This window comes from Microbacterium gawkjiense (genome assembly GCF_031932225.1).
Classification (GTDB): domain Bacteria; phylum Actinomycetota; class Actinomycetes; order Actinomycetales; family Microbacteriaceae; genus Microbacterium; species Microbacterium gawkjiense.
In genome coordinates, this window is the sequence record NZ_JAUZVV010000002.1 from 394033 (window position 1) to 451578 (window position 57546).

Here is a 57546-nt window from a genome sequence, read left to right on the forward strand (position 1 = left end):
CCGTGATCGGCGAGTTCTCGTGACCGAGGCCACCGCGCGCCGGATGCGGCTGTCCGCCGTGCTGGCGATCCTCCTCGGCGGCGCGGTCGGCATCATCGGGTCGACCCAGACCTGGCTGAACGCGACCCTGAACGACGGCTCGCAGCTCGCGGTCCCGGTCCCCGGCGCCGACGCGCTGGCGGTGCTTGCGCCCCTGAGCCTCGCCGCGCTCGCGCTCGGCCTCGCGCTCACGATCGTCGGGCGTGCGCTCCGCTACGTCTTCGCGGTGGTCGCCATCGGCTTCGGGGCGGGGCTCGGCTGGGGAGCCTTCCGCATCGCAGCCGAGCAGCCCATCGACGCCGTCGCAGGGCCGGTGACGGATGCCACGGGCCTCAGCGGCGCGCAAGGCATCTCCGGCATCGTGTCCGGGATCACGGCGACGCCCTGGCCCGGGGTGACGGCCGCGGCATCCGCCCTCATCGTGCTGGGCGGGGTGGTCGTCCTCGCGACCGCCCACCGGTGGAGCGCCGGCGGCCGCAAGTACCGCACGACGCGCGCGGCCGGGACCGGCCCCCGCGACAGCATCGACTCCTGGGACGACCTGTCCCGCGGTGAGGATCCGACGAGCTGACGCGTCCGGGGCGGGGGAGGGTGCCCGCCCCGCTAGACTGGTGGTGCGGCTCCGGCCGCCCCCGAACCTGCATGCGAAGGAGAACAATGAGCGGCATCGAGGACCCCGGCCACGGACACTCCCCGGCGGCATGGACGACGGTCGTCATCATGCTCATCGCCCTGACGATCGGCACCGTCTTCTTCTTCCTCGAGATGCCGCTCATGGTCTGGCTCTCGGTCGTCCTGCTGGTCATCGGCCTCATCGTCGGCTACATCATGACCAAGGCGGGCTACGGCGTCGGCGGATCCAAGACCGTCTCGAAGCAGCACTGACGTGCTCGCCGACCTGACGGCCGGCGCGGTGGAGGACGCACGGGAGCGGGAGACCGTCCGCCCCCTGGCCGTGGTGGAGAAGCTCGCGCTCGCGCAGCCTGCCGCCATCGATGCGCTGGCCGCTCTCGCCCCCGCCGACCGCGTCAAGATCATCGCCGAGGTCAAGCGCGCGAGCCCGTCGCGCGGTGACCTCGCCGACATCCCGGATCCCGCGCTGCAGGCGCGCCGCTACGAGATCGGGGGAGCGTCCGCGATCTCGGTGCTCACCGAGGGGCGCAAGTTCAAGGGTTCGCTCGCCGACCTCGAGGCGGTACGGACAGCCGTCACCCTCCCGGTGCTCCGCAAGGACTTCATCGCGACGCCGTACCAGGTGTTCGAGGCCCGCGCCGCCGGCGCCGACCTCGCCCTCCTCATCGTCGCCGGTCTCGAGCAGCGCGTGCTGGCCGAGCTGTACGCGCTCGTGGTCGAACTCGGCATGACGCCTCTCGTCGAGACCCATTCCGCCGAAGAGGTCGCGCGCGCGGGCGACATCGGCGCGCGCCTGGTAGGCGTCAACGCCCGCAACCTCTCCACCTTCGAGCTCGACCGGGACCTCTTCGGCCGGCTCGCCCCCGAGCTGCCGGACGGCGTCATCAAGATCGCCGAGTCCGCCGTGCTCTCACCCGCCGACGTCGCCCATTACCGCGGCGCCGGCGCCGACGTCGTCCTGATCGGCGAAGCGCTCGTCACGAACGACCCCGTGTCGACGCTCGCCGCCTTCCTGGAGGCAGGCTCATGAGTCTTCGCGCAGAGAACGGTCCCTTCTTCGGCGAGTTCGGCGGGCGGTACATGCCCGAGTCGCTGATCGCCGCGATCGACGAGCTCACGACGGTCTATGAGGATGCGAAGGCCGACCCCGCCTTCGCGGCCGAGTTCGCCCGCTTGCTGAACGTCTACGCGGGGCGGCCCTCCGCCCTCACCGAGGTGCCGCGGTTCGCCGAGCACGCCGGCGGCGCACGCATCTTCCTCAAGCGCGAGGACCTCAACCACACCGGGTCGCACAAGATCAACAACGTGATCGGTCAGGCGCTCATCACGCAGAAGCTCGGCAAGAAGCGGGTCATCGCCGAGACCGGCGCCGGCCAGCACGGCGTCGCCACCGCGACCGCCGCCGCGCTGTTCGGCTTCGAGTGCACGATCTACATGGGCGAGGTCGACACCGAGCGCCAGGCCCTCAATGTCGCCCGGATGCGGCTGCTGGGCGCCGAGGTCGTGCCGGTCACGACCGGCTCCCGCACCCTCAAGGACGCCATCAACGAGGCGTACCGCGACTGGGTCGCCTCGGTCGAGACGACCAACTACATCTTCGGCACCGCGGCGGGCCCGCACCCGTTCCCGGCGATGGTGCGCGACTTCCAGAAGGTCATCAGCGAGGAGGCGCGTCAGCAGCTCCTCGACGAGACCGGCCGCCTCCCCGACGCCGTCATCGCGTGCGTCGGCGGCGGGTCGAACGCGATCGGCATGTTCGACGCGTTCCTCGACGACGAGGGCGTCGCGCTGTACGGCGTCGAGGCCGCCGGTGACGGCGTCGACACGCCGAAGCACGCGGCATCCATCGAACGCGGCCGTCCCGGCATCCTCCACGGTGCGAAGACCTTCGTCCTGCAGGACGAGGACGGGCAGACGACCGAGTCGCACTCGATCTCCGCCGGCCTCGACTACCCGGGCGTCGGGCCGGAGCACGCGTGGCTCGCGAGCATCGGCCGCGCGCAGTACATCCCCGCGACCGACACCGAGGCCATGGAGGCGCTGCGCCTGCTCAGCCGCACCGAGGGCATCATCCCCGCGATCGAATCGGCGCACGCCCTCGCCGGCGCACTCCGCATCGGCCGCGAGCTCGGTCCGGACGCGATCCTCGCCGTCAACCTCTCCGGCCGCGGCGACAAGGACATGGACACCGCCGCGCGCTGGTTCGAGCTGTACGACGCCGACAAGGAGCCCGTCGAGGTCCCGGCCGACCCCGAGCACGGCAGCGGCGAAGGGGTCGAGCTGTGACCTCGCGCGTCGCGGCCGCGATCGCCGCCGCGAAGGAATCCGGTCGCGGCGCGTTCGTCGGCTACCTCCCGATCGGATACCCCGACCTGCAGACGAGCATCGACGCCGCCGTGGCCCTGGCCGACAACGGCGCCGACATCCTCGAGCTCGGCCCGCCCTACTCCGACCCTGTCATGGACGGCGTCGTCATCCAGGAGGCCACGCAGGCCGCCCTCGCGGCGGGCTTCCGCTTCCGCGACACGTTCACGGCCGTCCGCGCGATCGCCGAGCGCGTCGACGTGCCGATCGTCGTCATGACGTACTGGAACCCCGTGTTCCAGTACGGCGTGGACCGGTTCGCCGACGACCTCGCCGCCGCCGGCGGAGCGGGCCTCATCACTCCCGACATCACGCCCGACGCGGCAGCCGAGTGGATCGCCGCCTCCGAGCGCACCGGCCTCGATCGCATCTTCCTCGCGGCACCGTCCTCGACCGACGAGCGCATCAAGATGATCGCCGAGCACTCCACCGGCTTCGTGTACACCGTCTCGACGATGGGCATCACGGGGGAGCGGACGGAATTGGATGCCGCGGCCCGCGCCCTCGTCGATCGCCTGCGCGCGCACGGCGTCGAGAACGCCTGCGTCGGCATCGGCATCTCCACGGCCGACCAAGTCGACGGTGTCCTCGACTACGCCGACGGCGCCATCGTGGGCACCGCGCTCGTGCGCGCGCTCCGCGACGGCGGTGTGGACGGCCTCGCCGCCACGACCCGTGAGCTGTCCCGCGGCGCAGGACCGCGTCCGGGCACCGCGTAGACTCGCCGTCGTGACTTCTGCAGCCCTCTCCGTCGTCGCGAGCATCCCCAGCCCGCCGATCAGTTCGTTCCAGCTCGGCCCGCTGACGATCCACTTCTACGCCCTCTGCATCCTCGCGGGCATCGTGGTGGCCACGTTCTGGACCAACCGCCGTCTGACCAAGCGCGGCGCGGAGCCGTGGGTCGTCATCGACATCGCGCTGCTCGCGGTGCCGCTGGCCATCATCGGCGCACGCATCTTCCACGTCCTCACGCACCCGGGGTTCTACTTCGGCGAGGACAAGGACCTGTGGGCGATCTTCCGCATCTGGGAGGGCGGCATCGCCATCTTCGGCGCCCTGATCGGCGGCGCCGTGGGTGCGTGGCTCGGCTGCAAGTGGAGCGGCATCCGCTTCTGGACCTTCGCCGACGCGCTCGCGCCCGCGCTCCTGCTGGCGCAGGCGTTCGGCCGCTTCGGCAACTGGTTCAACCAGGAGCTCTACGGCCTGCCCACCGACCTGCCGTGGGGCCTGGAGATCAGGTACCCGAACCCGGCCTGGCCGGCGGGTCTGCCCGAAGGCACCCTCTTCCACCCGACCTTCCTCTACGAGGTCATCTGGAACGTCATGGGCGTGATCATCATCGCCGCGGCCGGTCGCCGCTTCCGTCTGCAGTGGGGCCGGCTGTTCGGCCTCTACCTCGTCTGGTACTCCGCCGGTCGCATCGTGTGGGAATCCATCCGCATCGACCCGAGCGAGGTCTACCTCGGTCTGCGCACCAACGTGTGGGCCGCGATCCTCGGCGTCGTCGTGGGTCTGGTCATCATGATCGTGCAGAAGCGCCGCCACCCGGGCTTCGAGCCCTCGCCGTACCAGCCGGGGCGCGAATGGACTCCTCCGGGCGCGGTACACTCGCAGGGAACCGATGACTTCGTCGACGTGAGCGCACCCCCCGCGTCCGAAGAATCCTCCGACTCGGCCACAAGCTCAGTCACCACCCGATAGCACCGCAGGGCCGACGTCGTCCCAGGTTGAGCACCCATGTGAGGACGGTAGGCATGCCCTCGAGCTCCCGTCACGAAGACACCACGACCCGGTCGGCCGGGACGATCACCGGTGGTTCGTTCCCTGCGAAGCAGGGGATGTACAACCCGGCGTTCGAGAAGGACGCCTGCGGTCTGGCGATGGTCGCGACGCTGCGCGGTGAGGCGGGCCACGACATCGTGGACCTCGCCCTCACCGCGCTGCGCAACCTCGAGCACCGCGGCGCGATCGGGTCGGATGCCGGTACCGGTGACGGCGCCGGCATCCTGACGCAGATGCCCGACGCGTTCCTGCGCGCGGTGGTCGACGTCGACCTGCCGCCCGTGGGGGAGTACGCCGCAGGTCTCGCGTTCCTCCCGACGGACCACGACGAGCGCGCGGCCCAGAAGAGCGCGATCGAGGCGATCGCGGAGAGCGAGGGCCTCACCGTCCTCGGCTGGCGCGTGGTGCCGACGGCCGACGAGAACCTCGGCAAGTTGGCATTCCACGCCCGTCCGGCCTTCGAGCAGCTGTTCGTGTCGCGGCCGGCGGTCGGCGACGCGCCGGCGCTGTCGGGCATCGCGCTCGACCGGCGGACCTACCGCCTCCGCAAGCGCGCCCAGCACGAGCTGGACGCCTACTTCGTCTCGCTCTCGAGCCGCACCCTCGGCTACAAGGGCATGGTCACGACCCTGCAGCTCGAGCCGTTCTACCCGGACCTGCAGGACGAGCGGTTCGCGACCGAGCTCGCCGTCGTCCACTCGCGGTACTCCACCAACACGTTCCCGTCGTGGCCGCTCGCGCAGCCGCTGCGCATGCTGGCGCACAACGGGGAGATCAACACCGTCAACGGCAACCGCAACTGGATGCGGGCGCGCCAGTCGCAGCTCGAGTCCGAGCTGCTCGGCGACATCCGTCCCCTCCTGCCGATCTGCAGCCCGGGCCAGAGCGACTCGGCCTCGTTCGACGAGGTGCTCGAGCTGCTGACGCTGACCGGGCGCAGCCTGCCGCACGCCATCATGATGATGGTGCCCGAGGCCTACGAGAAGCAGGCCGACATCCCCGCCGACCTGCGCGCCTTCTACGAGTACCACTCGATGCAGATGGAGCAGTGGGACGGTCCGGCCGCCCTCATCTTCACCGACGGCTCGCTCGTGGGGGCGACGCTGGACCGCAACGGTCTGCGTCCGGGTCGGTGGACCGAGACCACCGACGGACTCGTCGTCATCGGCAGTGAGACCGGTGTGCTCGACTTCGAGCCCGAGCGCATCAAGCGCCGCGGCCGGCTGCAGCCCGGGCGCATGTTCGTCGTCGATACGGCCCAGGGCCGCATCGTCGAGGACGACGAGATCAAGCGCGACCTCGCCACCCTCCACCCCTGGCAGGAGTGGCTCGACGAAGGTCGCGTGCGCCTCAAGGACCTGCCCGAGCGCGAGCACATCGTGCACCCCATCGCCTCGATCACGCGCCGTCAGCGCACCTTCGGTTACACCGAGGAGGAGGTCCGCATCCTCCTGACGCCGATGGGCCAGACGGGCGCCGAGCCGCTCGGTGCGATGGGCTCCGACACCCCCATCGCCGTCCTCAGCGAGCGTCCCCGCCTGCTGTTCGACTACTTCGTGCAGCAGTTCGCCCAGGTCACGAACCCGCCGCTGGACTCGATCCGCGAAGAGGTCGTCACCTCGCTCGGGCTCGGCCTCGGTCCCGAGCGGAACCTCCTGGCATCCGGACCGGACCACACGCGCGTCATCACGCTCGACTTCCCGGTGATCGACAACGACGAACTCGCAAAGCTGCAGAACATCGACCGCGCCCTGCCCGGTCGGCGCTCCATCACGATCCGCGGTCTCTACCGCGCCGACGACGACGCGGACTCGCTCCGTGCGCGCCTCGACGAGATCAATGCCGAAGTGGATGCCGCCATCGCCGACGGTGTCGAGTTCATCATCCTCAGCGACCGCGACTCCACCTCGGACCTGGTTCCGATCCCGTCCCTGCTGACGCTTTCGTCGGTGCACCACCACCTCATCCGCAACGAGAACCGCATGAAGGTCGGTCTCGTCGTCGAGGCGGGCGACGTCCGTGAGGTGCACCACGTCGCGACCCTGATCGGCTACGGCGCGTCGGCGGTCAACCCGTACCTCGCGATGGAGACGGTCGAGTACCTCGTCCGCGCCGGCTACATCACGGGTGTCGAGCCCGAGAAGGCCGTCCGCAACCTGATCTACGCGCTCGGCAAGGGCGTGCTGAAGATCATGTCGAAGATGGGCATCTCGACGGTGTCCTCGTACGCGGGTGCGCAGGTCTTCGAGGCCGTCGGCCTGTCGCAGGAGTTCGTCGACACCTACTTCACCGGCACGGAGACGAAGCTCGGCGGCATCGGGATCGAGGAGATCTCGCGCGAGAACCTGGCGCGTCACGAGTTCGCCTACCCGGCGGACCAGGCCGCCCGTGCGCACGAGCGGCTGTGGACCGGTGGCGAGTACCAGTGGCGTCGCGACGGCTCGCCGCACCTCTTCAACCCCGATACGGTCTTCCGTCTGCAGCACGCGACGCGGACCCGTCGGTACGACATCTTCCGCGAGTACACCCACCTGATCGACGAGCAGGCCGCCGAGCTCAAGACGCTCCGCGGACTGTTCCGCCTCAAGACCGGGGTGCGTCCGGCGGTGCCGATCGACGAGGTCGAGCCGGTGTCCTCGATCGTCAAGCGCTTCTCGACGGGCGCGATGAGCTACGGCTCGATCTCGAAGGAGGCGCACGAGACCCTCGCGATCGCGATGAACCGTCTCGGCGCGAAGTCCAACACGGGTGAAGGCGGCGAGGACGTCGACCGTCTGCTCGACCCCGAGCGGCGCAGCTCCATCAAGCAGGTCGCGTCGGGACGCTTCGGTGTCACGAGCATGTACCTGACGCACGCCGACGACATCCAGATCAAGCTCGCCCAGGGCGCCAAGCCGGGCGAAGGCGGTCAGCTGCCTCCCGGCAAGGTGTACCCGTGGATCGCCCGCACGCGCGGCGGCACCCCGGGCGTCGGCCTGATCTCGCCGCCGCCGCACCACGACATCTACTCGATCGAAGACCTCAAGCAGCTCATCTTCGACCTGAAGCGCGCCAACCCGTCCGCGCGGGTGCACGTCAAGCTCGTGAGCCAGTCGGGCATCGGCGCGGTCGCGGCCGGCACCGCGAAGGCGCTGGCCGACGTCATCCTCGTCTCCGGTCATGACGGGGGGACGGGCGCGAGCCCGCTCAACTCCCTCAAGCATGCGGGCACGCCGTGGGAGCTCGGTCTCGCCGAGACGCAGCAGACGCTGATGATCAACGACATGCGCGGCCGCGTCGTCGTGCAGGCCGACGGTCAGCTCAAGACCGGGCGCGACGTGCTCATCGCCGCGCTCCTGGGCGCCGAGGAGTTCGGTTTCGCGACGAGTGCGCTCGTGGTGGAGGGGTGCATCATGATGCGCGTCTGCCACCTCGACACCTGCCCCGTGGGTGTCGCGACGCAGAACCCCGAGCTGCGCAAGCGCTTTACGGGCAAGGCGGAGCACGTCGTCAACTTCATGGAGTTCATCGCCCAGGAGGTCCGCGAGTACCTCGCCGAGCTCGGCTTCCGCTCGATCGACGAGGCCGTGGGGCACACCGAGGTCCTCGACGTGCAGCCCGCCGTCGACCACTGGAAGGCGCACGGCCTCGACCTGTCGCCCATCCTGCGGGGTCCCGCCTTCTCCGACGACGCGCCGCGACGCCGGGTGCAGGAGCAGGAGCACGAGCTCGAGGAGCACTTCGACGTCGCCCTGCTCGACCGGGCGCGCGACGTCGTCGAGCACGGCGGCCACCTGACGATCGACCTGCCGGTGCGCAACACCGAGCGCGCCGTCGGCACGATGCTCGGCCACCACGTCACCAAGGTGCACGGCGAGAACGGTCTGCCCTCCGGCACGATCGAGGTCAACCTGACCGGGTCGGCGGGGCAGTCCTTCGGCGCGTTCCTCCCGTCGGGGATCACCCTGCGCCTGGAGGGCGACTCGAACGACTACGTCGGCAAGGGACTCTCCGGCGGCGAGATCGTCGTCCGGCCGCCGCGTGCGGCGACCTTCGACGCGTCGAAGAACGTCATCGCCGGCAACGTCATCGGCTACGGCGCGACGCGGGGCTCGATGTTCCTGCGCGGCGTCGTCGGCGAGCGGTTCCTCGTCCGCAACTCCGGCGCGACCGCGGTCGTCGAGGGTGTCGGCGACCACGCGCTCGAGTACATGACCGGGGGACTCGCCGTCATCCTCGGCCCGACCGGGCGCAACCTCGGGGCGGGCATGTCGGGCGGTTCGGCCTACATCTACCGGCTCGACCGGGCGCTCATCAACCGCGAGGCGCTCGCGACCGGCGAACTCGAGCTGCTCGAGCTGGGTGCCGGCGACGTCGAGATCCTCCGCGACCTGCTGAGCCGTCACGCCGAGGAGACCGGATCGGACCTCGCCGAGCGACTGCTCGCGAACCTCGACACCGAGGTCGCGAACTTCACTCGGGTCCTGCCGCGGGATTACGCGGCCGTTCTGAAAACCCGCCAGGAGGCGGCCGCTGAGGGGCTCGACCCCGACAGCGACGTCGTCTGGACCCGCATCCTGGAGGTGACCGGTGGCTGATCCGAAGGGCTTCCTCAAAGTCACCGAGCGCGAGCTGCCGCCGCGCCGGCCCGTTCCCGTCCGCATCATGGACTGGAAGGAGGTGTACGAGCAGGGCGACCAGGCCGTGCTCCGCCGACAGGCAGGCCGCTGCATGGACTGCGGTGTGCCGTTCTGCCACCACGGATGCCCGCTCGGCAACCTCATCCCGGAGTGGAACGACCTCACCTGGCGGGGCGAGGGTCGTGCGGCCATCGAGCGGCTGCACGCGACGAACAACTTCCCCGAGTTCACGGGTCGACTGTGCCCGGCCCCCTGCGAGAGCTCCTGCGTGCTCGGCATCAACCAGCCGGCCGTCACGATCAAGCAGATCGAGGTCTCGACGATCGACGAGGCCTTCGCCAACGGCTGGGTCGAGGCCGAGCCCCCCGGGCGCCTCACCGGCAAGACGGTCGCGGTCGTCGGCTCGGGGCCTGCGGGTCTCGCCGCCGCTCAGCAGCTGACCCGCGCCGGTCACACCGTGGCCGTGTACGAGCGCGACGACCGCATCGGCGGTCTGCTGCGCTACGGCATCCCGGACTTCAAGATGGAGAAGCGCCACCTCGAGACGCGCCTGCGTCAGATGCGCGACGAGGGCACCCGCTTCCGCGCGGGGGTCGAGATCGGCAAGGACCTGTCGTGGGCGGACCTGCGCGCCCGCTACGACGCGGTCGTCGTCGCCACCGGCGCCACCGTTCCGCGCGACCTGGCGATCCCCGGGCGCGACCTCGACGGGGTGCACTTCGCCATGGAGTACCTCGTCGAGTCCAACAAGGCCGTCGCGGGCGACCAGGTTCCCCACCAGATCCACGCCGAGGGCAAGCACGTCGTCGTCATCGGAGGTGGCGACACCGGTGCGGACTGCATCGGCACCGCTCACCGCCAGGGCGCGCTGAGCGTCACCAACCTCGCGATCGGCAAGCAGCCGCCGGAGTCGCGGCCGGACCACCAGCCGTGGCCCATGATGCCCACGATCTTCGAGGTCGCCTCGGCGCATGAAGAGGGCGGCGAACGCTCCTACCTCGCCTCGACGGTCGAGTTCCTCGGCAACGAGGCTGGCGAGGTGCGTGCCCTGCGCGTGGCCGAGACCGAGTTCGTCGACGGCCGCCGCGTCCCCAAGAGCGGGACCGAGCGCGAGATCCCCGCCGACCTCGTCCTCATCGCGATGGGCTTCACCGGCCCCGAACGCACCGCCCTCGAGGAGCAGCTCGGCACCGTGTTCGACACGCGCGGCAACGTCGAGCGTGCCGATGACTGGCAGTCGACCGCCCCGGGCGTGTTCGTGGCGGGGGATGCCGGGCGTGGCCAGTCCCTCATCGTCTGGGCGATCGCGGAGGGACGCGCGGCCGCTTCGGCTGTCGACGAGTACCTCATGGGATCGACCAGCCTCCCGGCGCCGGTCCGTCCGACCGACGTCGCGATCGGTCTCCCGCACGCCTAGGCTGGAACCGATCCCAGATCCCGAATCACTACCCGACGGAGCTATTTCTGTGAGACGCGCGAAGATCGTCGCCACGCTGGGTCCCGCCACCGAGAGCTATGAGATGGTCCGCGCGATCATCGACGCCGGTGTGGACGTGACCCGCTTCAACCTCAGCCACGGCGACTACGCCGACCACGACGCCCGACTGGCCAACGTCCGGAAGGCGTCGGATGACGCCGGCCGTGCCGTCGCCGTCCTCGTGGACCTTCAGGGACCGAAGATCCGTCTCGGTCGCTTCGCCGAAGGCCCCCACTTCCTCGCCGTGGGCGACGTCTTCAAGATCACGACCGAGGACATCGCGGGCACGAAGGAGATCGTCGGCACGACCTTCAAGGGGCTTCCCGACGACGTGAAGAAGGGCGACTTCCTCCTGATCGACGACGGCAAGGTCCGCGTCCAGGTCACCGGTGTCGAGGGCCCCGTCGTCACGACGGAGGTCATCGTCGCGGGCTACGTGTCGAACAACAAGGGCATCAACCTGCCCGGTGTCGCCGTCAACGTCCCGGCGCTCTCCGAGAAGGACGAGGCCGACCTCCGCTGGGGTCTGCGCGCCGGTGCCGACATCATCGCCCTCTCGTTCGTGCGCAACGCCGCCGACGTGACGCGCGTGCACGAGATCATGGCGGAGGAGGGACGCAAGGTCCCCGTCATCGCCAAGATCGAGAAGCCGCAGGCGGTCGACGCGCTCGAGGAGATCATCGACGCGTTCGACGGCATCATGGTCGCCCGTGGCGACCTGGGTGTCGAGCTCCCGCTGGAGGCCGTGCCCATCGTGCAGAAGCGCGCGGTCGAGCTCTGCCGCCGCATGGCCAAGCCCGTCATCGTCGCGACGCAGATGCTCGAGACGATGATCGAGAACCCGGTCCCCACCCGCGCCGAGACGAGCGACGTCGCCAACGCCGTCCTCGACGGCGCGGACGCCGTCATGCTCTCGGGCGAGACGAGCGTCGGCAAGCACCCCGTCGGCGTCGTCGAGACGATGGCGCGCATCATCGACGCGACCGAGACCCACGGGCTCGAGCGCATCCCGCCGCTGACGGCCAAGCCGCGGACGCAGGGAGGCATCATCACCCTCGCCGCGAACGAAGTCGCGGAGTTCGTCGAGGCGAAGTTCATCTGCCTGTTCACCGAGTCGGGAGACACCGCCCGCCGCATGTCGCGGTTGCGCCCCGGCATCCCGATGCTGGCGTTCACGATCGACCCGGCGATCCGTCGCCGTATGGCGATCACGTGGGGCATCCAGTCGGCCCTCGTCGAGCATGTGGCCCACACGGACCTCATGTTCCTGCAGGTCGACGACTACTTCCTCTCGCGCGGCCTCCTCGAGGAGGGCGACAAGGTCGTGGTCATCTCCGGTTCCCCTCCCGGGATCATCGGGGCGACCAACGACATCCGCATCCACAAGATCGGCGACGCGGTCCACGGTAAGGCACCGATCTACAAGGCGGAGAGCTGACGCCTCACGGTCGTCGGAAGCGGGCAGTCCCTTGGGACTGCCCGCTTTCTAGCACTCGGGATGCCACGGCGGAAGGCCTCCGGCCGGAGGTTCCGGCGGGCGTAGGGTCGGGCGGCAAGTAGTCACCACCCGATCGCAGGAGGTCATCATGGGTTTCTTCGGTTTTCTGATCCTGGGGCTCATCGCCGGCGCCATCGCCAAGCTGATCCTTCCGGGCAAGCAGGGCGGGGGCTGGTTCGTCACGCTCATCCTGGGCGTCGTCGGAGCGCTCTTGGGCGGCTGGCTGGGCAGCGTGCTGTTCAACAGGCCGCTCGAAGAGTTCTTCAGCATCCAGACGTGGCTTCTCGCCATCGGCGGCTCGCTCATCGTCCTGCTGATCTACGGCCTGATCGTCGGCCGTCGTCGGACCACCTGACGACGCGGAGAACACGGAACGGCGCCCCTGCGGGGGCGCCGTTCCGCTGTGGTGCCGGTGGTGGGAGTCGAACCCACACGCCCTTTCGGGCAACCGAGTTTGAGTCGGTCGCGTCTGCCATTCCGCCACACCGGCGCGAGCCTCAACGACGATACCGCAGGATGGCGGGTCGCCCTGGCCTAGGATGGACGGGTGACTGAGCAGGAACCCTCCACCGCCCCCCAGGCTGCCCCGGCTCCCCGACGCGTCGTCGTCGCGGAGGACGAGTCGCTGATCCGCCTCGACATCGTCGAGATCCTGCGTGACAGCGGCTTCGACGTCGTCGGCGAGGCGGGCGACGGTGAGACCGCCGTCCAGCTGGCCACCGAGCTGCGTCCCGACCTCGTCATCATGGACGTGAAGATGCCGATCCTCGACGGGATCAGCGCGGCGGAGAAGCTCAGCAAGAACCACGTGGCCCCCGTGGTCCTCCTCACGGCCTTCAGCCAGAAGGAGCTCGTCGAGCGGGCGAGCGAGGCGGGCGCCCTCGCCTACGTCGTGAAGCCGTTCACCCCGAACGACCTCCTGCCGGCCATCGAGATCGCCCTCGCACGCTACGAGCAGATCATCACGCTCGAGGCCGAGGTCGCCGACATGGTCGAGCGCTTCGAGACTCGCAAGCTCGTCGACCGCGCCAAGGGCCTGCTCAACGAGAAGATGGGCCTGTCCGAGCCCGAGGCCTTCCGCTGGATCCAGAAGGCGTCGATGGACCGCCGACTGACCATGCAGGACGTCGCCAAGGCGATCATCGAGCAGCTCGCGCCCAAGAAATCCTGACGCGGTCGCCGTGATCGAGGAGTTCGATCTCCCGGTCGACCTCGCCTCCCGTCGCGGCACGATCACGCTCCGCGGTGCGGAGGAGGGCGACCTCGACGCGATCGTCGCGCTGCTGTCGGACGACCCCGTCAGCGCGGGCCGCGGCGACGTCGCGGCATCCGACGATCGTCCGCTCTACCTGCGGGGGCTGCGGCGCATCCTCGCCGCAGACGGGAACGACCTGCTCGTCGTCGAGCGCGAGGGTCGCATCGTGGGGACGATGCAGCTGACCGTGGTGCCGGGCATGGCGCGACGGGGGAGTACTCGCCTCATGATCGAGGCCGTGCGTGTCGCCGGTGCGGAGCGCTCGGGCGGGATCGGAGCCGCGATGATGACGTGGGTTACCGACGTCGCGGCACCTGCGGTGGGCGCGTCCCTCGTCCAGCTCACGTCGGATGCGGCGCGCACCGAGGCGCACCGGTTCTACACGCGGCTGGGCTTCGTCGACTCGCACATCGGCTTCAAGTACCCCGTCTCGCGCTGAGCCGGGTCAGGATGCCGGCCGGTCCCGCACCATGTTGGTGATCCGGACCGTCGAACACCGCCTGCCCCGGTCGTCGGTCACCACGATCTCGTGAACCGTGAGGCTGCGGCCGAGATGCAACGGGGTGCATACGCCCGTCACCCAGCCCTCCGTCGCCGAGCGGGTGTGAGTCGCATTGATGTCGATGCCGACGGCGAGTCGCCCCGGTCCCGCGTGCAGGTTGGCGTGCATCGATCCGAGCGATTCGCCGAGCACGACGTAGGCGCCGCCGTGCAGGAGACCGACCGGCTGGGTGTTGCCGGCCACCGGCATCCGTGCCACCGCCTTCTCGAGGGTGAACTCGACGAGCTCGATCCCCATCTTGTCGGCGAGGGCGCCGAGGCCGCGGTCCTTCGCCCAGCTCAGGCCGTCGCCGTCGGAGAGGGCGTCGGGGGAGGGGGCGTTCTCGGACATGGCTCGGACCTCGGCTTCGGGTGGCGCCGACCCGGCGCCGATGCGGGGGAGTCGATGTCGCACGCCCGAACTAGGCTGGCTGGGTGAGCGACTCCGCACAGCCTACTCTGCTCGTCGTCGACGGCCACTCGCTGGCCTACCGGGCGTTCTTCGCGCTCCCGGTCGACAACTTCTCGACGAAGGACGGCCAGCACACCAACGGCATCTACGGCTTCCTGTCGATGTTCGTGAACCTCGTGAAGGCCGAACGTCCCACGCACCTCGCGGTCGCGTTCGACACCTCGCGGCAGTCGTTCCGCACCCGCGTCTATGAGGAGTACAAGGCGAACCGGTCCGAGTCGCCGGCCGAGTTCAAGGGGCAGATCCCGCTGCTGCAGGACTGTCTCGCGGCGATGGGCGTGCCGGTCCTCACGAAGGAGGACGTCGAAGCCGACGACATCCTGGCGACGCTCGCGACCCAGGGTGTCGAGAGCGGCTTCCAGGTGCTCGTCTGCTCGGGCGACCGCGACACGATCCAGCTCGTCACCGACGACGTGACGCTGCTCTACCCGAGCGTGCAGGGGGTCTCGCAGCTGAAGCGCTACACCCCGGACGCCGTCGTCGAGAAGTACGGCCTGCCGCCCGAGAACTACCCCGACATCGCGGCGCTCGTCGGCGAGACGAGCGACAACCTCCCCGGCGTCCCGAAGGTCGGCGAGAAGACGGCGGTCAAGTGGCTCACCCAGTTCGGGTCGCTCGACGAGCTGCTGAACCGCGCGGACGAGATCAAGGGGGTCGTGGGCGGCAACCTCCGCGAGCACCTCGACGACGTCCGCCGCAACCGTCAGCTCAACGCCCTCCTGCGCGACGTCGAGCTCGAGCTCACCCCGCAGGACCTCGCCGTCCAGCCCATGGACACGCAGGCGGTCCGCGACATCTTCGCCCGCCTGGAGTTCCGGACCCTCCTGCCGCGCGTCTTCGACGCGTTCGGTGCGGACGCCGAGCCGCCGGCTCCCGAGGTCGCGGCCCCCGAACCGCAGGAGACGGATGCCGCGACCCTCGCATCGTGGCTGGCGGAGCAGACCGGCGAGCTCGCCCTCACCGTCGCGGTCGTCGGCGGGCTCCCGACCCGCGTCGGCGTCGCGACGACGGACGCGGTGCGCGAGACCGCGTGGGATGAGTCCGCCCGCACGGCGCTCGCCCCGTGGCTGCAGGGCGACGCGGCGAAGGTGATGGTCGACGCGAAGCCGCAGGTGAAGGCGCTGCGCCGGGCGGGTGTGCGCCTCGGCGGCCTGGCATTCGACGTCCTCCTCGCCGGGTGGCTGCTGCGGCCGAGTCTGCCCGACAAGAACCTCGCCGACCTCGTCGACCGCTACCTGGACGAGAAGCTCCCCGAGGCCGACCCGTCGCAGCTGGTGCCCGAGACCGAGGGCGCGACCCCGGGTCAGCTCGCCTGGTTCGCCCTGCGCGTCGCGGCCGCCGAGCGGGCGGAGCTCCCGGCATCCGTCTCCGCGGTGCTGACCGACATCGAGCTCCCGACCCTCGACGCCCTGGCCGACATGGAGCTCGCGGGCGTCTCGGTCTCCCGCGACAAGCTGTCGGGTTTTTCGGGGGAGCTCGCCGCCCGCGCCGACGCGATCGCGCAGGACGCGTACGCGATCATCGGGCGCGAGGTGAACCTCGGCTCGCCGAAGCAGTTGCAGGAGGTGCTGTTCGACCAGCTCGAACTGCCGAAGACCCGCAAGACCAAGACCGGGTACTCGACGGATGCCGCGGTCCTCGCCGACCTGCAGGACACCCACCCGCACCCGTTCCTCGGCCTGCTGCTGCAGCACCGCGAGGCCACGAAGCTGCGCCAGATCATCGAGTCGCTGACGGTCGGAATCGCCGACGACGGCCGCATCCACACGACCTACGTCCAGACCGGCAGCCAGACGGGGCGGCTCTCGAGCACGGATCCGAACCTGCAGAACATCCCGATCCGCAACGAGGAGTCGCGCCGGATCCGCGCGGCGTTCGAGGTCGGGGCGGGGTACGAGACCCTCCTGACGGCCGACTACTCCCAGATCGAGATGCGCATCATGGCGCACCTGTCCGGCGACCCCGGCCTCATCGAGGCGTTCAACTCGGGCGAGGACCTGCACCGCTTCGTGGGCGCCCGCGTGTTCGGCGTCGAGCCCGCCGAGGTGACGGCTCCGATGCGCACGAAGGTCAAGGCGATGTCGTACGGGCTCGTCTACGGCCTCAGCGCCTTCGGGCTCTCGAAACAGCTGCGCATCGAGCAGTCCGAGGCGAAGCAGCTCATGCTCGAGTACTTCGCGCGGTTCGGCGCCGTGCGGGACTACCTGCGGTCCTCGGTCGAGCAGGCCCGCATCGACGGGTACACCGAGACGATCTTCGGCCGCCGCCGTCCGTTCCCCGACCTGACGAGCCCCAACCGGGTGCTCCGCGAGAACGCCGAGCGGGCCGCGCTCAACGCTCCCATCCAGGGCAGCGCCGCGGACATCATGAAGATCGCCCTCGTCGAGATCCACCAGGACCTCCTCGATCAGGGCCTCGGCTCACGCGTGCTGCTGCAGATCCACGACGAACTCGTCGTCGAGGTGGCCACGGGGGAGTGGGATGCCGTGGAACAGATCGTCCGCACGCGCATGGGCGACGCGGCCGACCTCTCGGTGCCGCTCGAGGTGCAGATCGGCCGGGGCGGCGACTGGGACGAGGCGGCTCACTGACGCGGAGCGTGCGACGCTCTACGCTCGGAGGATGACCGACGCACAACGCACACCCACTCCGATCGACACGATCGCGGACCGCTGGGTGGACACGCTGGCCGAACTCTCCCCGAGCCTCGCGACCTACATCGGGCGCACGGAGCACAACGGCCGACTGGACGACTACTCGCCCGCCGGGCACGAGCGTCTGGCCGCCGCTGCAGCCGAGACGCTCCGCGCGCTCGACGCCGCGGACGCGGTCGACGACGTCGACGAGGTCACGAAGATGGACCTCTCGGCCGAGCTGGGGCTCCACCTCGACCTCCACGCGGCGAAGTCGCACCTGCGCGACCTGAACGTCATCGCCTCGCCGTCGCAGGACATCCGCTCCGTCTTCGATCTGATGCCGACCGACACGGTCGACGACTGGTCGGTCGTCGCCACCCGCCTCGCCGCCATTCCGGGGGCCCTCGCCGGTTACGTCGAGACACTCCGGCAGGGCATCTCGGAGGGGGTCGTCCCCGCGCAGCGGCAGGTCCGGGAGGTCGTGACGCAGATCGCGCGCTACACGAGCGACACGGGCTTCTTCGCGTCCTTCGTCGGTGAGGCCGCGCCCGCCGAAGGGCACCTCCCCGCCTCGCTGGCCCGCGACCTCGCCGATAACGCCGGCGCCGCGCGGGTCGCCTACGATCAGCTCGCCGCATTCCTGCGCGACGAGCTGGTGCCCGTCGCGTCCGAGACCGACGCCGTCGGCCGGGAGCTCTACGCCCTCCACTCCCGCAGCTTCCTGGGCGCGACGATCGACCTCGACGAGACCTACGAGTGGGGGGTCGAGGAACTGGCCCGCATGGTCGCCGAGCAGGAGGCCATCGCGAACGAGATCAAGGGCGGCGCCACCGTCGAGGAGGCGGTCGCCTTCCTCGAGCAGGACGAGAGTCGCAAGCTCCACGGCACCGAGGCGCTGCAGGCCTGGATGCAGGCGACCAGCGACCGGGCCGTCGAGGAACTCGGCCGCACGCACTTCGACATCCCCGAGCCGATCCGTCGCCTCGAGTGCATGATCGCCCCCACGAACGAGGGCGGTATCTACTACACCGGGCCCACCGACGACTTCTCGCGGCCCGGGCGCATGTGGTGGTCGGTCCCCGAGGGCGTCGACTCGTTCGACACCTGGCGGGAACTCACGACCGTGTACCACGAGGGCGTCCCCGGGCATCACCTGCAGATCGCCCAGGCCGTCTACAACCGCGCAGAGCTCAACTCGTGGCGCCGACTCCTGGCGGGCTCGAGCGGCCATGCCGAGGGCTGGGCGCTCTATGCCGAACGCCTGATGGCCGAGCTCGGCTACCTCGACGACCCGGCCGACCGCCTCGGGATGCTCGACGGTCAGCGGATGCGCGCCGCCCGTGTCGTCCTCGACATCGGCGTGCACCTCGGCAAGCCGCGTCTGGACGGCACCGGGGTGTGGGATGCCGACTACGCGCTCGAGTTCATGCGTCGCAACGTCAACATGTCGGACGAGTTCATCCGCTTCGAGGTGAACCGCTACCTCGGCTGGCCCGGCCAGGCCCCGTCGTACAAGGTCGGCCAGCGTATCTGGGAGCAGATCCGCGACGAGGCGGCGCAACGCGGGGGCGCCGACTTCGACATCAAGCAGTTCCACATGCGGGCACTCCGCCTCGGCGGCGTCGGTCTCGACACGTTGCGGGCCGCTCTGCGCGACGGCTGAGCGACGGAGACAGACGAACGGGGATGCCGGGAATAGCCGGCATCCCCGTTATCGTTCATTCAGCTGAATGAAAGGGGCGGACATGACCGCAGTTGAGCTTGGCCTCGACACCTTCGGGGACATCACCGTCGACGAGCGGGGCGAGCGCGTGTCGGGCGCGCAGGCGATCCGCAACCTACTGGCGCAGGCGGAACTCGCCGATCAGATGGGGGTCGACTTCATCGGGGTCGGGGAGCACCACCGCGCCGAGTACGCCGTCTCGAGCCCCGAGATCGTGCTGTCCGCGATCGCCGCGCGCACCGAACGGATCCGGGTCGGGACGGCCGTGACCGTCCTCTCCAGCGACGACCCGGTACGCGTCTACGAGCGCTTCGCGACGCTCGCAGCGATCTCCGAGGGGCGCGCCGAGGTGATCCTCGGGCGCGGGTCGTTCATCGAGTCCTTCCCGCTCTTCGGCTTCGATCTGTCGGACTACGAGACGCTCTTCGAGGAGCGGCTCGAGCTGTTTTCGCTCCTGCGCCAGGAGAAGCCGGTGACGTGGCAGGGGACGACCCGCCCCGCACTGCAGCAGGCGGACGTCTTCCCGAAGACCGAGGCGGGCATCCGGGCCTGGGTCGGCGTGGGGGGATCCCCCGAATCGGTGATCCGCACCGCGCGCTACGGGTACGGCCTCATGCTCGCCATCATCGGCGGCCCGGCCGCGCGCTTCCGCCCGTACGTGGACCTCTACCACCGCGCGATCGGCGAGCTCGGCACCGAGGCGCAGCCCATCGGCATCCACTCGCCCGGTCACATCGCCGACACCGACGAACAGGCGTGGGAGGAGGCGTACCCGGGCTTCGAGGCGCAGAACAACACGATCGGCCGCGACCGCGGCTGGCCGCCGTACAGCCGGATGCGGTTCCAGCACGAGATCGGACCCGAGGGGTCGATCTACGCCGGCTCGCCCGAGACCGTCGCGCGGAAGATCGCCGACACGGTGAGGACCCTGGGGGCCGGCCGCTTCGACCTGAAGTACGCCAACGGCACCCTCGGCCACGACAAGCTCATGCGCTCGGTCGAGCTCTACGGCACGAAGGTCATCCCGCTCGTGCGCGAGATGCTCGGCGAGTGACCCGGGCGCGGCCCCGGCCCTCGTACGATGCAGGGATGACCGCGACCTCGACCGGCACGCTGACCGCCCGTCTCGATCGGCTGCCGTTCACGCGCACCCACCTGCGCGTCCTCACCGGATCGGGAACGGGCTGGGCGCTCGACGCGATGGACGTCGGGCTCATCTCCTTCGTCATCGCGGCCCTTGTGGACCAGTGGCAGCTGTCGACCACGCAGACGTCGTGGATCGCCTCGGCGGGCTTCGCCGGCATGGCGGTCGGCGCCACCGTCGGCGGACTGCTCGCCGACCGCATCGGACGCCGCTCGGTCTTCGCGCTGACGCTCCTCGTCTACGGCATCGCGACGGGCGCGAGTGCGCTCGCGGGCGGTCTCGTCGCGCTCATCGCGCTGCGTTTCGTCGTCGGCCTGGGTCTCGGCGCCGAACTGCCCGTGGCGAGCACCTACGTGAGCGAGTTCGCACCGGCACGGATGCGGGGACGCACCATCGTCGTGCTCGAGGCGTTCTGGGCGGTCGGGTGGACGGCCTCCGCGCTCATCGGGTACCTCGTGATCCCGACGGCCGCGGAGGGGTGGCGGTGGGCGCTCGCGATCGGCGCGATCCCCGCGGTCTACGCGCTCGTCGTGCGCTGGGGGCTGCCGGAGTCGCCGCGCTGGCTCGCCTCCCGCGGGCGGACGGCGGACGCCGAACGGGTCGTGGCGGGGCTCGAGTCCTCTCCCGCGGTGTTCGGACGCCTAGCTCCGGCCGCGGTCGACGCGGTCGAGGCGCCGGCCGCTCCGGCCACGACCGTGGCGATGCGGCTGCGAGGACTCTGGGCGCCGGGGATGCGGCGGCGCACCGCTGCGCTGTGGGCCGTGTGGTTCTGCGTGAACTTCTCCTACTACGGCGCGTTCATCTGGATCCCGACGCTCCTCGTCTCGCAGGGGTTCGGTCTCGTGCGCAGCTTCGAGTTCACCCTCATCATCACGCTCGCCCAGGTACCGGGGTACGCGGTCGCCGCCTGGCTCATCGAGGTGTGGGGCCGCCGCGCGACACTGTCGGTCTTCCTCGCGGGCTCCGCGGTGGCGGCGATTGTGTTCGGCCAGGCCACGACGGTGCCCATGATCCTCGGGGCCGGGATGGCGTTGTCCTTCTTCAACCTGGGCGCGTGGGGCGCCCTGTACGCCGTCACCCCCGAGACCTATCCGACGTCGCTGCGCGCGACGGGCGCGGGCTGGGCCGCCGGCATCGGCCGGATCGCGTCGATCCTGGCGCCGCCTGCCGTCCCCGCACTTCAGGCGATGGGCGGCGTCCCGGTGGTCTTCATCGTCCTCAGCGCGTTCTTCGCCGTCGCCGCCGCGGCGACGTGGGGGCTCGCCGAGTCCCGCGGGCGGAGCCTCGCCGAGTGAGCGCGTCCTACGCTGGAGGGATGCCGCAGGACATCCGCTACGTCGCGATCGGAGACTCGTTCACGGAGGGTGTCGGCGACGAGCTGCCGGACGGGAGCGTCCGCGGCTGGGCGGACCTCGTGGCGCAGGGCTGGGCGGATTCCCGCGCCGCAGCGATCTCGTACGCGAACCTGGCCATCCGCGGCAAGCTCATGCAGCCGATCGTCGAGGAGCAGCTCGAACGCGCGCTCGCCCTCCGGCCGACTCACCTGTCCTTCAACGGCGGCGGCAACGACATGCTGCGTCCGCGCACTCCGATCGCGCGCATCGCCGACGCGTTCTCGCACGTGCTCCGCCGCTGCGACGAGGAGGGCGTCACGATGATCGTCCTGTCGGGGGCGAACCCGTCCGCGCAGTTGCCGCTGGCGGGCCTCATCCAGCGCCGCGGCGACGAACTGTCTCGCGCGGTGACCGACCGCATCCGCGGACGCCACGACCTGGTCGTCGCGTTGAACTGGCCCGACCGCGAGCTCTCGGACCCGTCGTTCTGGTCGGCGGACCGGTTGCACATGAACGCGCGCGGGCATCACCGCGTCGCTGCGCGCGTGCTGGAGGCGCTGGGGGAGCAGCCCCCGACCGAGTGGTGGCGGCTGGAGGAGGAGGACACGGCGGTCGCCCTCGGTCGCGGACGCTATTTCCGCGAGCATCTCGGGCCGTGGTTGCGGCGCCGGCTCACGGGCACGTCGTCGGGAGACGGACGCGAGCCGAAGTTCGCCGACTGGCTGACGGTCGAGCCGCGCTGAAGCGGGTCAGGCCGTCCTGTCAAGAGGATCCAGGATCTTTCCAGCATCCGGGATGATCGGAGCACACAGCCTAGAAAGGGAGTGTGCGCATGAGCATCGGAACCGGAATCGTGCTGTTCGTCATCGGGGCCATCCTGGTGTTCGCCGTCAACGTCGACGTCCAGTACGTCAACCTCGACATGATCGGCTACATCCTGATGGCCGCCGGCGCTGTCGTCTTCATCATCGGACTCGTGCTGATGCTGCGGCGGCGTTCCAGCGAGTCGACCGTCCGAACGGTCGACCCTGTTGCGGGGGAGCGGGTCACCCGCTCCGAGACGCGTACGTCGGGAGACGGCACGTACTGACGCGTGACAGACCTCGAAGGCCCGTCCCCCAGGGGGCGGGCCTTCGTCGTGCGGGCGGTCACCGGCGCGGCCGGCGGGGCGGATCCATCCCGAGGTGGATGCGGGTGCGCCGCCGCTCGATGCTGATGAACGTCGCGCCCACGAGCCACAGCGGGATCTGGACGAGGAAGGCGATGCGGAAGGCCTCGAGCCGGTAGGTGTCGGGGGTGCCCGCGCCCTGGAGGTCGAGGACGAGGCCGATCGCGAAAATCGCCAGCAGCGCGGCGAGGAAGCCGCCGGCGTTCGTGACGCCCGTCGCGGTGCTGAGCCGGTGCGACGGATTGTGCGTGCGGGCGTGGTCGAAGGCGATCATCGACGCCGGTCCTCCCATCGCCAGGGCGACGAGGAGGACGATCAGCAGCCAGAGGGGCGCGGGGCCCGGCCACAGGATGACGGCCGACCACGCCGCGAACTGGAAGCCGACGGCCGGCAGGACGAGCGCGCGGGAGCGCCGGTGCGGGACGCGCCGCGAGAGCTCGCCGAGGACGGGGCCGAGGGCCATGCCGGCGAACACGTAGAGCGAGGTGAGGGCGCCCGCCTCGGCGACGGTCCGCCCCTCGCCCGCCGTCAGGTACGGGAAACCCCACAGGAGGATGAACGCCGTGCCCGCGAAGGGGGTCGTGAAGTGGGACCAGAACGCGAGACGGGTGCCCGGATGCGCGAGGGCGGCGCGGATGCCGACGCCGGTGTCGATCGTCGACGTCACGACCCGGATCGCCCCCGTGTCGGTGTCGACGCTGACGTCGCGCGCGAGGTCCGGCGGACGGTTGCGCACCAGGGCGAAAACGAGGGCGGCGAACAGGACGCACAGTCCGGCGATGCCGCCGAAGGTGACCGACCAGGAGGTCGCGTGGAGGATCGTCGCGATCGGGATGACGGCGACGAGCTGACCCGCTTGGCCCAGGATGCCGGTCAGCTGCACCATGAGCGGTCCGCGCTGCGCGGGGAACCAGGTCGCGACGAGGCGGAGCACGCCGGGGAACACCGCCGCATCCCCCGCACCGAGGAGCATGCGCGCGACGATTGCGACACCGACGCTCGGGGAGAGGGCCATCGTCAGCTGACCGATGGCCATGAGGATCATGCCGGCGGTCATGATCGGACGCGAGCCGAAGCGGTCGAGGAGGATGCCGACGGGGATCTGCATCCCGCCGTAGACGGCCAGCTGGACGACCGCGAACAACGACAGGGTCGCGGCATCCGCCTGGAACCTGTCCGCCGCGTCGACGCCGACCGCGGCGAGCGAGGTGCGGTTGGTGACGGCGAGGACGTACGCGGCGACGCCGGTGCCCCAGATGATCCATGCGCGCACGCCCGGACCGGTTCGACTCACCCCGCCCACGCTACTCTCCGTCGGGCGTACGCTGGCTCCACCCCACCCGGGCGAACGGAGGACGACATGAAGGCCACCATCGGCGACACCGTCATCGCGGAGGCGGACGACGACCAGATCATCCGCATCGAGGGGAACGCCTACTTCCCGCCCTCGTCGGTGAAGGACGGCGTGCTCGTCGAGAGTCCGACGCCGTACACGTGTCCGTGGAAAGGCGAGTGCCAGTACTTCCACATCGAAGCGGGTTCCGAGCGCCTCGCCGACGGCGCCTGGTCGTACCCGAACCCGTACCCGTCGGCGTTCGACCGCGTCGGTGCGGACTTCTCGGGTTACGTCGCCTTCTCGCCGGGGGTCACGGTCGGCGCCTGACGCCGCCGCATCTGCTCACTCGTGCAGCGGGCCGAGCTCGGCGGCGCGGACGAACCGGGCGGTGACGGGGAGCGGCTGCTCGAGCTCGATCACCGTGATCGTGTTGCGGCCCGCACGAGTGACCGGGGCGGGCACGTAGAGCGTCCGCTGCGGTCCGTTCGACCAGTACCGACCGAGCAGGAAGTCGCCGACGAGAACGTACCCCTTGCCCCATCCCGTCGTGTCGAGGAAGAGGTCGGAGGGCGACTCGAGGTCGAACGTGCCCGCTGAGACCATCAGCTCGGGAGCGGCGGCCGCCTCGGCGAGCAGGACCGGCGTGGTCCGCCACTGCGCCCGCTCGACGCCGTCGACCGCGACCGGACCGATGAGTCCCTTGGCCTCGCCCAGACGGTCGTCGTAGTTGACGCGTCCCTGCTCCTCGACGAGGAGCGACAGCCGGCCCCCCGCGGGGAGGCGCAGGGCGTGCTCGTGCCGCGTGCGCGACAGCGTCCCGACACGGATGCCGTCCACCGACACCCAGGCCTGGTCCCGGACCTCGCCCACCTCGAGCACGCCGCCGGCGAAGCCATCCGGAAGGTCGGTGTCGTAGCGCAGGAGCGTGCCGGCGTGCCCGAGGTCCTCGAACGTCAGGAGGCCGTCGACGGGCGACGGGGTGGCCGGGGCGCCCGGCGCTGCGGCCAGGTCCACGGTGAACTCCGGTCGGGGCGAGCCCGCCGCCGGCGTCTCGGAAGGGACCGGTGCGTACTTCGCGATGACCTCGCGGAAGGCGTGGAACTTCTCGGTCGGGTCGCCCGCTTCGTCGAGCGGGGCGTCGTAGTCGTACGACGTCGTGATCGGCAGGTAGCGGCCCTTGTCGTTCGCGCCGTTGGTCGTCCCGAAGTTCGTCCCGCCGTGGAACATGTAGATGTTCACCGAGGCGCCGGCGGCGAGCAGGTCGTCCAGCTCGCGCGCGGCGGTCGCGGCATCCGTCGTGTGATGCTGACCGCCCCACCAGTCGAACCAACCGTCCCAGAACTCCGAGCACATGAGCGGGCCGGTCGGCTGATGGGCGCGGAGGGTCGCGAGCCGCTCCTGCGCGCGCGAGCCGAAGGAGCCGGTGAGGTGCAGGCCCGGCAGGGAGCCGGCGGCGAGCATGTCGTCCTCGGGCTGGTCGACCGTCGTGAGGGGGACGGTGATGCCCGCGTCGCGCGTCACGCGGACGAGTTCGGCGAGGTAGTCCTTGTCGGAGCCGTAGGCGCCGTACTCGTTCTCGATCTGCACGAGGATCACGTTGCCGCCGCGGTCGATCTGACGCGGGGCGACGATGCCGTAGACGCGACGCAGGTACGTCTCGAGGGCGGCCTGGTAGGCGGCATCCGTCCGACGCAGGCGGATGCCGGGGGTCGCCGTCAGCCAGGTGGGCAGTCCGCCGTTGTGCCACTCGGCGCAGATGTACGGGCCGGGACGGACGATCGCGTGCATCCCCTCGGCGGCGACGAGGTCGAGGAAACGTCCGAGGTCGAGTCCGTCGGATTCGCTCCACTGCCCCTCGACCGGTTCGTGCGCGTTCCACGCGACGTAGGTCTCGATCGTGTTGAGCCCCATGAGCCGCGCCTTGCGGATGCGGTCGGCCCAGTCGCCGGGGTGCACCCGGAAGTAGTGCAGGGCGCCCGAGATGACGCGGTGCGGCCGGCCGTCCAGCAGGAAGTCGCGGTCGCCGATGGCGAAAGTGCTCATGTGATCTCCGCTCGGGGCCCACGGTCCGGGGGTCCGGCACTCGTGTGGTGGGGGTGCCCAGTCGCTGCGTGAACTGCTATGTTTACGCAATCATGTCGCTTCAGCGTAGCACGCGACCGGGTTCCGACACGGGTGTCGACACCCCCGTCGTCGAACCCGCGGCCCGCCGCGGCGGGACCCCGCACGGCGTCCCCACGCAGGCCGACGTCGCCCGTCACGCCGGCGTCTCGGCGCAGACGGTCTCGCGGGTCGTGACCGGCGCGGCGCGCGTCGACGAACCGACGCGCGAGCGGGTGCTCGCGAGCATGCGCGAACTCGGATACCGGCCCAATCGGGCCGCGCGCGCCCTGCGCTCGGCCCGGTACCGCAGCATCGGCGTCGTCATGAGCGACCTGACCTCCTACGGCAGCGTGCGCACGTGGGAGGCGATCTCGCGCGCCGGTGCGGCCTCGGGCTACGCCGTCGCGCTCGTGCCGACCGCGCGGTTCGACCGGCGGGCGGTCGCCGAGGCGATCGAACGCGCACGCGACCAGGCTGTCGACGGCCTCGTCATCGCGATCGGCGACCACCTCTCGGCGGGGGAGGACCTGCCGCTGCCCGACGACCTCCCCGTCGTCGTGGTCGACGCGTCGGCCCTGGCCGACCGCTCCTTCGTCGACACCGATCAGACGATGGGCGCGGGTCAGGCGGTGGCCCACCTCCTCGAACTCGACCACGGCACGGTGCACCATGTCGCCGGTCCCGCGAGCTCGTACTCGGCGGTGCGCCGCGAGGACGGCTGGCGCACGGCGCTCACCGCGGCCGGGCGAGACGTGCCGCCCCTCGAGCGGGGCGACTGGAGCGCCCAGTCGGGGTACGCGGCGGGATGCCGGTTGCGCGGCCGCGCCGAGGTGACCGCGGTCTTCGCGGCGAACGACCAGATGGCGCTCGGGGTCCTTCGCGCCCTCCATGAAGCCGGCGTCCCGGTGCCCGATCGGGTCAGCGTCGTCGGGTTCGACGACATGCCCGAGGCCGCGCAGTTCTGGCCGCCGCTCACCTCCGTCCACCAGGAGTTCGACGAGGTCGGCCGCGCCGCCGTCGACGTCCTCCTCTCACGCATCGACGACAGCACGGCCGTGCGCCGCCTGCTCGTCCCCACCCGACTGGTCGTGCGCGGCAGCACGGCCCCCGCTCCGCGAAAGGCGACGCCATGACGTTCCACTCCTCCGACACCGGTGTGCTCTGGCGCGGTGACGGCCAGACCGTCTCGATCGAGGCGTGGGGACGCGGCATCCGCGTCCGCGCCTCGCTCGCCCCCATCGACGACGCGCCGGGCGCGCTCGTCGAGGTGCCGGACACCCGCGCCGACGTGTCGATCGACGGTGCCGTCGCGACCGTCGCGGCCGGCGGGGTGCGCGTCGTCGCGACGCAGGACGACTACAACGACTGGTCGACCGGGTTCCACACGACCCGGCTGCGACTGCGGGTGGAGGATGTCGCGGGTCGTCTCCTCTTCGAGGAGATCACCGACGGCGGCGCACTCAAGCTCGCTGCGCGGGAGTTCCGACCGGGCGAAGGCGGGGACCACCGTCTGCGGCTGAGCCTCGCGACGCCCGCCGACGAGCACCTCGTGGGCATGGGGCTCTACCAGCAGGACGTCGTCGACCTGAAGGGCGCGGTGCTCGAACTCGCCCACCGCAACTCGCAGACCTCCGTCCCGTTCGTCGTCTCCAGCGCGGGATACGGCTTCCTCTGGAACCTCCCGGCGATCGGGCGGGCCGTCTTCGGACTGAACCGGACGGAGTGGGAGGCCGAGAGCGCCACCCAGTTCGACTGGTGGGTGTGCGCCGACCCGCGCCCCGCGCAGATCGCCGCAGCCTACGCCGAGGCGACAGGTCACCCGCCGATGATGCCGGAATACGGCCTGGGATTCTGGCAGTGCAAGCTCCGCTACTCGACCCAGGAGGAGCTGCTGGGTGTCGCGCGCGAGTACCGGCGCCGCGGCATCCCGATCGATGTGATCGTGGCCGACTTCTTCCACTGGCGCTGGATGGGGGACTGGCGCTTCGAGGAGGAGTACTGGCCCGACCCGGCCGCGATGACCGCGGAGCTGCGCGAGCTCGGCATCGAGCTGATGGTCTCGGTCTGGCCGCAGGTGGCGCCCGAGTCCGAGAACTTCGCCGAACTGCGCGACGGCAACATGCTGGTGCGCACCCGGCGCGGCATCGACGTGCAGTACTACTTCGACGGGCAGTACACGCGCTTCCTCGACGTCACCGAGCCGCGCGCGCGGGACTTCCTCTGGCGGAAGCTCGCCGAGCACTACGGCGCCTACGGCATCTCGGCGTTCTGGCTCGACGAGGCCGAGCCCGAGTACGGGGCCTACCACTTCGAGAACTACCGGCTCGCGGCCGGGCCGAGCGCGCAGGTGGCCAACCTGTACCCGCGCGAGTTCACCCGCGCGATCGCCGACGGCCTGCGCTCCGAGGGCAACGATCAGCCCGTCTCGCTCGTGCGTGCAGCGTGGGCGGGTTCGCAGCGCCACGGCGCCCTCGTCTGGTCCGGTGACGTGCACTCCAGCTTCGACGACCTGCGCGCGCAGATCGCGGCGGGTGTCCACATGGGGGCCGCCGGCATCCCGTGGTTCACGACCGACATCGGCGGTTTCACGGGGGGCGACGTCCGCGAGCCCGCCTTCCACGAACTGCTGGTGCGCTGGTTCCAGTTCGGCGCGTTCAGCCCCGTCATGCGGCTGCACGGCGACCGCGTCCCGGGCACGCCGATCGTCGACCGCAACGGGGTCGCCCGGGTCGGCACGGGTGCCGACAACGAGGTGTGGAGCTTCGGGGACGGGATCGAGGCCGTCCTCGTGGCCTACATCCGGCTCCGTGAGGACCTGCGCGGTTACACGCGCCAGGCGATGGCCGACGCGCACCAGCAGGGCGCGCCGGTCATGCGCGGCATGTTCTTCGAGTTCCCGGACGACGAACGCGCGTGGACGACTCCCGGCCAGTACCTCTTCGGTCCCGACATCCTCGTCGCGCCGGTGACGGTCCCCGGTGCGACGCGGTGGGACGTCTACCTCCCCGCCGGCGCGGAGTGGACCGATGCCCGCACGGGCGAGATGCACACCGGCGGCGCGACCGTCACGGTCGACGCGCCGCTCGCCTCGATCCCGGTCTTCCACTGCGGCGGACGTGTCGGCGACGCGCTCGCGCGCCTCGCCGACCTGCCACACCTGACCCTGTCCTGACCCCGGCCCGACCCCCTGAAACGACTCGACGGAGAGCACACCCATGAGCATCATCACCGCGACCACCCGCGCCCATCGCATCGACCGCCGCATCTACGGACAGTTCGCCGAGCACCTCGGTCGCGGCATCTACGAGGGTCTGTGGGTGGGTGAGCAGAGCGAGATCCCGCACAAGAACGGGCTCCGCACCGACGCCATCGCCGCCCTGCGCGAGATCAAGGTGCCCGTCGTCCGCTGGCCCGGCGGCTGCTTCGCCGACGAGTACCACTGGCTCGGCGGCGTCGGCCCCGCCGAAGGGCGCCGCGCGATGGTCAACACCCACTGGGGCGGCGTGGTGGACCCGAACACCTTCGGCACGCACGAGTACTTCGAGCTCCTCCACCAGCTCGACGCCGAGGCCTACGTCAACGGCAACGTGGGTAGCGGCACGGTGGCCGAGATGCAGGACTGGATCGAGTACATGACCCTCGACAAGCACACCCCGATGGCGGAACTGCGCCGGGCGCACGGGCGCGAACAGCCGTGGAAGCTGCAGTTCTTCGGGGTCGGGAACGAGAGCTGGGGATGCGGCGGCAACATGCTCCCGCTCCACTACGCGAACCTCTACCGGCAGTACCAGACGTTCGTGCGCGACTACGGCGACAGCCACGTCGCCAAGGTCGCGTGCGGCGCCAACGCCGACGACTACGAGTGGACCGAGGTCCTCATGGCCCGCGCGGCCGGCCACATGGACGCGTTGAGCCTGCACTACTACACGCTCCCGACGGGCGAGTGGGATGTGAAGGGTGCGGCGCTGAGCTTCGACGACGCCGCGTGGTACGACACGATCCACCGCACGCGGATGATGGACACCCTGCTGCGGCGGCACGGCGAGATCATGGACCGGCACGATCCGGCGCGACGCGTCGGCCTGTTCGTCGACGAGTGGGGGACCTGGTACGACGTCGAGCAGGGCACGAACCCCGGCTTCCTGTACCAGCAGAACACGATGCGCGACGCGATCGTCGCGGCGGTGAACTTCCACATCTTCCACCGCCACGCCGCCCGGGTGCGGATGACGAACATCGCGCAGATGGTCAACGTCCTGCAGGCGATGCTGCTCACCGACGGCCCGCGCATGGTGAAGACGCCGACCTTCCACGCGTTCGGGCTCTACGTCGACCACCAGGACGCCGAGTTCGTGGCGACGACGGATGCCGCGGGTCGGGTCGAGGGCCCCGCCGCGGCGCACCTCGACCACACCGTGAGCGTTAAGGACGACGTCTACACCGTCAGCGTCGTCAACTGGGATCTGAACGCCGAGTCCGAGCTCGTGCTGCGGTTGCCCGAGCGCATCGGCGAGGTGGTCGGGGCACGCATGCTGCACGCGGCGGCATCCGCGCACAACACCTTCGACGAGCCCGACGCCGTCGCACCGGTCGACTTCACCGGGACCGTCGTGCAGGGGTCCGAGCTGCGTCTCGCCGTGCCGCCGCGCAGCATCGTGACGGTCCGCGTCCGGGCCGCGGGGTGACGTCGACGCGCGGGGGCGCGGAACCGTTCCCGCTCTCCGCGGTGACGCTCGCGCCCGGGCCCTTCGCGCACGCCCAGGAGCTCGCGCTGCGGTCGGCGCTGCAGCTGGACCCCGACAAGCTGCTCGCGCCGTTCCGCCGTGAGGCGGGTCTGCCGACGGGGCCGGGCTACGGCGGCTGGGAGTCCGACGGTCTCGACGGCCACACGCTGGGTCACGTGCTCAGCGCCCTCGCGGCGCACGCGGCGGGCGGATCCGCCGCGGCGCGCGAGCGCATGGAGGTGATCGTGCGCGGACTCCGCGACTGTCAGCTCGCGCTCGGCACGGGCTACCTCGGCGGTGTGCCGGACGGGGTGTCGTTGTGGCAGGAGATCGCCGACGGGCGCGTCGAGGCGCAGACGTTCGACCTCGGCGGGCGGTGGGCGCCGCTGTACAACCTCCACAAGACCCTCACGGGTCTGATCGACGCGGTCGTCCACGCCGGTTCGGCCTCCGCCCGCGTCGTCACGGCGGACTACGTCGCGTGGTGGGTGCGCACTTTCGCCTCCCTCTCGGACACCCGTGTCGAACAGGTGCTGCGCACCGAGCCGGGCGGACTGTCGGCATCCTTCGCCCGGTGGGCGGATGCCGCCGGCGACCCCGCTGCCATGGATCTGGCCCTGCGACTCGCCGTCGATTCCTTCCTCGAGCCGCTCGCGGCGGGTGGTGACCCGCTCGACGGCCTGCACGCCAACGCGCACATCCCCCTCGCGGTCGGGTACGCGGTCCTCGCGCGGCTCGGCGCACCGGCCCGTTACGGCCGGGCGGCCGAGACGTTCTGGCGGAGTGTCGTCGGCCATCGCACGACCGCGATCGGCGGCGACAGCGTGCGCGAGCACTTCCCGCCGCGCGACGACTGGTCGAGCATGTTCACCGCGCGCGAGGGGCCCGAGACCTGCAACACCGTGAACATGGTGGAGCTCGCCCGCGAGATGTACCGCCGGTCGGGGGACCCCGCGCACCTCGCCTACATCGACCGCGCGCTCAGCGCGCACCTGTTGTCGGCGCAGCATCCCGAGCACGGCGGCATCGTCTACTTCACCTCCCACCGTCCCGGCCATCATCGGGTCTACTCGCGTCCCGAGACGGGGTTCTGGTGTTGCATGGGGACGGGGCTGGAGGCGCCCGCCCGGTACGCGCTGTCCGTATTCGGACGCGCGCCGGGCCGCATCGACGTGCAGCTGCTCATCGCGGCGCGCGTCCACGACGAGGGCGTGATCGTCGAGGTGGAAAGCGGCCGTCCGTTCGGCGACGACGCGATCGTCACCGTGACGGCGGCGTCCCCGCGCCGCCTCGCGGTAGGCGTCCGTGTGCCCGAAGGCGTCGTTCCCGGGGCCGCCGTCGCGCGCATCGACGGCGACGTCGTCCGACCGTCGTCCGACGGGTGGTTCGAATTCGATCGCGAGTGGCGCGGTCGCACCGCGATCGAGCTGGAGCTGCCGCCGCTGCTGCGCTGGGAGCACCCTGCGGGCGACGAAGGGTGGGGGTGGATCGTCGACGGACCCCGCGTGCTCGCCGAGCGGCTCGCCGGTCCGGCCGTCGACCCGCTCGGGACCGACGCGCGCATGGGGCACATCGCCCGGGGTGCGCTGCTCCCGCTCGCCGAGGCGCCGATCCTCGCTCCCGACGAGCTCGTGGGCGCTGAGCGCCGCGACGGCTTCGTCGTGGTCCTCGGCGAGATGTCCGCGCACCGCGAGGTCGTGCTCGAGCCGTTCGCCGCCCTCCACGACGACCGGTACATCCTCTCGTTCCCGGTCGCTTCGGAGCGGGATGCCGGGCGTCGCCGCACGGAACTCGCGGCGGAGGACGCGCGGTCCGACGCCCTCGAGGGGCGCACGCTCGACGCGATCTCCTTCGGACAGCAGCAGCCGGAGTCCGACCACGGGCTCACCCTCGTCGACTCGGAGTCGGGATACGACGAGGGCACCCACTGGCGGCGGTTCCGCGGCGAGGGCGCGTTCACCCTGCAGGACTGGGGCGCGTCCGCCGTGGAGCTCCGGATCGCGTGGCTGCGTGATACCGCTCCGCGCAGGCTGACGGTGTCCCTCGACGACGAGGTGCTCGTGGATCGCCTCGTCGATCCGCAGGACGAGCCGCTGTTCGATCTGGACCTCGGCGCTCACGCGGACGGCCGGGTGCAGTGGTGGCTCGCGGTCGGCGGCGGTGAGGCGACCACGCCTCGGCTGACCGAGGTCAGACTGATGAGCGCGCGGCTCGGTTAGCCCGAGCCGCGCCGCGTCATCCTTCGTACCGCCAGAACACGGACCCGTGCGGCGGGAGAGCGATGTCGAAGGCCGCGGAGTCGGGCGCGACACCGCGGACGGTGTCGTCGCCCGTGCGTCCGGGCCGGCCCGGGACCGCCCGGCCGGTCCACACGTCCGTCACGGTGCGGGGCGAGGGCCCGAACCCGAGGTCCCGGGCGTCGACCGTCGCCGTCACCGGCGCGTCGGTGGTGTTCACGGCGGCGATCCAGGTCGTGCCTCCGCCGACCGCGCGCCACAGTACGACGCCGTGCTCGCGCCGGATCTCGCCGCTGCGCTCCGCCCGTGTCAGCAGGTCGGCGATCGCGGGGGAGCGCAGCATCCCGATGGTCGCGGGGTCGGTCGAGGGCAGGTCGCCCCCGAACATGAGCGGGGAGCGCGCGATCGTCCAGAGCGTCAGCAGTGATCGTCTCTCGTCGGGGCTGAGGGCGTCCTCACGCGGTTCGCCGCGTTCCGCGCGGATGCCGATCCGGCCGAGGGGCAGCATGTCGGCATCCGGCCAGGCGCCACGCTCGGCGTGCGGTGCCCACCGGGCCATCCGGGCGAGGTTGTCCGCGACGTCCTCCCACCGGTCCCAGACGTCGTCGCAGATGCGCCACATGCTCGCGTGCCCGGCGAGGTGCTCGAGGTGGGCGGCGGAGAGGTCGCGGCCGGGAGAGAGGCTCAGCACGATCTCCCGGTCCACGCCGGCGACCGCCTCGCTGTAGGCGGTGATGTCGCGCTCCTGGTACGGCCACAGCATGTCGTCGGCCTTGATGAGGTCGACACCCCACTCCGCGTAGAGGGAGACGGTCGAGCGGTAGTACCCCGCGGCATCCGGGTGGTCGTGGTCGATCCCGACGAAGTGCGGGTTCCACTCGCAGTCGTTGGCGGGGTCGGCGAGGGCGGACAGCGGCGTCGCCGTGCCGTGGAGGACGAGGCCCTGCGCGATCGCCCGCCGCGGGATCCCGCGCATGACGTGGAGCCCGAACTTCAGCCCCAACGCGTGGATCTGCTCGGCCAGCGGCCCGAACCCGGCGCCGCCCGCCGACGAGGGAAAGCGCACCGGATCGGGATGCAGCCGTCCGGACGCGTCGAGGTGCAGGCGGGCGTCGTCGTTGTAGCCGTGCTCACGCGCGTCGGGGTCGGCCCAGTCGGCGTCGACGACGACCGTGTCCCATCCGGCATCCCGCAGGTGCTCGGCCATGAAGCGCGCGTTCGCGAGGACCTCCGCCTCGGTCACGGTCGTGCCGTAGCAGTCCCAGCTGTTCCAGCCCATCGGCGGGCGATGCGGGCGTGCGAGGACCATGGGTCTCCTGTCGTGTGGTCAGCCCGCGACGGGCTGAGGGGCGGATGCCGCCGGTGCCGGCACGGTCACCACGGGAACGGCGGCCGGGTCGAGCCGCGGTCGCGTGCGACGTGCGAGGGCCCGGGTGTCGAGGTGGTGCTCGAAGGCCAGGACGGCCATCCCGGTGGCGACGCTGTTGACGCGCACCGGCGAGACGTCGAGTGCCAGGCGCGCGGCGGTCAGCTCCGGCGCCCGCTCGGCGAGCGCCGCGCGGGTCGCGGGCAGCAGCAGGTCGCCGAGGGCCCAGGCGGTCCAGCCGGTGAGGGTCAGCACCTCGGGGTTGAGCACGGCGACGATGTCGGACAGTGCGATCCCCAGGTAGCGCGCGGTGCGCGAGAGGGTCTCGGCCACCGCGGGATCATCCGCGGCCTCGCCGAGTCCCTGGACGAAGTCGCGCTGGTGCAGTCCGAGCAGGTCGTGACCGTCGGCGACGTCGTGGAGGGTCTGCCGGATGCCCGGCACCCCCACGTACGCTTCGACGCATCCGCGGCGGCCGCACCGGCACGGGCGTCCGTCGAGCTCGAGGACGGTGTGCCCCCATTCGCCGGCGCTGCGGGTCGCGCCGCGCAGCACCCGTCCTTCGACGATGATGCCCGCACCCACGCCGGTCCCGAGGTTCACGACCACGGCCGTCGAGCGTCCGCGCGCCGTGCCGAACCACACCTCGGAATGGCCGACGGCCTGCAGGGGGTTCGCGGTCACGAGCGGGCTCGGCAGGTGCGGACGCAGGCGGTCCTCGAGGTCGCGGATGTGCGTCGCCCACGCGGGGGTCGAGGCGATGCGACGGGGGTCGGTCGACGTGAGGCCGGGAAGTCCGAGACCCGCCCCGAGGAGATGATCCGGTTGGCGACCGCTGCGCTCCATCGCCTGCGACACGGCCTGCAGCACGGCGTCGGCGATGAGGTCGGTCGATGCCCAGGCCTCGTCGACGTCGACGTTGGCGGCCCCGATCTCGGCGAGGGCGGCGTCGAAGACGACCGCGCGGATGTAGGTCTCGGCCACGTCGATGCCGAGGAGCGCCCCGCCGGCGCCGTCGATGCGCAGGAGGGTGGTCGGTCTCCCCGCGCCGCCGTTGTCGATCCCGGCATCCGCGATCAGACCGTCCTCGCGCAGTTCCGTCACGAGGTTCGAGACGGTGGCCGCGCTCAACCCGGTCGCCCGCGCAAGGTCGGTGCGCGTCGCCGTGCCGCCCACGGCGAGAGCCCGGACGAGCTCCCGCCGTGAGGCGTCGCGGATCTCACTCGACGAGCGCGTGCGGGTCATGGTCGTCGTGCGTCCCGGGCCCGAGCCGGGGCTCAGGCGCCACCGAGGCCGGTCTCGGCGACACCGCGCAGCAGCCAGCGCTGCAGCAGGATGAAGACGAGCAGGACGGGGATCGACGCGAGGAAGCCGGCGGCGAAGAGCCCGGTGTAGTCGAAGGTCTGCGCCGTGATGAACGACGACAGGTAGACCTGCACCGTGAGGGCTCCGAAGCCGGTTCCGGCCACGACGAGCGGCCAGAGGAAGGCGTTCCACGCCCCGAGGAACCCGAGCACCGTCAGCGCCGCCGCGAACGTGAGCGAGTTCGGCAGCACGACCCGCAGGAATGTGCCGATGTACCCGAGCCCGTCGAGCTTGCCGGCCTCCTCCAGTTCCTTGGGGAAGGACAGGAAGAACTGCCGGAACAGGAACACGTTGAACGCGGTGAACAGCGTCGGCACGACGATGCCCTGCAGCGTCTCCGTCCAGCCGAGCCACGACACGATGAGGTAGTTCGGCAAGAAGGTGGTGGCGCTCGGGATGAGCAGCATCGTCACGGTGACGGCGAGCAGGAACTTCGAGGCGCGGTTCGGGATGCGGGCGAGCCCGTACCCGGCGAGGGCGCCGATCACGATCTGTCCGACCGTCATCGAGACGGCCATGATGGTCGAGGTGATGAGCGACTGCCCGAACCGTTCGTCGGCGAAGATCTCCGCGAACTTGCCCCAGTTGGGGTCGGCGGGCCACCACACGAACTGCTTCGACGTGACGTCCGACGGCTGCGAGACGGCCGTCTTCACCATCACGTACAGCGGAAGCAGGAACAGGATCGCGAGGATGACGAGGACGACGTAGCGCAGCGCCAGTTCGACGCGACGGCGCACGGGGTTTCCGACGACGGTCACGAGGCACGCTCCTTTCGTGCGCCCCGGCGGGGCGTCTTCGTCTCATCCGCAGCACCGAATCCGAAGAACCGGGACTGCAGCAGGGCGACCAGCACGACGACCGCGGTCACCACGAACGCCCCGGCGGCACCCTTGCCGTAGTCCAACTGCTGGAAGGACAGGTTGTAGATGTACAGCAGGGGTGGACGCACGGAGGGGATCGTCCGGACGAGGTTGTAGAACTCGTCGAAGGCCTGGAAGGCGGCCACCAGCAGGAGCAGCATGACGGCTGCCGTGGTCGGACGCAGCTGCGGCCAGGTGATGGCGAAGAACCGACGCGGTCCGCGGGAGAGGCCGTCGAGGGCTGCCGCTTCGTACAGTGTGTCGGGGATCCGCTGCAGGCCCGCGATGAACAGCAGCATGTAGAAACCGACCTGCAGCCAGAGGCGCACGCTGACGATGACGACCCAGTAGTAGGGCGATTGCGTCAGCCAGGCGCTGACCGGCTCGAGGCCGAGCGCCTGCAGCACGGCGTTAGCGACCGAGGAGGTCGACCCGCTGAAGATGCCGAGCTTCCAAATGAGCGAGGCGATCACGTACGAGAAAGCCGTCGGCAGGAAGAACACGGAGCGGAAGAACGCCCGTGCGACCGGCAGGTTGGCCACGAGCATCGCCAGCAGCAGCGACACGATCAGCGTGGTGGGGACGACGAGGATCGCGAAGATCGTGAACGACAGCAGCGACGACAGGAAGCTCGGGTCGGTCAGCAGGGCGACGTAGTTGTCGAACCAGACGAAGTCCGTCGGCGTGATGGTCGCGACGGCGCGCGTGAAGCTCAGGTAGAAGCCCCAGAACAGCGCGATGATGCTGAAGATCACCAGGCCGATGAAGAAGGGGCCGACGAAGAGCCAGAACGCGCGGCGGGTGCCGCGGATCGGGCGACGCCCGCGCGGCACGGAGGGCGGGGGAGTGGGCCGGTGGCCCGGGTCTGAGACCCGGGCCACCGGAGGCGTGAGCTGAGTCACTGCAGCGTGTCCAGCATGCCCTGCATCGTGGACTGCGCGGCCGACAGCTCGGACTTCGCGTCGGCGCCGTCGACGACGATGCGGGTGACCGCGTCGGTCAGGGCCGTGCTCATCGCGGGCGTGTAGTACGGGCCGCCAGTCCAGCCGTATTCGGTCGTCAGGTCGACGATCTGCTTGGCGACACCGTCACCGAGGGTCTCGGCCTGCTCGCGGGCGTCCTTCAGCGGCGGGATGTGGAAGCCGTACTTGGTGCTGAACTCGATCTGCCAGTCGGTGTCCTCGATCCACTGCTTCTTGGCGATCTCCTTGGCCTGCTCGATCTTCCCGGACTTGCCGGCGACCACTTCGTTCCACTGGGAGACACCGACGATGGGCTGGCCGCCGTCGAGCGCGGGCACCGGGAAGGCGGCGACGTCGTCGCCGAGCGCTTCCTTGATGGCCGGGATGGCCCACAGACCCTGCCAGCTCATCGCGACGTCACCGGCGATGAAGGACGTCGGGTCCCACCAGTCGGTCGGTGCGCCCATGAGCAGCGAGCCGGAGTCGTACAGCTCGTGTGCGGAGGTCAGCGCCTCGGCGAGCTCGGGCGACTCGAGCGAGACCTTCGTGTTCTCGTCGTCGATGATGCCGCCGGGGGCTGCCGGGGGCAGGTTCGCGGCGAGGATGCCGGCGCCGCCGTCGTTGCCGAGGAACAGGCCCTTGTGATCGGCGTTCGTCAGCTTCTTCGCGGCCTCGACGAGCTCGTCCCACGTCTCGGGGACCTCGACACCGGCCTCCTTGAACATGGAGGGGCGGTAGATGAACAGCTGGGCGTCCGTGATCATCGGGATGCCGTAGTACTTGCCGTCGATCGTCACGGGCTTGAGCGCGATCGGCAGGATGTCGTCCTTGATGGGCTCGACGAGGTCGGTCAGGTCGGCGTATTGGCCCTGACGCGCGGCCTCGACGTTGATCGCGTTGTACTCGAACAGATCGATGCCCTTGCCGGAGGCGAGGAGGGCGTTCACACGCTGCGCGTAGTCGCCTTCGACCCACTGCAGGTCGATCTTGGCGTCCTTGTCCTCGTCGGCCCAGCGGTTGACCGCCTCCTGGACGCCTTCCTCACCGTACTGGTGGTAGAACTGCGTGATCGGGCCGTCGGCACCGCCGCCGCCGCTGTTGCTGGAGCAACCGGAGATCAACAGCGCCGATGCGCCCAGGAGTGCTGCTGTGACTGCGAGCTTGCGTCGCGTGGGTGATGTCATCCTTCTCGCCTCTCTGCGGGATGGTGACGGCGATACGGGAATCCGATCGGTCCGCCGTCGCACCGATCGCCCTTAATCTAATGCTTAAAAGAAGGGGTGGTCTACCCCCAATCAGATAACGGTTCGGACTCTGGCAGTATTCAGGCAGACATCCGCGCGGGATCTGAGGCGGATGCGGAAGAAGGAATCGTCGTGGGGAAGAGATCGTCGCGTGACATCCGCAGCGAGTCGCGGCTCGACGTCCTGCATGCGCTGTTGTCGGCGGGCACCTCGACGCGCGGCGAGCTCGCGCAGGTGACCGGGCTCAGCATCGCGACGGTCGCCACGATCGTGCAGGAGCTCCGGGGGGAGGGTCTGGTGGCGGATGCCGGCAGCTCCGCCCTCGGCGCCGGTAGACCCACGACGATGCTGCGCGTCAACGGCGACCGTGGACGCATCCTCGGCATCGACGTCGCGGAGACATACGTCCGCGCGATCGTCTTCGACGCCGCGCTCGAGCAGGTGGGGTCGGTCGAGGTCCCCATGGACGAGTCGTTGCCGTCGGTCGGCAGCGTCACGGAGAGCATCGTGCGCGCCGTCGACACCGCCCTGAGCGAGACGGGTGTCGACCGCGCCCACGTTCTGGGGGCAGGTGTCGCACTGCCGGGCCTGATCAGTGCGGAGGAGTCGGCGGATGCCGTCGCCCCGCGCTGGGCGGCGCGGAATGTCGAGGTCCTGCATCGGCTGCGCGAGCGCATCGGGCTGCCACTGGTCGTCGAGAACCCGCTGAAGGCGATCGCGACGGCGGAACTGTGGTTCGGGCGCGGGCGCACGGCCTCATCGATGGTCATCGCGAACCTCGGGACCGGTGTGGGCGCCGGCATTGTGCTGGAGGGCAAGATCCTGCGCGGCGCGACGCACAGCGCGGGGGAGTGGGGGCACGCGGTGCTCGTGCTCGACGGGAGATCCTGCCGCTGCGGCCGCTTGGGGTGCGTCGAGGCGTACGTCGGGGCCCCCGGCATCCAGCAGACCCTCCGTGAGATCGCACCGGATCACGAACTGGCCCGCGTGCCGCAACGCGAGTTCATCGACGGGCTCGCGCGCACGCACCGCGAGTCCGGGGGAGATCCGGTCGTCGAGGAGGTGCTCGAACGGACCGCGCACTACCTCGGCGTCGCACTCGGCGACCTGGCGTCGATCATCGACCCCGAGGTGATGATGTTGACCGGATGGACGGCGTGGGCCCTCGGCGACGATCTCGTGGATCCCACGAAGGCCGAGCTGCAGCGGCGGGCGCCCGCCGGTGCGACGACGGGAGTCGAACTCGGCGTGTCGACCGTTCGCGGTAGTTCGGTCGCCATCGGCATGGCGACCCTCGCGTTCGAACGCTTCCTCGGTGACGTCGGCCTGTCGACGACCCGTCTGCCGCTCGCTCTGTAGCTCGTCGACGCGTCCGCAGCGCCCTCGGTCGAGGAGAGCGGGGCCGAGCGGTCGCATCACCGAGTTGACATAATGTGCATTATCGGATGCCGGGAGACGCACCGCGTCGCACCGGACGGTTCACTCCGCCGTCTCACCGGCGTCCGGTGCGGGCAGGCATGGTGTCGTGATCGAGAGGTGGATCAGCCCATCGATCGTCGATCGGTCGCTGATCCGGAGCGCGACCCCGGAGTCGGGATCGAATCGGATGTCGCTCTGTATCGCCCGGTCGGCGTCGAAGCCGGCGGCATCCCAGGTCGCGAGGATGCGCGCGAGGGCCGCCGCGTTGTCCGAAGTGGCGAACTCGGCTGACACCGTCGACTGCATCGAGTCGGCGTCGCACGCTGTCCTTGTCGGGGTGACCGGCGCCCAGGGATCCCCGTCCGCATCCGTTGCACCGGGAACGACGTTCTGCGTCTGCCGATACATGTCCGCCAGGACGTTCTCTGCGTCCGAGAGGCTGACCGGCGGCTTCGGAGTCGGCGTCGGCGCAACCGGGCTCGGAACGTAGGCGGGACGTGACAACCCGCACGGTCCATACACGTCCTCACGCGGCGTGAGGGTCAGACGGTAACTCTCATCGATCGAACCACCCGCAACTGAGGCGTAGGACACGCGGAGGACGTGATCGACGATGGATGCCGTGTATGCACCGTCGTGGAACGGCGTGGCGGCGGGACCGGTCGGTGTCGAGCCTTGAGCCGTCGCGATGACACCGTCCACGAGATAAACGGCACCCGCCCCGCCGCCGTACGATTCCGTCTCCCGGACGACGTACCCCGTGTCGCATCCCTCGTCGTCGATGATGGGCGAAACGTGGCTCGTCTCCAGCGTTGCGAGCATGGCAACCGCGCCCGCGACGACCACCGCCACCGTCGCCGCGAGGCGCGCGAAGATCACTCCGGCGCGCGCCAGCGGATGACTGACGCGGATGCTGAAGGCGAACACCGCCAGGTCCCCGCAGCCGATGAGGACGAGCAAGACCGAAAGCTGCCACGAATCGAGCGTTCCCACCAGGACGACCCTGTCCGGGTCATCCGTCACGGCAGCGACGACGCCGATGGCGACGAGGATGAGGACGGCGAGGACGCCCGTCGCCCAGCGGACGACGACAGCGGGGCGCATGTCACTCATCCGGGGGGCGTTGACATCTCGGGTTCCCAGCGCAGCAGGTCGCCGGGCTGGCACTCCAGCACCTCGCACAGCGCATCCAGGGTGGTGAAGCGCACCGCTTTGGCGCGACCGTTCTTCAGGACGGCGAGGTTGGCCGGCGTGATGCCGATGCGTGCGGCCAGGTCGCCGACGGCCATCTTCCGCCGGGCGAGCATGACGTCGATGTCCACGATGATCGGCATCAGACGACCTCGTCCAGCTCGGTGCGCATCTCGATGGCCTTGCGCAGCAGTGAGCGCATGACGACCACGACGAGCGCGACTCCCCCGGTCGCCACGGCGGCTCCGTAGATCAGGCCGACGACCCCGGGGGCGACGTCTCCGGGCACGAGCAGGGTGGCGAGGCCCGCGGTCAAGACGGCGGCGACCGTGATCGCACCGATGACGATGTCGACGAAGCGGAACGCGCCGACCGAGAACACGGCCTCCGCGGCGGCCATCGAGACGAGCCGCCAGACGCAGACCGCGACGACCTGCAGGCACACGACCCAGAGCGCGAGGATCGAGACGGCGGCCACCCGCCACGCGAGCGGCGCGGTCTCGAGATCCCGCCAGATCGCGGGAAGGATGCCGACCTGCACGAGGAGCGAGCCCATGAGGGACGCCACCAGCGCCGTTCGGAGCGTCAGGATCGTTGCTGTGCTCATCATCGCCTTTCGATCTCAATCTATCGAAAAACGATAGCTCCTCCCCCGGTCCTCCGCAACGGGAGACCCGCCCTAGGCTCGAAGGGTGCTCGCAGTTCTCACGGGATTCGTCGTCATCGGCGTCGCCATCGCCGTGGGCTGGGTCATCGGACGCATCGACCTGCTCGGGCCGACCGGCGGTCAGGTCCTCAGCAGACTGACGTTCTTCGTCCTGAGCCCTTTCCTGCTGTTCGTCGTGCTGTCCCAGGCGGACGTTCGCACGCTCTTCTCGTCGCTGCTTCCGGTCTCGGCGATCGCCGCGGTCGTCATCTTCGCGATCTATGTACTCGTCTCACGCCTCATCTGGCGACGAGCGGCCGGAGAAGTGCTGATCGGCGCCCTCTCCGCAGGTCAGGTCAATTCGAACAACATCGGCATCCCGCTGTCGTTGTACGTCCTCGGCAGCGCGGCGTTCCCCGCACCCGTCATCCTCTTCCAGCTCCTCGTGCTCACGCCGATCACGATGGCGATCTTCGAGGCGCTCACCTCCCCTGCCGGCCGGCGTCCCTGGCCGATCCTTCGGCGGACGGTGACCAACCCGATCGTGGTCGGGTCGCTCCTCGGCACGATCGTGTCGGCGACCGGCATCCCGCTGCCGCCCATCGTCCTCGATCCCCTGCAACTCGTGGCGAACGCCGCCGTCCCGATCCTGCTGATCAGCTACGGCATCTCGCTCAACGGCCAACGCGTCCTCGGACCGTCGGGGCGTCGCCGGGACATCCTCCTGGCGACAGGATTGAAACTGGTCGCCATGCCCGTCGTCGCCTGGGCGGTGGCCGCGTTGCTGTTCCGGCTCTCCGCTGCCGAGGTGCTCGTCGTCACGGTCCTCGCCGCACTCCCCACGGCGCAGAACGTGTTCAACTACGCCCAGCGATACGACACCGGCCGGACGATCGCGCGCGACACGGTGTTCCTGACGACGCTGGGGTGCGTCCCCGTGCTGTTCCTCGTCGTGCTGCTGCTCGGTCCGGGAGCCTGAGCGCCGGACGCCGTCAGACGCCGAAAGAGCTGGTGTCGCCGATGAGGCGGGTGTGGTCGGCCGGGACCGGCTCGACGGCCGCACGCGCGACCTCCGCCGCGAACTCCGAGACGTTGTAGAGCTTGCCGGCGCTCTCGCGGCGCTCCGCGATCGCTCCCGGGTTGGCTCGCTCGAGCAGGGTCGCCGTGATCGTGCCTTCGATCATGTCGCCCGAGACGACCACGAACTCGACGCCCTTCTCGGTCAGGGCCGGGATCCGCTCGCGGAGGGCGTCCTCGCCGGCGCGCTTGGAGCGAGCGACGGGCTCGTACTCGGGCATGGTCGGCGTGGTCTCGATGAAGTGGGCCTGGTGGCTCGTCACGAACACGACCCGGCTGCCTTCGGACATCAGCGGCAGCGCAGCTTCGAGGGCGCCAACCTGCGCGTCGCGGTTGAGCGTCAGCGCGTAGTCCTCGGCCATGCCGCCTTCCATGCCGCCGGAGGCATTGAGCACGAGGATGTCGAGAGAACCGAAGCGTTCCTTCACTGCGGCGAACATCTCCGAGACGGATGCCGGATCCGTGAGGTCCGCGCCGACCGTGAGCACGTCGACTCCGAGGCCGCGCAGCTCCGTCGCGAGCCTCTCGGCGCGCGGTGCCTTGTTGCGGAAGTTGATGACGACGTTCGCGCCCGCCTGCGCGAGGTAGCGGGCGGTGTCGGCGCCGATCCCGCGGGACGATCCGGTGACGAGGGCGGTCTTGCCGGTCAGGGATGCGGCGGGAACGGGCTGCGACATGGGGACTCCTGCGGGGTGCTCGGCGGGTGCACGAGACGGACGGGACGGGGACGAGCCTATCAATCGGGGGCGGTTCGGCCTGGCCGTCGACCCCGGTTGGTAGGGTGCGAGGACACGCTGACCGAAGGAGCCGACGATGTTCCCCGATCTCATCCAGTACCTGTGGATCGGTTGGCTGGTGCTCGCGGTCCTCTTCGTCATCATCGAGCTCCTGACGCTCGAGTTCACCTTCCTGATGCTCGCCGCCGGCACCCTCATCGGCGGCCTCGGCGTGAACCTCGTCGGTGGGGTCTGGTGGCTTCAGGTGCTCGCCGCCGCGGCGGTGTCGGCGCTCCTCCTCTTCACGATCCGCCCGCTCCTGCTGCGCGCCCTGCATCGCTCGAGCCAGCACGTCCCGACCAATGTCGACGCGCTCACCGGGATGTCGGCGCGGGTGGTCTCCGCCTTCGTGGACGGTGACGGCTCGGTGAAGCTCGAGAACGGCGAGACCTGGACCGCCCGTCTGATCGACGCCTCGGCATCCGTCGTCCCGGGTCAACGTGTGACCGTCACCGCCGTCCGCGGCGCCACCGTCGTGGTGGCACCCGAAGAAGGGAACCCCGCATGACCCTCCCCGCTCGCGTCGACGTCGGCGCGTTCGTCGGCCAGATCTTCGTCGTCGTCCTGCTGGTCGTCGTCGCGATCTTCGTCGTCGTCGTCCTGTTCCGCTCCATCCGGATCATCCCGCAGGCGTACGCGGGCGTCGTGGAGCGCTTGGGTCGCTATCAGCGCACCCTCTCCCCCGGTCTGAACCTCCTCGTGCCCTTCATCGACCGGCTCCTCCCGCTGGTGGACATGCGCGAACAGGTGGTGTCCTTCCCGCCGCAGCCCGTCATCACCGAGGACAACCTGGTCGTCTCCATCGACACGGTCGTCTACTTCCAGGTGACCGATGCGCGCGCAGCGACGTACGAGATCAACAACTACCTCGGTGCCGTCGAACAGCTCACGACGACGACGCTCCGCAACGTGGTGGGTGGCCTGAACCTCGAAGAGGCCCTCACCAGCCGCGACAACATCAACACCCAGCTGCGTGTCGTCCTCGACGAGGCGACCGGCAAGTGGGGCATCCGCGTCTCGCGCGTCGAGCTGAAGGCGATCGATCCGCCGGTGTCCATCCAGGACTCCATGGAGAAGCAGATGCGCGCCGAACGCGACCGGCGTGCCGCGATCCTCACCGCCGAGGGGTCCAAGCAGTCCCAGATCCTCGAAGCGGAGGGCCGCCGGCAGGCCGAGATCCTCCGGGCCGAGGGCGACAAGCAGGCAGCCGTCCTCCGCGCCGAGGGCGAGGCCCAGGCGATCCAGTACGTCTTCGACGCGATCCACAAGGGTGACCCCGACGAGAAGTTGCTCGCCTACCAGTACCTGCAGACTCTGCCCAAGATCAGCGAGGGCGCGTCGAACAAGCTCTGGGTCATCCCCAGCGAGTTCACCGACGCGCTGAAGTCGTTCAGCACCGCGTTCGGCGGACCCGCCCGGCCGACGAACGGGACGACACCGGCACCATGACGCATCCGTGGTTCCTCGGTGAGGAGGCCCCGCGGGTGCTCGCCCATCGCGGGTTCGTGCCGCCGGACTCCGAGCAGGTCGTCGAGAACTCCGTCGCCGCTCTCGCCGCCGCCCGCGCGACCGGCACCGTCTACCTCGAGTCCGACTGCCACGTCACCGCCGACGGCGACGTGATCCTCTTCCACGACGACGATCTGCGACGCGTCACCGGAGACCCCCGCCCCGTCGCGACCGTCCGCACCCGCGAACTCGTCGAGATCATGTCGACGCGCGGCGGCCTCGCGGTGCTGCCCGACGTCCTCGACGCGTTCCCGGACGCGCGGTTCAATCTGGACGTGAAGGCGGATGCCGCGGCCGAACCCGTCGGCAGGCTCATCGCGCGCGAGTCGCACCGCGTGCTCCTCACGAGCTTCTCGGACGCCCGCCGCGCCGCCGCCCTCAGCGCGGCTCGCGCGCGCGGTGGCGAGCCGGCCACGTCCGCGGGGTCCCGCACGCTCGCGCGGGTGCTGGCGGCTGTCACGGCCCGACTCCCCCGCGTCGCGGCGCGGCACCTCGAGGGGCTCGACGCGCTCCAGATCCCGGAGCGTCATCGCGGCATCCGGATCCTGTCCCCGCGCCTCATCGACGCCGCGCACGCGGCGGGCGTCGAGGTGCACGTGTGGACCGTCGACGACCCCGCTCGCATGCACCAGCTGTGGAACATGGGCGTCGACGGCGTCGTGACCGATCGGACCGACGTCGGCGTCTCGACGAGGGCATCTCGCGTATAACCGGCGGTCCTGGAGATCGGCTGTGAATAGCACACTCGTTGAGGTCTTCTCGGATGATCCGCACAGGTGAGTTCGTTATACCTGAGGACGACGACGAGAGGACCACACAATGGCAGATCGCAGCCTGCGCGGCATGCGTCTCGGCGCTTCGAGCCTACAGAGCGAAGAGGGCGTCGTGTTCGTGGAGCGCACCAACCACACCTACGTCTGCACCCAGTGCGAGCGCGAGACTGTTCTCACGTTCGCGGCAGACGCCGAGGTTCCCGAGGCCTGGGAGTGCCGCACCTGCGGTTCCGAGGCCGTTCGACGCATCGGCGACACGGTCGCCGTGGTCGACCACTCCGGTGACAAGGCCGCACGCACCCACTGGGACATGCTGATGGAGCGTCGCACCATCCCCGAGCTCGAGGAGCTTCTGGAGGAGCGGCTCGCTCTGCTGCGCGCCCGTCGCGGCGGCAGCTCGGACAAGCTGAGCGCCTGACCCTCACACTCCAGCGGCGTCGTCCTCTTCGGACGGCGCCGCTTTTGTGCGCCGGCGGGCGAGGAACCCGAGCAGGACGAGCATCGGAAGCGCCGACCATCCCAGCAGCCACTGGAGGGCCGGACCGAGGACGACCGCGGGGGTGAGTCCGGATCGCAGCGGCACGTCGACCAGGAGGGCCCCTGCCGTGTCGGCGGCGAGGCCGTCGATGACGGAGCCATCCGGGGCGATCACCTGGCTGGTCCCGACGGTGGAGATGTTGACGACCGAGCGGCCCGTTTCGATGGCGCGCATGCGGGCGAAACCGAGCTGCTGCACGTTCTCGTCGGTCCCGCGGAAGTCGGCATTGTTCGTCTGGAACATGTAGACCTCGGCGCCGTCGCGTGCACCGTCCCAGATGACGTCGTCGTAGATCACGTCGAAGCAGATGGCCAGCCCGACGCCGACGCCGCTCACGTCAAAGAAGGGCGGGTTCGTGCCCGGGGTGTACTCACGCTGGATCAACCCGATGAGGTCGGGCGCGAGCGCTTCGAAGAACCATCGGTCGGGGACGTACTCCCCCATCGGGACGGGATGCGTCTTGTCGTGAAGTGCGAGCGGGTTCTCCGCGCCGGCCTGCCACAGCATCGAGGTGTTGTAGATCTTGTCGCCGCGCTCGGTCGCGGCGTTCACCAGGAGTGGCGCATCGACCTGGGTGGAGAGGTCGTCGAGCGCATTGGCGATGAAGGAGTTGTTGATCGGGTCGGCGTCGACGCCTCCCTCCGGCCACAGCAGGAGGTCGAGGTCCTGGCCGATCAGGGGCTGCGTGGCGGCGAGCTGGGCGCGGAAGACGGCGTAGGGCTCGCGCTGGTCGAAGTACCCCGACGGGCCGTTGCCCTGCACCGCGCCGACACGCATCGTCCCGGCATCCGTCGTCGGGAACTGCGGTACCAGCAGGAGAAGGGCGGCGGCGACGGCCGCGGGCACCGCGAGCCGTACGCGACGCCACACCCGCAGGCGGACGGCCTCGATGACGGCGGCCGTCAGGAAGACCATGACGAAGGTCAGACCGCTGACGCCGAGCCACGAGGCGAGCTCGGCGAGCGGACCGTCGGACTGACTCATCCCGAGCCGCGCCCACGGGAACCCCGTGTACGGCCACGATCCGACGAACTGCTCGCGCGCCGTCCAGGCGGCGGCCACGAGGGCAGGCAGTGCGGTGACGCGCGCCCACGGGCCGGGCAGCACCTTCGGCAGCCATCTGTAGGCCAGCGTGATGGCGATCGCGCCCACGGCGTTCAGCACCGTCTCGACCCCGGCGAGGGCGAACCACGGGACCGGGCCGAGGTAGCGGGTGATCCACGCGATGTGCAGCAGGTAGAAGGATGCCGCGAACACCGCACCGACGGCGACTGCACCCCACGCGGACCGGCCGATGAGCGTCACCAGGGTCATCGCCGCGCCGACGAAGGCGAGCGGCCAGACCCCGATGTCGGGGAAGGCGAGGTCCAGGACGGCGCCGCCGGCGACCGCCACGGGCAGGGCCAGCCAGAGCGGGAGGAGGGGGCGGTCGCGCACGGAGGAAGCCTAGATGAGACCCGCTATGGTGACGCTGAGGAGCCGCCTCACGCGGCGTCGCCGTGACGGGCGGAGTGGTCGAGGTAGATCGCGGCGTTGCGGAGGATCCCCGCCCGCTCCTCCGGGGTGAGGGGGCGACGCACCTTCGCGGGGACTCCCGCGACGAGCGAGCCGTCGGGGATGACGGCGCCCTCGAGCACGACCGCTCCCCCGGCGATGAGGCATCCCGCACCGATGACCGCGCCGGAGAGGATCACCGAGCCCATCCCGACGAGGGTGCCGTCGCCGATGCGGCAGCCGTGGACGACGGCGTTGTGGCCGATCGAGACGTCCTTCCCCACCTCGACACCGTGTTCGGCGTCGACGTGGACGGCGACGCCGTCCTGCACGTTGCTGCGGGCACCGATCGAGATCGGCGCACTGTCGCCACGGAGCACAGCGTTGTACCAGACACTCGCGCGGTCGCCGAGGGTGACCGCGCCGACCACGCGCGCGCCGGCGGCAACGAAGGCGGTGTCGGCGACCTCGGGGGTCGCCTCCGGGAGGGCGAGCAGGGTGGCCTGGTCGGACACGGTCATCGGGGTCTCCTCAGGGGGCGATGTGGCTGAGCCGGCCTGCGACCGTCGTCGCGCCCACGCGTGTCGCGCGGAGGCCGGGGTCGTCGGCGGCGAGAGGATCGCGGTCGATCAGGGCGAGGTCCGCGGTCAGGCCGGGCTCGAGCGCACTCCCGGTGGCGGAGCCGCCCGCCGTCGACGCTGCGAGCGCGGTCGCCGCCTCGAGACCCTGCTCGGGGCGCCACGGGTCGCGTCCCCCGCGGGTGCGGTGGACGGCGGCCGCCATCGCGGCCCACGGGTCGAGCGGCGACACCGGGGCATCCGATCCGAAGAGCAGATTCGCACCCGATTCGGCGAGGGCGCGCAGCGGGTACGGCAGCGCGGTCTGCGCCGCCCACACCGAATCGGTCAGGTCCCGGTCGTCGACGGCGTGCTCGGGCTGCACGCTGGCACCGACGCCGAGTCGAGCGAAGCGCGGGATGTCGGCGTGCGCGACGAGCTGAGCGTGCTCGATCGTGCCCGTGGCGCCGGTGAGGGCGAAGGCGTCCAACGCGTGCGAGTTCGCGACGTCGCCGATCGCGTGGATCGCGCAGGAGAGCCCGGCGCCGGTGGCCCGGATCATCAGCTCCACCAACTCGTCGGGAGCCACCGTCAGGACACCCGTGTTGTGCGGATCGTCGGGATACGGATGCGAGCACGCGGCGGTCCTCGTGCCGAGGGAGCCGTCGGTGATGACCTTCAGGGAGCCCATGCGCACCAGCCCGAGCGGGTCGACGGCGTCGCCGGTGGCCAGTCCGACGGCGATCGCGCGGTCGAGGAGGTCGGGGTACACGCCGAACGAGACGCGCAGGCTGTCGAAGCCGGCATCCAGGCGGCGGGCCCAGGCATCCGCGTTCCACGCCATGTCGAGGTCGACGATGCCCGTCACGCCGCGGGCGGCGGCACGGTCGAGGGCGTCCCGCACGAAGCGGTCCGAGACGGCGGGATCCACGTCGTTGAGCCGGCGCGAGATCTCGAACGCCGGTCCTTCGCGGAGGATGCCGTCCGCGGTCGGGGCGATCGACTCGCGGCGGAACGCGGCGCTGTTCAGCCAGACGCTGTGGACGTCCGCGTTGATGAGATACGTCGGGACCTCGCCGGTGTGCTCGTCGAGCAGACGGAGCGAGGGGGTGTCGGGCCACAGCGCGTCACGGAAGCCGGTGCCGACGCGTCGTCCGTCGTCGAGGACGGGAGAGTGCCCCATGACGGATGCCGCCTGCACCGCATCCGTCACGTCGCCGAGCGGCGTCCGCTGCGCGACGAGGGCCCACTGCACGGTGTGGACGTGGTGGTCCCACAGCCCCGGGACGAGCCATCCGCCGTCGCCCTCGACGACGACACCACGGCGGGGCAGCGCACCGGCCGGGGCGATATCCGTGATGACGCCGCCGCGCAGGTGCACGTCGACCGGCGCGTCGCCGAACGGGTCGACCCGCCCGGCGCCGGTCAACCGGACGCCGGCGATGACGTCGACCTGCTCGCCGCGCGACGCCGTCACGAGCGTGCCGCCCGGATCGCGTCGTGGGCGCGTCGCATCTCGTCGGCCAGACGCGGATCGGCATACGGGCTGTCACCGGCGTCGAGGCGGTCGATGATCGTGTCGACGACCTCGTCGGGACGGTTCTGGCTGAGCTTGCGCTTGGCCGTCACGTGCGTCGGGGTCAGTCGGAAGCCGACCGTGCCCTTCTCCAGCCGGCGCACGAACTCGTCGTCGTTCGGGGCCTCCCACATGCGGCGCGGCTGCGGCATCGACCCCTCAAACCGGTCGACGAGACGGTCGAGGACAGCGAGGTTCTCCTCCGCCGACAGGATCTCGGGTACACCGCGCAGGTGCACCGAGACGAAGTTCCAGGTGGGGACGGCGGGGCCGTCGCCGTACCAGCCGGGCGAGATGTATCCGTGCGGACCCTGGACGACGACGAGGATCTCGGCCTCGCCGAGGCCGTGGATGAGATCGTCCGGGCGTCCGACGTGCCCGACGATCGTCAGGTCCTCGCGTGTCGGGTCCAGCAGGACCGCGTAGTGGGACGCCACCAATCCCGCCTCGGTGTCGCTCACGATCGTGACCCAGGGGTTCTCGTCGATCACGCGGCGGAGCTCGGCGGCATCCGTCATCGTGAAACTCGGGTTCTGCCTCACCGTGCGCCCTTCCCGTCCCGGATCACGCCTGGCACCGCGGGCACCAGTACAGCTTCCGCGCGGCCATCTCCTCGAGGACGATCGCCGTGCCGCACACACGGCATGGGAGCCCGGCGCGGTGATAGACCCAGTGGCGGTCGTCCCGGTGCGCCATGGCACGGCGGTACGCCTCCGGGTCGAGGTCGTCCATCGTCATCATCTGGCCGGTCTCGACACCGATCGCGAGCAGGCGCACCCAGTCCCGCCACAGGCCCCGCACCGTCTCCTCGGGCACGTCGCGCGCCGGCGTGTGCGGGTTGAGGTTCGCGCGGAAGAGCAGCTCGGCCCGATAGACGTTCCCGATCCCGCTCACGACCTTCTGATCCATCAGCACCTGGCCGATGGGCGTCGGCTTGCGCCGGACGGCGGCGACGAAACGCTCCTCGCCCTCCGCCACGTCGTCCACCAACGGGTCGGGTCCGAGTGCGGCGACGGTGGCGAGCATCTCGTCCACGGTCTGCAGCTCACACGCAGTGGGGCCGCGCAGGTCCGCGCAGGTCGACGCGGTCAGCAGTCGCAGGCGCACCTGCCCGACGACGGGCGGCGGCCATTCGGCACCCGTCGTCTCGTCGAGTCCGCGGGTCTGCTCGCTCATCCGCACCGCGCCGCGCGCGCGACGGGGCGCTCCGATCGACGACAGCGAGTTCTCGCCCGCGTCGTCGTAGACCGGATCGACCCCGCGCTGGTTCGTCTGCCCCATCCGTCCGTTCGCCGACGCGATCGTGGGGTCGAGGAGGATCTCACCCGCGAAGTCCCACGCGCCGTAGATCCCGAGGTGCACCCGCAGCCACACGTCCGCATCGAACTCGAGGAACATCTGCTTGCCGACCGCGCGCACCTGCGTGGGGGTCCGGCTGTCGAGGACGGCGGCGCCCTCCGCGAAACGTCCCTGCGGGCTCGAGGCGGCGACCGGGCGCCCGACGAAGTTGCGGTCGAACTGACGGGCGATGCGGTGGACGGAATGCCCCTCGGGCATCAGCCCGCTTCCGGGTCGAAGGTCTCCGAGGCGTCGAGCACGTCGGGCTTGACGGCACGCGGATCGGCCTCGAGGGTGCCGTCCGTCTCGTACGCCGCGAGCTGCGCGATGCGACGCGCGTGACGCTCCTCCCCCGGGAACGGGGTCGCGATGAAGCGGTCGATGAACCCGACGGCCTCGTCGAACGTGTGCTGACGCGCGCCGATCGCGATGACGTTGGCGTCGTTGTGCTCGCGCGCGAGTTCGGCCGTCGCGATGTTCCACACGAGGGCCGCGCGGATGCCGCGCACCTTGTTCGCGGCGATCTGCTCGCCGTTGCCGGAACCGCCGAACACGACACCGAGCGTCGGGATGCCGCGCGCCTGATCCTCGGCGACCGCCTGGGCCGCCCGGATGCAGAAGGCCGGGTAGTCGTCGAGGGGGTCGTAGGTGACGGGACCGTGGTCGACGACGTCGTGACCGGCTTCGGCCAGGTGGTGCTGCAGGCGGGTCGAGAACTCCATGCCCGCGTGATCGGTCGCGATGTGGATGCGCATGTGACGATTCTAGGGAGGCGGATCCCCCGTTCCGGCGAGTCGTCGGCGTAGGCTGGGACGGTTGCCGTCGGCGCCAGCAGCGCCTGTCCACGGCACCCCACCCTCACCCCTGGGAGACACGAACGTGCCTGGAGAGAACCTCACCCGCATCGAAGCGCAGGAGCGCCGCGCGACCGTCGAGACGCACGCGTACGACGTCGCCCTCGATCTGACCACCGGTGACGAGGTCTTCGCGTCGCGCAGCGTCATCCGCTTCGCCGCCACCGCCGGCGCGTCGACCTTCGTCGACCTGATCGCCCGCACCGTCCGCGAGATCACGCTCAACGGTCGCTCGCTCGACCCCGCCGCGGTGTACGACGATTCGCGCATCGCGCTCGAGGGACTCACCGACGAGAACGAGCTCGTCGTCGTCGCCGACTGCGAGTACACGAACACCGGAGAGGGCCTGCACCGCTTCGTCGACCCCGTCGACGGCGAGGTCTACCTCTACACGCAGTTCGAGGTGCCGGACTCGCGTCGCGTTTTCGCGGTCTTCGAGCAGCCCGACCTGAAGGCCACGTTCCGCTTCACCGTGACGGCTCCCGACGCGTGGAAGGTGGTCTCCAACTCCCCCACCCCCGAGCCGCAGCCCGCGGGTGAGGGCGTCGCGACCTGGTCGTTCGAGCCGACGCCGCGCATCTCGTCGTACATCACGGCTCTCGTCGCCGGTCCGTACGAGCAGGTGTTCTCGGAGCTCACGAGCTCGGACGGGCGCACGATCCCGCTCGGCGTCTACGCGCGCAAGAGCCTGTGGCAGTACCTCGACGCCGACTATGTCTTCGAGAAGACCCGCCAGGGCTTCGCCTACTTCGAGGACAAGTTCGGCGTCCCCTACCCGTTCGCGAAGTACGACCAGCTGTTCGTGCCCGAGTTCAACGCGGGCGCCATGGAGAACGCCGGCGCCGTCACCTTCACCGAGACCTACGTGTTCCGTTCGAAGGTGACGGATGCCGTCAAGGAGCGCCGCGTCGTCACGATCCTCCACGAGCTCGCGCACATGTGGTTCGGCGACCTCGTCACCATGAAGTGGTGGAACGACCTCTGGCTGAACGAATCGTTCGCCGAGTGGGCGTCGACCATCGCCACGGCGGAGGCGACGGAGTGGACCGAGGCGTGGACGACGTTCAACGCCATGGAGAAGACCTGGGCCTACCGTCAGGACCAGCTCCCCTCGACGCACCCCGTCTTCGCCGAGATCAACGATCTCGAGGACGTGCAGGTCAACTTCGACGGCATCACGTATGCGAAGGGCGGATCCGTCCTCAAGCAGCTCGCCGCCTGGGTGGGCATCGAGGCGTTCTTCGCGGGGGTGTCGGCGTACTTCCAGAAGCACGCGTGGGGCAACACCGAGCTCAGCGACCTCCTGGTCGAGCTCGAGAGCACGAGCGGGCGCGAGCTCACCACCTGGTCCAAGAAGTGGCTCGAGACGGCTGGCGTCAACACGCTCGCTCCCGAGATCCGCGTCGACGGCGACGGTGTGATCACGCGCTTCGCGATCGTCCAGACCGCGCCCGCCGACTACCCGACGATCCGCCCGCACCGCCTGGGCGTCGGCTTCTACACCCTGCAGGGCGAAGAGCTCGTCCGGACGCACCACCTCGAGCTCGACGTCGACGGCGACCTCACCGAGGTCCCCGACCTCGTCGGGCACCGGCAGCCGGACCTCGTGCTGCTGAACGACAACGACCTCGCGTACGCCAAGATCCGCCTCGACGAGAAGTCGCTGCGCACCGCCACGGCGCACCTCAGCAAGATCAGCGACCCGCTCGCCCGCTCGCTCGTCTGGGGCGCGGCGTGGGACCAGACGCGTGACGGAGAGGCGTCGGCGACCGAGTACCTCGACCTGGTGCTGCAGAACATCGGCACCGAGACCGAGTCGACCACCGTGCGCACCACTCTCGCCCAGCTGCAGCTCGCCGCGAACTCCTACGTGGACCCGGCGACCCGGGACGCCGCTCGTGAGCGCGTCGCCGAGGGCCTCTGGGCACTCGCGCAGGATGCCGAGGCCGGCAGCGACAGCCAGCTGCAGTTCGTCACGGCGTACGCGTCCGCGGCATCCACCCCCGCTCAGTGGGAGCGCGTCGCGCAGTTGCGCTCCGGCGCGCAGGAGCTGCCCGGGCTCGAGATCGACGCCGACCTCTCGTGGGCGCTCCTCGTGTCGCTCGCCGCCGGCGGAGTCGTCTCCGCAGCGGAGATCGACGAGGCCCTGGCGGCCGACAACACCGCGAAGGGCGGCGAGTTCGCCGCACAGGCGCGCGCGGCGCTCCCGTCGGTGGAGGCCAAGCGCGCCGCCTGGCAGTCCCTCGTCGACAGCGCCGACCTGCCCAACACCGTGGTGCGTTCGGCCGCGGCCGGATTCGTGAACCCCGCGGGCGTGCCCGCGCTCCGCGAGTTCGTCGACGCGTACTTCGACATGCTGCTGCCGGTGTGGGAGTCGCGCACCTACCAGATCGCGCAGTACCTGATCGTGGGGCTGTTCCCGGCGCCCCTCGCCGATGCCGCCCTGCGTGACGCCACGCGCGGCTGGCTCGCCGAGCACCGGGACGCGCCCGCTGCCCTTCGACGCCTGGTGAACGAGAACCTCGCGGGCGTCGAGCGTGCCCTCTCCGTGCAGGAGCGCGACCGCCAGGACTGAGCCGCAGGTCACACGAGGGGGCGTCGTACCGTGGTACGACGCCCCCTCGTCGATATCGCCCTCACGGGGGACGCGGCGGCCGCATCCGGTCCGTAACGTCGAGGTCATGATCGTTGCAGAAGGCCTCACGAAGAGGTACGGAGACAAGACCGCCGTCGACGGGATCGACTTCGCCGTCCAACCCGGGAAGGTGACGGGATTCCTCGGCCCGAACGGCGCCGGGAAGTCGACGACGATGCGCATGATCGTCGGGCTCGACCGGCCCACGTCCGGCCGGGTCACCCTCGACGGACGCGAGTACCGGTCGATGCGCTCGCCCTTGACGGAGGTCGGCATCCTCCTCGACGCGAAGGCGGTCCACACCGGCCGCAGCGCGCGCAGTCACCTGCGGGCCATGGCCGCGACCCACGGCATCCCGCCTTCGCGCGTCGACGAGGTGATCGAGATCACGGGTCTCCAGAGCGTCGCCGGCAAACGCGCCGGCGGGTTCTCGCTCGGCATGGGCCAGCGCCTCGGGATCGCCGCCGCCCTGCTCGGTGACCCGCGCACCCTCATCCTCGACGAGCCCGTCAACGGACTCGACCCCGAGGGTGTCCGCTGGGTCCGGCAGTTCGTGCGAGCACAGGCCGCCGAGGGGCGGACCGTCCTGCTCTCGAGCCACCTGATGAGCGAGATGGCGCAGACGGCGGACCACGTCATCGTCCTGGGTCGCGGGCGCGTGCTCGCGGATGCGGGCATCGATGAGATCGTGCGCGCCTGGACCCGGGCCACCGTGCTGGTGCGCTCTCCGCGCGCCGCCGAGCTCGCGAACGCCTTGGCCGCCGCGGACGTGACCGTCTCGTCCGGTGCCGACGGCGTGCTCGAGGTCACCGGCCTCACCGCCGCGGCGATCGGCGACACCGCCGCCCATGCCGGCATCCCGCTCCACGAGCTGACTCCGCGCAGCGGGTCGCTCGAAGACGCCTACCTCGCCCTCACCGAGGGTGCTGTCGAGTACCAGACCAAGGAGGTCGCGCGATGACCGCCGTCGCCCCGTCCGCTCCCCTGACCCGTCAGACGTCCGCCCCGGGTCACCCGTCGGCCCGGCTGTCGTTCGGTCGCCTCGTGCGCAGCGAGTTCCTCAAACTGTTCACCCTGCGCTCGACCTGGTGGTCCCTGGGCATCGCCGCCCTCCTCACCGTCGGACTGGCCGCGATGATCGCCGGTGCGTCGTCGAGCTTCGGTCCCGGGTTGAGCCCTGTCGCCGCCATCACCCTGCCCGTCCAGTTCACGATGCTCGTGGCCGGCATCCTGGGCGCCATGGCGATCACCGGCGAGTACTCGACCGGGATGATCCGCTCGACCCTCACGGCCGAGCCCCGCCGTGGTCGTGTGCTCGTGGCCAAGTCCGTCGTGATCGCGACGACCCTCGCGCTGCTCGCGGCCGTGACGTCGGCGATCGCCGGGCTCGTGATCATGCCGATCCTCGGCGCCGACGCCTACGCCTGGGGCGACGGGAAGGAGCTGTGGCTGCCGCTGCTGCTCAGCGTGCTGGCCATGGCCACGTTCGGTCTGCTCGGCCTCGGGTGGGGGTTCATCGTCCGCAACGGTGCCGGGGCGATCGCGACGACCGTCGGCATCCTGTTCGTCCTGCCCCTCGTGCTGCAGCTGTTCATGCTGTTCGGCGAGTCCTGGCAGTGGATCGTCGATCTCGGCCGCTGGCTCCCGGGCAACGCGGCCGCGGCGCTCACGGACCTGGACGGAGAGGTCTTCTGGCCCTCGCTCGCCGCGACGGTCGCCTGGCCCGTGGGCACCCTGTTCCTCGGCTGGGCCGTGCTGCGCACCCGCGACGCGTAAGGTCATCGGGTGATCACCGGAAGCCGTGGCGACGCCTCTCCCGAGGCCGAGCCGCGGCTTCCGCGTCCTCCCGGCGTCCTCCGGCGGTTCTGGGCGCGTCACCCGGTCCTCGCCGACATCGCGATCGCGGGCTTCTGTCTGCTCCTCTCGGTCGCTCCGGTCATCGCCCTGCCGGACCGGGCCGTCGCAGACGATCGGATCGACCCGCAGACCTGGGACCGCATCTGGCCGGTCCTCGCCTCGGTCGTCGTCCTCGGGAGCTTCGCCCTCCTCGTCCGTCGTCGCAACCCCGTCGGGGTCTTCGCGATCACCGTCCTCGTCGCGGCGGCCTACCTCTTCTCCCCGGTGTCGCTCGGCGGACCGCTCGTCGGGATCGCGACCTACACCGTCGCGGTCTACCGCAGCAATCGGGTGTGCCTGATCGCCGTGGGAGCGGGGCTCTCGCTGTTGGTCGTCGTGGCGGGCGCGCTCGGGTTCAGCGGGGTCATCGCCCCCGACATCGC

General features: G+C 70.5%; 52 protein-coding genes and 1 tRNA gene (2 of these 53 cut by a window edge). 34 read left to right on the plus strand and 19 right to left on the minus strand.

The features are described from left to right. From hisI to Q9S71_RS10075, 11 genes are all read left to right on the plus strand, one after another. On the plus strand, positions 1 to 23 hold the 3' end of the coding sequence (gene hisI, locus Q9S71_RS10025; protein WP_064002052.1) for a phosphoribosyl-AMP cyclohydrolase. Its footprint begins 337 nt before the window's first position; only the last 23 of its 360 coding nucleotides appear in the window; its start codon lies beyond the left edge, outside the window; its stop codon occupies positions 21 to 23. Further along, positions 20 to 610 carry a Trp biosynthesis-associated membrane protein gene (locus Q9S71_RS10030; RefSeq protein WP_311862130.1) on the plus strand — a complete coding sequence of 197 codons (591 nt, stop codon included), beginning with the start codon at positions 20 to 22 and terminating at the stop codon, positions 608 to 610. The genes hisI and Q9S71_RS10030 overlap by 4 nt, the downstream gene beginning before the upstream one ends. A gap of 86 nt (positions 611 to 696) precedes the next feature. Further along, complete coding sequence (locus Q9S71_RS10035; protein WP_217531891.1) at positions 697 to 924, plus strand: DUF6704 family protein; 228 nt, start codon at positions 697 to 699, stop codon at positions 922 to 924. A 1-nt stretch (position 925) separates the two neighbouring features. Beyond that, positions 926 to 1702 carry an indole-3-glycerol phosphate synthase TrpC gene (gene trpC, locus Q9S71_RS10040; protein WP_311862133.1) on the plus strand — a complete coding sequence of 259 codons (777 nt, stop codon included), beginning with the start codon at positions 926 to 928 and terminating at the stop codon, positions 1700 to 1702. Continuing rightward, positions 1699 to 2958 carry a tryptophan synthase subunit beta gene (gene trpB / locus Q9S71_RS10045; protein WP_311862136.1) on the plus strand — a complete coding sequence of 420 codons (1260 nt, stop codon included), beginning with the start codon at positions 1699 to 1701 and terminating at the stop codon, positions 2956 to 2958. The genes trpC and trpB overlap by 4 nt, the downstream gene beginning before the upstream one ends. Next, on the plus strand, positions 2955 to 3755 hold the full coding sequence (trpA, locus tag Q9S71_RS10050; RefSeq protein ID WP_311862139.1) for a tryptophan synthase subunit alpha: 801 nt from the start codon (positions 2955 to 2957) through the stop codon (positions 3753 to 3755). Before trpB ends, trpA begins: the two co-directional genes overlap by 4 nt. A 10-nt stretch (positions 3756 to 3765) precedes the next feature. Beyond that, positions 3766 to 4737: a prolipoprotein diacylglyceryl transferase gene (gene lgt, locus Q9S71_RS10055; RefSeq protein ID WP_311862140.1), complete on the plus strand. Its 972-nt coding sequence runs from the start codon at positions 3766 to 3768 to the stop codon at positions 4735 to 4737. Positions 4738 to 4790: 53 nt separating this feature from the next. Further along, a complete protein-coding gene (gene gltB, locus Q9S71_RS10060) occupies positions 4791 to 9395 on the plus strand; it encodes a glutamate synthase large subunit (protein ID WP_311862142.1) in 4605 nt (1534 codons plus the stop codon). Continuing rightward, a complete protein-coding gene (locus Q9S71_RS10065; protein ID WP_311862145.1) occupies positions 9388 to 10854 on the plus strand; it encodes a glutamate synthase subunit beta in 1467 nt (488 codons plus the stop codon). The genes gltB and Q9S71_RS10065 overlap by 8 nt, the downstream gene beginning before the upstream one ends. Before the next feature lie 49 nt (positions 10855 to 10903). Next, the gene (gene pyk / locus Q9S71_RS10070) at positions 10904 to 12352 is read left to right on the plus strand and encodes a pyruvate kinase (RefSeq protein ID WP_311862148.1); all 1449 of its coding nucleotides are present in this window, start codon (positions 10904 to 10906) and stop codon (positions 12350 to 12352) included. Positions 12353 to 12500: 148 nt separating this feature from the next. Beyond that, entirely contained in the window at positions 12501 to 12767 is a 267-nt protein-coding gene (locus Q9S71_RS10075) for a GlsB/YeaQ/YmgE family stress response membrane protein (protein ID WP_311862151.1), read from the plus strand. 49 nt (positions 12768 to 12816) lie between these two features. On the opposite strand, the gene Q9S71_RS10080 is transcribed toward Q9S71_RS10075, so the two are convergent. Next, a tRNA-Leu gene (locus Q9S71_RS10080) sits at positions 12817 to 12902 on the minus strand. A gap of 57 nt (positions 12903 to 12959) precedes the next feature. Here Q9S71_RS10080 and Q9S71_RS10085 point away from each other — a divergent pair. Together Q9S71_RS10085 and Q9S71_RS10090 are read left to right on the plus strand one after the other, a co-directional pair. Further along, on the plus strand, positions 12960 to 13583 hold the full coding sequence (locus tag Q9S71_RS10085) for an ANTAR domain-containing response regulator (RefSeq protein ID WP_064002042.1): 624 nt from the start codon (positions 12960 to 12962) through the stop codon (positions 13581 to 13583). Positions 13584 to 13593: 10 nt separating this feature from the next. After that, positions 13594 to 14106, plus strand: a complete 513-nt coding sequence (locus Q9S71_RS10090) for a GNAT family N-acetyltransferase (protein ID WP_311862154.1) — start codon at positions 13594 to 13596, stop codon at positions 14104 to 14106. 6 nt (positions 14107 to 14112) lie between these two features. On the opposite strand, the gene Q9S71_RS10095 is transcribed toward Q9S71_RS10090, so the two are convergent. Beyond that, positions 14113 to 14559 (minus strand): PaaI family thioesterase, encoded by a 447-nt coding sequence (locus Q9S71_RS10095; protein ID WP_311862156.1) that lies wholly within the window; start codon positions 14557 to 14559, stop codon positions 14113 to 14115. An 83-nt stretch (positions 14560 to 14642) separates the two neighbouring features. Between Q9S71_RS10095 and polA the strand changes: the two genes are divergently transcribed. From polA to Q9S71_RS10125, 6 genes are all read left to right on the plus strand, one after another. Beyond that, a complete protein-coding gene (polA, locus tag Q9S71_RS10100; protein WP_311862158.1) occupies positions 14643 to 17270 on the plus strand; it encodes a DNA polymerase I in 2628 nt (875 codons plus the stop codon). A 31-nt stretch (positions 17271 to 17301) separates the two neighbouring features. Continuing rightward, positions 17302 to 18978, plus strand: a complete 1677-nt coding sequence (locus Q9S71_RS10105) for a DUF885 domain-containing protein (RefSeq protein WP_311862160.1) — start codon at positions 17302 to 17304, stop codon at positions 18976 to 18978. An 82-nt stretch (positions 18979 to 19060) separates the two neighbouring features. Continuing rightward, positions 19061 to 20092 (plus strand): LLM class flavin-dependent oxidoreductase, encoded by a 1032-nt coding sequence (locus tag Q9S71_RS10110; protein ID WP_311862162.1) that lies wholly within the window; start codon positions 19061 to 19063, stop codon positions 20090 to 20092. 35 nt (positions 20093 to 20127) lie between these two features. Next, the gene (locus Q9S71_RS10115; RefSeq protein ID WP_311862165.1) at positions 20128 to 21477 is read left to right on the plus strand and encodes an MFS transporter; all 1350 of its coding nucleotides are present in this window, start codon (positions 20128 to 20130) and stop codon (positions 21475 to 21477) included. Positions 21478 to 21497: 20 nt separating this feature from the next. Then, entirely contained in the window at positions 21498 to 22259 is a 762-nt protein-coding gene (locus tag Q9S71_RS10120) for an SGNH/GDSL hydrolase family protein (protein WP_311862168.1), read from the plus strand. Positions 22260 to 22348: 89 nt separating this feature from the next. Continuing rightward, positions 22349 to 22606: a DUF6458 family protein gene (locus Q9S71_RS10125; RefSeq protein ID WP_064002034.1), complete on the plus strand. Its 258-nt coding sequence runs from the start codon at positions 22349 to 22351 to the stop codon at positions 22604 to 22606. Positions 22607 to 22664: 58 nt separating this feature from the next. Here the strand turns inward: Q9S71_RS10125 and Q9S71_RS10130 are convergent, their stop codons facing one another. After that, a complete protein-coding gene (locus Q9S71_RS10130; RefSeq protein ID WP_311862173.1) occupies positions 22665 to 23978 on the minus strand; it encodes an MFS transporter in 1314 nt (437 codons plus the stop codon). 66 nt (positions 23979 to 24044) lie between these two features. Between Q9S71_RS10130 and Q9S71_RS10135 the strand changes: the two genes are divergently transcribed. Continuing rightward, positions 24045 to 24347, plus strand: coding sequence for a DUF427 domain-containing protein (locus tag Q9S71_RS10135; RefSeq protein ID WP_064002032.1), 303 nt, complete (start codon positions 24045 to 24047; stop codon positions 24345 to 24347). Positions 24348 to 24362: 15 nt separating this feature from the next. Here Q9S71_RS10135 and Q9S71_RS10140 read toward each other — a convergent pair whose 3' ends face one another. Beyond that, positions 24363 to 26063 (minus strand): glycoside hydrolase family 35 protein, encoded by a 1701-nt coding sequence (locus tag Q9S71_RS10140; protein WP_311862176.1) that lies wholly within the window; start codon positions 26061 to 26063, stop codon positions 24363 to 24365. Positions 26064 to 26155: 92 nt separating this feature from the next. Here Q9S71_RS10140 and Q9S71_RS10145 point away from each other — a divergent pair, with 92 nt between their 5' ends. From Q9S71_RS10145 to Q9S71_RS10160, 4 genes are read left to right on the plus strand one after another with little or no spacing between them, the layout of a single operon-like run. After that, entirely contained in the window at positions 26156 to 27256 is a 1101-nt protein-coding gene (locus Q9S71_RS10145) for a LacI family DNA-binding transcriptional regulator (RefSeq protein WP_311862179.1), read from the plus strand. Next, complete coding sequence (locus Q9S71_RS10150; protein WP_311862181.1) at positions 27253 to 29295, plus strand: glycoside hydrolase family 31 protein; 2043 nt, start codon at positions 27253 to 27255, stop codon at positions 29293 to 29295. The genes Q9S71_RS10145 and Q9S71_RS10150 overlap by 4 nt, the downstream gene beginning before the upstream one ends. A gap of 43 nt (positions 29296 to 29338) precedes the next feature. Beyond that, positions 29339 to 30808: an alpha-N-arabinofuranosidase gene (locus Q9S71_RS10155; RefSeq protein WP_311862183.1), complete on the plus strand. Its 1470-nt coding sequence runs from the start codon at positions 29339 to 29341 to the stop codon at positions 30806 to 30808. Between the two features lie 41 nt (positions 30809 to 30849). After that, positions 30850 to 33066, plus strand: coding sequence for a beta-L-arabinofuranosidase domain-containing protein (locus Q9S71_RS10160; protein WP_311862185.1), 2217 nt, complete (start codon positions 30850 to 30852; stop codon positions 33064 to 33066). A gap of 16 nt (positions 33067 to 33082) precedes the next feature. Here the strand turns inward: Q9S71_RS10160 and Q9S71_RS10165 are convergent, their stop codons facing one another. The 5 genes from Q9S71_RS10165 to Q9S71_RS10185 all read right to left on the minus strand — a co-directional run bounded on the left by Q9S71_RS10165 (position 33083) and on the right by Q9S71_RS10185 (position 38824). Continuing rightward, the gene (locus tag Q9S71_RS10165; protein WP_311862187.1) at positions 33083 to 34393 is read right to left on the minus strand and encodes a glycoside hydrolase family 27 protein; all 1311 of its coding nucleotides are present in this window, start codon (positions 34391 to 34393) and stop codon (positions 33083 to 33085) included. Between the two features lie 18 nt (positions 34394 to 34411). After that, positions 34412 to 35695, minus strand: coding sequence for an ROK family transcriptional regulator (locus Q9S71_RS10170; RefSeq protein WP_311862189.1), 1284 nt, complete (start codon positions 35693 to 35695; stop codon positions 34412 to 34414). A gap of 32 nt (positions 35696 to 35727) precedes the next feature. Beyond that, positions 35728 to 36576 (minus strand): carbohydrate ABC transporter permease, encoded by an 849-nt coding sequence (locus tag Q9S71_RS10175; RefSeq protein ID WP_064002024.1) that lies wholly within the window; start codon positions 36574 to 36576, stop codon positions 35728 to 35730. After that, complete coding sequence (locus Q9S71_RS10180; protein WP_311862190.1) at positions 36573 to 37511, minus strand: carbohydrate ABC transporter permease; 939 nt, start codon at positions 37509 to 37511, stop codon at positions 36573 to 36575. Before Q9S71_RS10180 ends, Q9S71_RS10175 begins: the two co-directional genes overlap by 4 nt. Before the next feature lie 65 nt (positions 37512 to 37576). Further along, positions 37577 to 38824: an ABC transporter substrate-binding protein gene (locus Q9S71_RS10185; RefSeq protein WP_311862192.1), complete on the minus strand. Its 1248-nt coding sequence runs from the start codon at positions 38822 to 38824 to the stop codon at positions 37577 to 37579. Positions 38825 to 39016: 192 nt separating this feature from the next. Between Q9S71_RS10185 and Q9S71_RS10190 the strand changes: the two genes are divergently transcribed. Further along, entirely contained in the window at positions 39017 to 40243 is a 1227-nt protein-coding gene (locus Q9S71_RS10190; RefSeq protein ID WP_311862194.1) for an ROK family transcriptional regulator, read from the plus strand. A gap of 120 nt (positions 40244 to 40363) precedes the next feature. Here Q9S71_RS10190 and Q9S71_RS10195 read toward each other — a convergent pair whose 3' ends face one another. The 3 genes from Q9S71_RS10195 to Q9S71_RS10205 are packed head-to-tail and all read right to left on the minus strand — an operon-like array spanning position 40364 to position 42101. Then, positions 40364 to 41416 carry a hypothetical protein gene (locus Q9S71_RS10195; protein ID WP_311862196.1) on the minus strand — a complete coding sequence of 351 codons (1053 nt, stop codon included), beginning with the start codon at positions 41414 to 41416 and terminating at the stop codon, positions 40364 to 40366. Then, a complete protein-coding gene (locus Q9S71_RS10200) occupies positions 41413 to 41637 on the minus strand; it encodes a helix-turn-helix domain-containing protein (RefSeq protein WP_311862198.1) in 225 nt (74 codons plus the stop codon). Before Q9S71_RS10200 ends, Q9S71_RS10195 begins: the two co-directional genes overlap by 4 nt. After that, positions 41637 to 42101 (minus strand): DUF2975 domain-containing protein, encoded by a 465-nt coding sequence (locus Q9S71_RS10205; protein WP_311862200.1) that lies wholly within the window; start codon positions 42099 to 42101, stop codon positions 41637 to 41639. The genes Q9S71_RS10200 and Q9S71_RS10205 overlap by 1 nt, the downstream gene beginning before the upstream one ends. Before the next feature lie 85 nt (positions 42102 to 42186). Between Q9S71_RS10205 and Q9S71_RS10210 the strand changes: the two genes are divergently transcribed. Continuing rightward, a complete protein-coding gene (locus Q9S71_RS10210; RefSeq protein ID WP_311862202.1) occupies positions 42187 to 43119 on the plus strand; it encodes an AEC family transporter in 933 nt (310 codons plus the stop codon). Positions 43120 to 43132: 13 nt separating this feature from the next. On the opposite strand, the gene Q9S71_RS10215 is transcribed toward Q9S71_RS10210, so the two are convergent. After that, complete coding sequence (locus Q9S71_RS10215) at positions 43133 to 43894, minus strand: SDR family oxidoreductase (protein WP_311862203.1); 762 nt, start codon at positions 43892 to 43894, stop codon at positions 43133 to 43135. 136 nt (positions 43895 to 44030) lie between these two features. Here Q9S71_RS10215 and Q9S71_RS10220 point away from each other — a divergent pair, with 136 nt between their 5' ends. The 4 genes from Q9S71_RS10220 to Q9S71_RS10235 all read left to right on the plus strand — a co-directional run bounded on the left by Q9S71_RS10220 (position 44031) and on the right by Q9S71_RS10235 (position 46693). After that, the gene (locus Q9S71_RS10220) at positions 44031 to 44501 is read left to right on the plus strand and encodes an NfeD family protein (protein ID WP_311862205.1); all 471 of its coding nucleotides are present in this window, start codon (positions 44031 to 44033) and stop codon (positions 44499 to 44501) included. Further along, positions 44498 to 45442, plus strand: coding sequence for an SPFH domain-containing protein (locus Q9S71_RS10225; protein WP_311862206.1), 945 nt, complete (start codon positions 44498 to 44500; stop codon positions 45440 to 45442). Before Q9S71_RS10220 ends, Q9S71_RS10225 begins: the two co-directional genes overlap by 4 nt. Continuing rightward, positions 45439 to 46212 carry a glycerophosphodiester phosphodiesterase family protein gene (locus Q9S71_RS10230; protein ID WP_311862207.1) on the plus strand — a complete coding sequence of 258 codons (774 nt, stop codon included), beginning with the start codon at positions 45439 to 45441 and terminating at the stop codon, positions 46210 to 46212. The genes Q9S71_RS10225 and Q9S71_RS10230 overlap by 4 nt, the downstream gene beginning before the upstream one ends. 109 nt (positions 46213 to 46321) lie before the next feature. Then, positions 46322 to 46693: an RNA polymerase-binding protein RbpA gene (locus tag Q9S71_RS10235; protein ID WP_064002015.1), complete on the plus strand. Its 372-nt coding sequence runs from the start codon at positions 46322 to 46324 to the stop codon at positions 46691 to 46693. 3 nt (positions 46694 to 46696) lie between these two features. Here the strand turns inward: Q9S71_RS10235 and lnt are convergent, their stop codons facing one another. Genes lnt through Q9S71_RS10265 form a run of 6 tightly spaced genes read right to left on the minus strand, consistent with a single transcriptional unit; the run spans position 46697 to position 52533 of the window. Next, complete coding sequence (gene lnt / locus Q9S71_RS10240; RefSeq protein WP_311862208.1) at positions 46697 to 48250, minus strand: apolipoprotein N-acyltransferase; 1554 nt, start codon at positions 48248 to 48250, stop codon at positions 46697 to 46699. A 47-nt stretch (positions 48251 to 48297) separates the two neighbouring features. Further along, positions 48298 to 48828: a gamma carbonic anhydrase family protein gene (locus Q9S71_RS10245; RefSeq protein WP_311862209.1), complete on the minus strand. Its 531-nt coding sequence runs from the start codon at positions 48826 to 48828 to the stop codon at positions 48298 to 48300. Between the two features lie 10 nt (positions 48829 to 48838). Next, positions 48839 to 50341 (minus strand): amidohydrolase, encoded by a 1503-nt coding sequence (locus Q9S71_RS10250; RefSeq protein ID WP_311862211.1) that lies wholly within the window; start codon positions 50339 to 50341, stop codon positions 48839 to 48841. Then, positions 50338 to 50982: an FMN-binding negative transcriptional regulator gene (locus tag Q9S71_RS10255; RefSeq protein WP_217531846.1), complete on the minus strand. Its 645-nt coding sequence runs from the start codon at positions 50980 to 50982 to the stop codon at positions 50338 to 50340. The genes Q9S71_RS10250 and Q9S71_RS10255 overlap by 4 nt, the downstream gene beginning before the upstream one ends. A gap of 22 nt (positions 50983 to 51004) precedes the next feature. Continuing rightward, the gene (locus Q9S71_RS10260; RefSeq protein ID WP_311862213.1) at positions 51005 to 51997 is read right to left on the minus strand and encodes an Fpg/Nei family DNA glycosylase; all 993 of its coding nucleotides are present in this window, start codon (positions 51995 to 51997) and stop codon (positions 51005 to 51007) included. Next, the gene (locus Q9S71_RS10265; protein WP_311862214.1) at positions 51997 to 52533 is read right to left on the minus strand and encodes a ribose-5-phosphate isomerase; all 537 of its coding nucleotides are present in this window, start codon (positions 52531 to 52533) and stop codon (positions 51997 to 51999) included. The genes Q9S71_RS10260 and Q9S71_RS10265 overlap by 1 nt, the downstream gene beginning before the upstream one ends. A gap of 124 nt (positions 52534 to 52657) precedes the next feature. Here Q9S71_RS10265 and pepN point away from each other — a divergent pair, with 124 nt between their 5' ends. The 4 genes from pepN to Q9S71_RS10285 form a co-directional block, all read left to right on the plus strand. Continuing rightward, positions 52658 to 55207: an aminopeptidase N gene (gene pepN, locus Q9S71_RS10270; protein WP_311862215.1), complete on the plus strand. Its 2550-nt coding sequence runs from the start codon at positions 52658 to 52660 to the stop codon at positions 55205 to 55207. A 106-nt stretch (positions 55208 to 55313) separates the two neighbouring features. Then, the gene (locus Q9S71_RS10275) at positions 55314 to 56228 is read left to right on the plus strand and encodes an ABC transporter ATP-binding protein (protein ID WP_311862217.1); all 915 of its coding nucleotides are present in this window, start codon (positions 55314 to 55316) and stop codon (positions 56226 to 56228) included. After that, entirely contained in the window at positions 56225 to 57043 is an 819-nt protein-coding gene (locus tag Q9S71_RS10280) for an ABC transporter permease subunit (protein ID WP_311862218.1), read from the plus strand. Before Q9S71_RS10275 ends, Q9S71_RS10280 begins: the two co-directional genes overlap by 4 nt. A gap of 9 nt (positions 57044 to 57052) precedes the next feature. Continuing rightward, positions 57053 to 57546, plus strand: the 5' end (the start) of a protein-coding gene (locus Q9S71_RS10285) for a sensor histidine kinase (protein WP_311862219.1). It continues 757 nt past the right edge of the window; the window shows 494 of its 1251 coding nt (coding positions 1–494); its start codon is at positions 57053 to 57055; its stop codon lies beyond the right edge, outside the window.

Bases quoted from the DNA above. Each gene is read 5' to 3' on its own strand.
- Q9S71_RS10035 (WP_217531891.1), top strand. From the start codon at position 697: ATGAGCGGCATCGAGGACCCCGGCCACGGACACTCCCCGGCGGCATGG.
- trpB (WP_311862136.1), top strand. From the start codon at position 1,699: ATGAGTCTTCGCGCAGAGAACGGTCCCTTCTTCGGCGAGTTCGGCGGG.
- gltB (WP_311862142.1), top strand. From the start codon at position 4,791: ATGCCCTCGAGCTCCCGTCACGAAGACACCACGACCCGGTCGGCCGGG.
- Q9S71_RS10075 (WP_311862151.1), top strand. From the start codon at position 12,501: ATGGGTTTCTTCGGTTTTCTGATCCTGGGGCTCATCGCCGGCGCCATC.
- Q9S71_RS10095 (WP_311862156.1), bottom strand. From the start codon at position 14,559: ATGTCCGAGAACGCCCCCTCCCCCGACGCCCTCTCCGACGGCGACGGC.
- Q9S71_RS10105 (WP_311862160.1), top strand. From the start codon at position 17,302: ATGACCGACGCACAACGCACACCCACTCCGATCGACACGATCGCGGAC.
- Q9S71_RS10110 (WP_311862162.1), top strand. From the start codon at position 19,061: ATGACCGCAGTTGAGCTTGGCCTCGACACCTTCGGGGACATCACCGTC.
- Q9S71_RS10115 (WP_311862165.1), top strand. From the start codon at position 20,128: ATGACCGCGACCTCGACCGGCACGCTGACCGCCCGTCTCGATCGGCTG.
- Q9S71_RS10120 (WP_311862168.1), top strand. From the start codon at position 21,498: ATGCCGCAGGACATCCGCTACGTCGCGATCGGAGACTCGTTCACGGAG.
- Q9S71_RS10125 (WP_064002034.1), top strand. From the start codon at position 22,349: ATGAGCATCGGAACCGGAATCGTGCTGTTCGTCATCGGGGCCATCCTG.
- Q9S71_RS10135 (WP_064002032.1), top strand. From the start codon at position 24,045: ATGAAGGCCACCATCGGCGACACCGTCATCGCGGAGGCGGACGACGAC.
- Q9S71_RS10140 (WP_311862176.1), bottom strand. From the start codon at position 26,063: ATGAGCACTTTCGCCATCGGCGACCGCGACTTCCTGCTGGACGGCCGG.
- Q9S71_RS10145 (WP_311862179.1), top strand. From the start codon at position 26,156: ATGTCGCTTCAGCGTAGCACGCGACCGGGTTCCGACACGGGTGTCGAC.
- Q9S71_RS10150 (WP_311862181.1), top strand. From the start codon at position 27,253: ATGACGTTCCACTCCTCCGACACCGGTGTGCTCTGGCGCGGTGACGGC.
- Q9S71_RS10155 (WP_311862183.1), top strand. From the start codon at position 29,339: ATGAGCATCATCACCGCGACCACCCGCGCCCATCGCATCGACCGCCGC.
- Q9S71_RS10165 (WP_311862187.1), bottom strand. From the start codon at position 34,393: ATGGTCCTCGCACGCCCGCATCGCCCGCCGATGGGCTGGAACAGCTGG.
- Q9S71_RS10170 (WP_311862189.1), bottom strand. From the start codon at position 35,695: ATGACCCGCACGCGCTCGTCGAGTGAGATCCGCGACGCCTCACGGCGG.
- Q9S71_RS10185 (WP_311862192.1), bottom strand. From the start codon at position 38,824: ATGACATCACCCACGCGACGCAAGCTCGCAGTCACAGCAGCACTCCTG.
- Q9S71_RS10195 (WP_311862196.1), bottom strand. From the start codon at position 41,416: ATGAGTGACATGCGCCCCGCTGTCGTCGTCCGCTGGGCGACGGGCGTC.
- Q9S71_RS10200 (WP_311862198.1), bottom strand. From the start codon at position 41,637: ATGCCGATCATCGTGGACATCGACGTCATGCTCGCCCGGCGGAAGATG.
- Q9S71_RS10205 (WP_311862200.1), bottom strand. From the start codon at position 42,101: ATGAGCACAGCAACGATCCTGACGCTCCGAACGGCGCTGGTGGCGTCC.
- Q9S71_RS10215 (WP_311862203.1), bottom strand. From the start codon at position 43,894: ATGTCGCAGCCCGTTCCCGCCGCATCCCTGACCGGCAAGACCGCCCTC.
- Q9S71_RS10220 (WP_311862205.1), top strand. From the start codon at position 44,031: ATGTTCCCCGATCTCATCCAGTACCTGTGGATCGGTTGGCTGGTGCTC.
- Q9S71_RS10225 (WP_311862206.1), top strand. From the start codon at position 44,498: ATGACCCTCCCCGCTCGCGTCGACGTCGGCGCGTTCGTCGGCCAGATC.
- Q9S71_RS10230 (WP_311862207.1), top strand. From the start codon at position 45,439: ATGACGCATCCGTGGTTCCTCGGTGAGGAGGCCCCGCGGGTGCTCGCC.
- Q9S71_RS10235 (WP_064002015.1), top strand. From the start codon at position 46,322: ATGGCAGATCGCAGCCTGCGCGGCATGCGTCTCGGCGCTTCGAGCCTA.
- Q9S71_RS10245 (WP_311862209.1), bottom strand. From the start codon at position 48,828: ATGACCGTGTCCGACCAGGCCACCCTGCTCGCCCTCCCGGAGGCGACC.
- Q9S71_RS10260 (WP_311862213.1), bottom strand. From the start codon at position 51,997: ATGCCCGAGGGGCATTCCGTCCACCGCATCGCCCGTCAGTTCGACCGC.
- Q9S71_RS10265 (WP_311862214.1), bottom strand. From the start codon at position 52,533: ATGCGCATCCACATCGCGACCGATCACGCGGGCATGGAGTTCTCGACC.
- Q9S71_RS10275 (WP_311862217.1), top strand. From the start codon at position 55,314: ATGATCGTTGCAGAAGGCCTCACGAAGAGGTACGGAGACAAGACCGCC.
- Q9S71_RS10280 (WP_311862218.1), top strand. From the start codon at position 56,225: ATGACCGCCGTCGCCCCGTCCGCTCCCCTGACCCGTCAGACGTCCGCC.